General features: G+C 69.6%; 57 protein-coding genes (2 of these 57 cut by a window edge). 12 read left to right on the forward strand and 45 right to left on the reverse strand.

Annotated features, from left to right (window positions below; genetic code table 11):
* Together RCO38_RS16540 and RCO38_RS16545 are read right to left on the reverse strand one after the other, a co-directional pair.
* Positions 1–596, reverse strand: the 5' portion of a protein-coding gene (locus RCO38_RS16540) for a LysR substrate-binding domain-containing protein (protein WP_308329448.1). 346 nt of this gene lie to the left of the window's left edge; the window shows 596 of its 942 coding nt (coding positions 1–596); its start codon is at positions 594–596; its stop codon lies beyond the left edge, outside the window.
* 203 nt (positions 597–799) lie between these two features.
* Complete coding sequence (locus RCO38_RS16545; protein WP_308329449.1) at positions 800–1,591, reverse strand: exodeoxyribonuclease III; 792 nt, start codon at positions 1,589–1,591, stop codon at positions 800–802.
* A gap of 10 nt (positions 1,592–1,601) precedes the next feature.
* Here RCO38_RS16545 and pyrE point away from each other — a divergent pair, with 10 nt between their 5' ends.
* Together pyrE and RCO38_RS16555 are read left to right on the forward strand one after the other, a co-directional pair.
* On the forward strand, positions 1,602–2,318 hold the full coding sequence (pyrE, locus tag RCO38_RS16550) for an orotate phosphoribosyltransferase (RefSeq protein WP_308329450.1): 717 nt from the start codon (positions 1,602–1,604) through the stop codon (positions 2,316–2,318).
* A 9-nt stretch (positions 2,319–2,327) separates the two neighbouring features.
* Complete coding sequence (locus RCO38_RS16555) at positions 2,328–2,990, forward strand: DUF4124 domain-containing protein (RefSeq protein WP_308329451.1); 663 nt, start codon at positions 2,328–2,330, stop codon at positions 2,988–2,990.
* A gap of 31 nt (positions 2,991–3,021) precedes the next feature.
* Here the strand turns inward: RCO38_RS16555 and gatB are convergent, their stop codons facing one another.
* The 3 genes from gatB to gatC are packed head-to-tail and all read right to left on the reverse strand — an operon-like array spanning position 3,022 to position 6,277.
* Positions 3,022–4,482 carry an Asp-tRNA(Asn)/Glu-tRNA(Gln) amidotransferase subunit GatB gene (gene gatB, locus RCO38_RS16560; RefSeq protein WP_308329452.1) on the reverse strand — a complete coding sequence of 487 codons (1,461 nt, stop codon included), beginning with the start codon at positions 4,480–4,482 and terminating at the stop codon, positions 3,022–3,024.
* Positions 4,483–4,484: 2 nt separating this feature from the next.
* Entirely contained in the window at positions 4,485–5,981 is a 1,497-nt protein-coding gene (gene gatA / locus RCO38_RS16565; protein WP_308329453.1) for an Asp-tRNA(Asn)/Glu-tRNA(Gln) amidotransferase subunit GatA, read from the reverse strand.
* The gene (gene gatC, locus RCO38_RS16570) at positions 5,978–6,277 is read right to left on the reverse strand and encodes an Asp-tRNA(Asn)/Glu-tRNA(Gln) amidotransferase subunit GatC (protein ID WP_308329454.1); all 300 of its coding nucleotides are present in this window, start codon (positions 6,275–6,277) and stop codon (positions 5,978–5,980) included. Before gatC ends, gatA begins: the two co-directional genes overlap by 4 nt.
* A 263-nt stretch (positions 6,278–6,540) precedes the next feature.
* Here gatC and RCO38_RS16575 point away from each other — a divergent pair, with 263 nt between their 5' ends.
* The 4 genes from RCO38_RS16575 to mrdA all read left to right on the forward strand — a co-directional run bounded on the left by RCO38_RS16575 (position 6,541) and on the right by mrdA (position 11,163).
* Positions 6,541–7,584, forward strand: a complete 1,044-nt coding sequence (locus RCO38_RS16575) for a rod shape-determining protein (RefSeq protein WP_066256228.1) — start codon at positions 6,541–6,543, stop codon at positions 7,582–7,584.
* A 42-nt stretch (positions 7,585–7,626) separates the two neighbouring features.
* Positions 7,627–8,562, forward strand: a complete 936-nt coding sequence (mreC, locus tag RCO38_RS16580) for a rod shape-determining protein MreC (RefSeq protein WP_308329455.1) — start codon at positions 7,627–7,629, stop codon at positions 8,560–8,562.
* The gene (mreD, locus tag RCO38_RS16585; protein ID WP_308329456.1) at positions 8,559–9,089 is read left to right on the forward strand and encodes a rod shape-determining protein MreD; all 531 of its coding nucleotides are present in this window, start codon (positions 8,559–8,561) and stop codon (positions 9,087–9,089) included. Before mreC ends, mreD begins: the two co-directional genes overlap by 4 nt.
* Positions 9,090–9,213: 124 nt before the next feature.
* Positions 9,214–11,163, forward strand: coding sequence for a penicillin-binding protein 2 (gene mrdA / locus RCO38_RS16590; protein WP_308329457.1), 1,950 nt, complete (start codon positions 9,214–9,216; stop codon positions 11,161–11,163).
* A gap of 4 nt (positions 11,164–11,167) precedes the next feature.
* Here the strand turns inward: mrdA and RCO38_RS16595 are convergent, their stop codons facing one another.
* Complete coding sequence (locus tag RCO38_RS16595) at positions 11,168–11,926, reverse strand: sulfite exporter TauE/SafE family protein (RefSeq protein WP_308329458.1); 759 nt, start codon at positions 11,924–11,926, stop codon at positions 11,168–11,170.
* Between the two features lie 40 nt (positions 11,927–11,966).
* Between RCO38_RS16595 and RCO38_RS16600 the strand changes: the two genes are divergently transcribed.
* The gene (locus tag RCO38_RS16600) at positions 11,967–12,791 is read left to right on the forward strand and encodes an amidohydrolase family protein (protein ID WP_308329459.1); all 825 of its coding nucleotides are present in this window, start codon (positions 11,967–11,969) and stop codon (positions 12,789–12,791) included.
* 6 nt (positions 12,792–12,797) lie between these two features.
* On the opposite strand, the gene RCO38_RS16605 is transcribed toward RCO38_RS16600, so the two are convergent.
* The 29 genes from RCO38_RS16605 to RCO38_RS16745 form a co-directional block, all read right to left on the reverse strand.
* Positions 12,798–14,144, reverse strand: a complete 1,347-nt coding sequence (locus tag RCO38_RS16605) for an ATP-binding protein (protein ID WP_308329460.1) — start codon at positions 14,142–14,144, stop codon at positions 12,798–12,800.
* Between the two features lies 1 nt (position 14,145).
* Complete coding sequence (locus RCO38_RS16610; protein ID WP_308329461.1) at positions 14,146–15,606, reverse strand: nickel-dependent hydrogenase large subunit; 1,461 nt, start codon at positions 15,604–15,606, stop codon at positions 14,146–14,148.
* Positions 15,603–16,598, reverse strand: a complete 996-nt coding sequence (locus RCO38_RS16615) for a HupU protein (RefSeq protein WP_308329462.1) — start codon at positions 16,596–16,598, stop codon at positions 15,603–15,605. Before RCO38_RS16615 ends, RCO38_RS16610 begins: the two co-directional genes overlap by 4 nt.
* Positions 16,595–17,086: a hydrogenase maturation protease gene (locus tag RCO38_RS16620; protein ID WP_308329463.1), complete on the reverse strand. Its 492-nt coding sequence runs from the start codon at positions 17,084–17,086 to the stop codon at positions 16,595–16,597. Before RCO38_RS16620 ends, RCO38_RS16615 begins: the two co-directional genes overlap by 4 nt.
* Positions 17,083–18,609 (reverse strand): Ni/Fe hydrogenase subunit alpha, encoded by a 1,527-nt coding sequence (locus RCO38_RS16625; protein WP_308329464.1) that lies wholly within the window; start codon positions 18,607–18,609, stop codon positions 17,083–17,085. Before RCO38_RS16625 ends, RCO38_RS16620 begins: the two co-directional genes overlap by 4 nt.
* A complete protein-coding gene (locus RCO38_RS16630; protein WP_308329465.1) occupies positions 18,602–19,132 on the reverse strand; it encodes an NADP oxidoreductase in 531 nt (176 codons plus the stop codon). Before RCO38_RS16630 ends, RCO38_RS16625 begins: the two co-directional genes overlap by 8 nt.
* Complete coding sequence (locus tag RCO38_RS16635) at positions 19,129–19,815, reverse strand: 2Fe-2S iron-sulfur cluster-binding protein (protein ID WP_308329466.1); 687 nt, start codon at positions 19,813–19,815, stop codon at positions 19,129–19,131. The genes RCO38_RS16630 and RCO38_RS16635 overlap by 4 nt, the downstream gene beginning before the upstream one ends.
* 5 nt (positions 19,816–19,820) lie before the next feature.
* Positions 19,821–21,653 carry an NAD(P)H-dependent oxidoreductase subunit E gene (locus tag RCO38_RS16640; RefSeq protein WP_308329467.1) on the reverse strand — a complete coding sequence of 611 codons (1,833 nt, stop codon included), beginning with the start codon at positions 21,651–21,653 and terminating at the stop codon, positions 19,821–19,823.
* A complete protein-coding gene (locus RCO38_RS16645) occupies positions 21,650–23,083 on the reverse strand; it encodes a sigma-54-dependent transcriptional regulator (protein ID WP_308329839.1) in 1,434 nt (477 codons plus the stop codon). The genes RCO38_RS16640 and RCO38_RS16645 overlap by 4 nt, the downstream gene beginning before the upstream one ends.
* Positions 23,084–23,118: 35 nt before the next feature.
* Entirely contained in the window at positions 23,119–24,957 is a 1,839-nt protein-coding gene (locus RCO38_RS16650; protein ID WP_308329468.1) for an enoyl-CoA hydratase-related protein, read from the reverse strand.
* Positions 24,958–24,975: 18 nt separating this feature from the next.
* Positions 24,976–25,443 carry a hypothetical protein gene (locus RCO38_RS16655; protein WP_308329469.1) on the reverse strand — a complete coding sequence of 156 codons (468 nt, stop codon included), beginning with the start codon at positions 25,441–25,443 and terminating at the stop codon, positions 24,976–24,978.
* A gap of 169 nt (positions 25,444–25,612) precedes the next feature.
* Positions 25,613–26,725 carry a hydrogenase expression/formation protein HypE gene (hypE, locus tag RCO38_RS16660; RefSeq protein WP_308329470.1) on the reverse strand — a complete coding sequence of 371 codons (1,113 nt, stop codon included), beginning with the start codon at positions 26,723–26,725 and terminating at the stop codon, positions 25,613–25,615.
* On the reverse strand, positions 26,722–27,882 hold the full coding sequence (gene hypD / locus RCO38_RS16665) for a hydrogenase formation protein HypD (RefSeq protein WP_308329471.1): 1,161 nt from the start codon (positions 27,880–27,882) through the stop codon (positions 26,722–26,724). The genes hypE and hypD overlap by 4 nt, the downstream gene beginning before the upstream one ends.
* Positions 27,879–28,115 (reverse strand): HypC/HybG/HupF family hydrogenase formation chaperone, encoded by a 237-nt coding sequence (locus tag RCO38_RS16670; RefSeq protein ID WP_308329472.1) that lies wholly within the window; start codon positions 28,113–28,115, stop codon positions 27,879–27,881. Before RCO38_RS16670 ends, hypD begins: the two co-directional genes overlap by 4 nt.
* Positions 28,106–29,242 carry a Kae1-like domain-containing protein gene (locus RCO38_RS16675; protein WP_308329473.1) on the reverse strand — a complete coding sequence of 379 codons (1,137 nt, stop codon included), beginning with the start codon at positions 29,240–29,242 and terminating at the stop codon, positions 28,106–28,108. The genes RCO38_RS16670 and RCO38_RS16675 overlap by 10 nt, the downstream gene beginning before the upstream one ends.
* A 2-nt stretch (positions 29,243–29,244) precedes the next feature.
* Positions 29,245–30,153: a hydrogenase nickel incorporation protein HypB gene (gene hypB, locus RCO38_RS16680; RefSeq protein WP_308329474.1), complete on the reverse strand. Its 909-nt coding sequence runs from the start codon at positions 30,151–30,153 to the stop codon at positions 29,245–29,247.
* Positions 30,154–30,176: 23 nt separating this feature from the next.
* On the reverse strand, positions 30,177–30,524 hold the full coding sequence (locus RCO38_RS16685) for a hydrogenase maturation nickel metallochaperone HypA/HybF (protein WP_308329475.1): 348 nt from the start codon (positions 30,522–30,524) through the stop codon (positions 30,177–30,179).
* Positions 30,517–31,662, reverse strand: coding sequence for a hypothetical protein (locus RCO38_RS16690; RefSeq protein ID WP_308329476.1), 1,146 nt, complete (start codon positions 31,660–31,662; stop codon positions 30,517–30,519). The genes RCO38_RS16685 and RCO38_RS16690 overlap by 8 nt, the downstream gene beginning before the upstream one ends.
* Positions 31,659–32,132, reverse strand: coding sequence for a [NiFe]-hydrogenase assembly chaperone HybE (hybE, locus tag RCO38_RS16695; protein WP_308329477.1), 474 nt, complete (start codon positions 32,130–32,132; stop codon positions 31,659–31,661). Before hybE ends, RCO38_RS16690 begins: the two co-directional genes overlap by 4 nt.
* 4 nt (positions 32,133–32,136) lie before the next feature.
* Complete coding sequence (locus RCO38_RS16700) at positions 32,137–32,367, reverse strand: rubredoxin (RefSeq protein WP_308329478.1); 231 nt, start codon at positions 32,365–32,367, stop codon at positions 32,137–32,139.
* Complete coding sequence (locus RCO38_RS16705) at positions 32,364–33,227, reverse strand: hydrogenase expression/formation protein (RefSeq protein WP_308329479.1); 864 nt, start codon at positions 33,225–33,227, stop codon at positions 32,364–32,366. Before RCO38_RS16705 ends, RCO38_RS16700 begins: the two co-directional genes overlap by 4 nt.
* 31 nt (positions 33,228–33,258) lie before the next feature.
* Entirely contained in the window at positions 33,259–33,714 is a 456-nt protein-coding gene (locus tag RCO38_RS16710) for a hydrogenase (RefSeq protein WP_308329480.1), read from the reverse strand.
* 15 nt (positions 33,715–33,729) lie between these two features.
* Entirely contained in the window at positions 33,730–34,032 is a 303-nt protein-coding gene (locus RCO38_RS16715) for a HypC/HybG/HupF family hydrogenase formation chaperone (protein WP_308329481.1), read from the reverse strand.
* Between the two features lie 3 nt (positions 34,033–34,035).
* A complete protein-coding gene (locus RCO38_RS16720; RefSeq protein ID WP_308329482.1) occupies positions 34,036–34,704 on the reverse strand; it encodes a HyaD/HybD family hydrogenase maturation endopeptidase in 669 nt (222 codons plus the stop codon).
* Between the two features lie 22 nt (positions 34,705–34,726).
* Positions 34,727–35,062, reverse strand: coding sequence for a HigA family addiction module antitoxin (locus RCO38_RS16725; RefSeq protein ID WP_308329483.1), 336 nt, complete (start codon positions 35,060–35,062; stop codon positions 34,727–34,729).
* A 4-nt stretch (positions 35,063–35,066) separates the two neighbouring features.
* Positions 35,067–35,813, reverse strand: coding sequence for a Ni/Fe-hydrogenase, b-type cytochrome subunit (gene cybH / locus RCO38_RS16730; protein ID WP_308329484.1), 747 nt, complete (start codon positions 35,811–35,813; stop codon positions 35,067–35,069).
* 30 nt (positions 35,814–35,843) lie between these two features.
* Positions 35,844–36,446, reverse strand: a complete 603-nt coding sequence (locus RCO38_RS16735) for a HupE/UreJ family protein (RefSeq protein ID WP_308329485.1) — start codon at positions 36,444–36,446, stop codon at positions 35,844–35,846.
* A gap of 26 nt (positions 36,447–36,472) precedes the next feature.
* Entirely contained in the window at positions 36,473–38,332 is a 1,860-nt protein-coding gene (locus tag RCO38_RS16740) for a nickel-dependent hydrogenase large subunit (RefSeq protein WP_308329486.1), read from the reverse strand.
* 20 nt (positions 38,333–38,352) lie between these two features.
* Positions 38,353–39,435 (reverse strand): hydrogenase small subunit, encoded by a 1,083-nt coding sequence (locus RCO38_RS16745; RefSeq protein WP_308329487.1) that lies wholly within the window; start codon positions 39,433–39,435, stop codon positions 38,353–38,355.
* Between the two features lie 531 nt (positions 39,436–39,966).
* On the opposite strand from RCO38_RS16745, the gene RCO38_RS16750 reads away from it, so the two are divergent.
* Positions 39,967–40,263: a hypothetical protein gene (locus tag RCO38_RS16750; protein ID WP_308329488.1), complete on the forward strand. Its 297-nt coding sequence runs from the start codon at positions 39,967–39,969 to the stop codon at positions 40,261–40,263.
* Between the two features lie 30 nt (positions 40,264–40,293).
* On the opposite strand, the gene RCO38_RS16755 is transcribed toward RCO38_RS16750, so the two are convergent.
* From RCO38_RS16755 to RCO38_RS16770, 4 genes are all read right to left on the reverse strand, one after another.
* Complete coding sequence (locus RCO38_RS16755; RefSeq protein ID WP_308329489.1) at positions 40,294–40,974, reverse strand: hypothetical protein; 681 nt, start codon at positions 40,972–40,974, stop codon at positions 40,294–40,296.
* 84 nt (positions 40,975–41,058) lie between these two features.
* Positions 41,059–42,249, reverse strand: coding sequence for an ATP-binding protein (locus RCO38_RS16760; RefSeq protein ID WP_308329490.1), 1,191 nt, complete (start codon positions 42,247–42,249; stop codon positions 41,059–41,061).
* Positions 42,246–42,977 carry a response regulator transcription factor gene (locus tag RCO38_RS16765; protein ID WP_308329491.1) on the reverse strand — a complete coding sequence of 244 codons (732 nt, stop codon included), beginning with the start codon at positions 42,975–42,977 and terminating at the stop codon, positions 42,246–42,248. Before RCO38_RS16765 ends, RCO38_RS16760 begins: the two co-directional genes overlap by 4 nt.
* Before the next feature lie 90 nt (positions 42,978–43,067).
* Positions 43,068–44,783, reverse strand: a complete 1,716-nt coding sequence (locus RCO38_RS16770; protein WP_308329492.1) for a GMC family oxidoreductase — start codon at positions 44,781–44,783, stop codon at positions 43,068–43,070.
* Between the two features lie 143 nt (positions 44,784–44,926).
* On the opposite strand from RCO38_RS16770, the gene RCO38_RS16775 reads away from it, so the two are divergent.
* From RCO38_RS16775 to gloA2, 3 genes are all read left to right on the forward strand, one after another.
* On the forward strand, positions 44,927–45,853 hold the full coding sequence (locus RCO38_RS16775) for a LysR family transcriptional regulator (RefSeq protein ID WP_308329493.1): 927 nt from the start codon (positions 44,927–44,929) through the stop codon (positions 45,851–45,853).
* A gap of 64 nt (positions 45,854–45,917) precedes the next feature.
* A complete protein-coding gene (locus RCO38_RS16780; RefSeq protein ID WP_308329494.1) occupies positions 45,918–47,105 on the forward strand; it encodes an ATP-binding protein in 1,188 nt (395 codons plus the stop codon).
* 445 nt (positions 47,106–47,550) lie between these two features.
* On the forward strand, positions 47,551–47,934 hold the full coding sequence (gloA2, locus tag RCO38_RS16785) for an SMU1112c/YaeR family gloxylase I-like metalloprotein (protein WP_308329495.1): 384 nt from the start codon (positions 47,551–47,553) through the stop codon (positions 47,932–47,934).
* A gap of 88 nt (positions 47,935–48,022) precedes the next feature.
* On the opposite strand, the gene RCO38_RS16790 is transcribed toward gloA2, so the two are convergent.
* Positions 48,023–48,892, reverse strand: coding sequence for a hypothetical protein (locus RCO38_RS16790; RefSeq protein WP_308329496.1), 870 nt, complete (start codon positions 48,890–48,892; stop codon positions 48,023–48,025).
* Between the two features lie 146 nt (positions 48,893–49,038).
* On the opposite strand from RCO38_RS16790, the gene RCO38_RS16795 reads away from it, so the two are divergent.
* Positions 49,039–49,542, forward strand: a complete 504-nt coding sequence (locus RCO38_RS16795; protein ID WP_308329497.1) for a low molecular weight protein-tyrosine-phosphatase — start codon at positions 49,039–49,041, stop codon at positions 49,540–49,542.
* Positions 49,543–49,564: 22 nt separating this feature from the next.
* Here the strand turns inward: RCO38_RS16795 and RCO38_RS16800 are convergent, their stop codons facing one another.
* The 5 genes in view from RCO38_RS16800 to RCO38_RS16820 are tightly spaced (at most 35 nt apart) and all read right to left on the reverse strand, a layout consistent with a single transcriptional unit that may run on beyond the window.
* Positions 49,565–50,545, reverse strand: a complete 981-nt coding sequence (locus RCO38_RS16800) for a Bug family tripartite tricarboxylate transporter substrate binding protein (protein WP_308329498.1) — start codon at positions 50,543–50,545, stop codon at positions 49,565–49,567.
* A 35-nt stretch (positions 50,546–50,580) separates the two neighbouring features.
* Complete coding sequence (locus RCO38_RS16805; protein WP_308329499.1) at positions 50,581–52,050, reverse strand: NAD-dependent succinate-semialdehyde dehydrogenase; 1,470 nt, start codon at positions 52,048–52,050, stop codon at positions 50,581–50,583.
* Between the two features lie 14 nt (positions 52,051–52,064).
* A complete protein-coding gene (locus tag RCO38_RS16810; RefSeq protein ID WP_308329500.1) occupies positions 52,065–52,814 on the reverse strand; it encodes an EthD domain-containing protein in 750 nt (249 codons plus the stop codon).
* A gap of 29 nt (positions 52,815–52,843) precedes the next feature.
* Positions 52,844–53,863 carry a dihydrodipicolinate synthase family protein gene (locus tag RCO38_RS16815; protein WP_308329501.1) on the reverse strand — a complete coding sequence of 340 codons (1,020 nt, stop codon included), beginning with the start codon at positions 53,861–53,863 and terminating at the stop codon, positions 52,844–52,846.
* A gap of 26 nt (positions 53,864–53,889) precedes the next feature.
* Positions 53,890–54,426 carry the 3' portion of an ornithine cyclodeaminase family protein gene (locus tag RCO38_RS16820; protein WP_308329502.1) on the reverse strand. It continues 483 nt past the right edge of the window, so only the last 537 of its 1,020 coding nucleotides appear in the window; the start codon falls outside the window, past its right edge; it ends in the stop codon at positions 53,890–53,892.

Here is a 54,426-nt window from a genome sequence, read left to right on the forward strand (position 1 = left end):
GGACTGGCGGGGAGGATCAGCGGCTGCGCCAGCGCCTGTTTGAGACTCAGCGAACGGCCCGGGCGCCCGGGCTGCGGCGCACTGGCCGGCTCGATCAGGCAGAGCCGCTCGCTCAGCACACCGGTCACCGAAAAACCACTGAGCTGACCATCGTCGAACAGTACCGCCAGCTGGATCTGGCCCGTGCGCAGCTGGCGCGACAGGTTCCCGGTCAACTCTTCGGTCAGTTCCAGCGTCACCCGGGGAAAGCGCTGCCTCACCTCGCGCATCAGCGGCAACGCCAGCGCGGCGGAAGCGCTGTGCGGCAGGCCGAACACCACCGTGCCTTCGGGCTCCTGGCTCGTGCTGCGGGCGCTGGCAATGGCCTCCTCCGCCTGGCGCAGGATCGAGACAGCGTGCGGGAAGAACCGCTGCCCGGCCTCGGTCAGGCCGACACCGCGTCGCGAGCGCTCGAACAGGCTCACACCGAGCTCCCCCTCCAGCTGCGCCAGCTGGTGGCTCAGCGCCGACTGCGCCACGAACACGCGCTCGGCCGCCTTGGTGACGCTGCCACTGTCGGCGATCGCCACGAAGTAGCGCAACTGTCTGAGTTCCATCGTCCGCGTCCTGCCATCTGTTTTCAAGATGGTAATGTGAATGATCTGTATTGGACAGATGGTGCGGGGGCGCGTTCAATACACCCATCCCCGCGGACCACCGTCCTGCCCGCCACAAGCGGTCAGTCAGCGCCCCACCAGGCCGGCACGGTGGTCCGCAGCACCGCTCACCGGCGGTGTGGCCCCGGGTTCCGGGCGGGCGCTCAGAGCGTGAAGTCGTATTCGATGGTCAGCGGCGCGTGGTCGCTGAACTTCTCGCCCTTGTAGATCGATTCGGTGCGGGCGGTTTCGGCAAACGCCGGGGTCGCCAGGTGGTAGTCCAGACGCCACCCTACGTTATTGGCGTAAGCCTGCCCCCGGTTGCTCCACCATGTGTAGCAGGTGTCGGTGGTGTCCGGCTGCAGCCGGCGGTAGACGTCGATCAGGCCGCCCTCGTTCAGCAGCCGGGTCATCCAGGCGCGCTCCTCCGGGAGGAAGCCGCTGTTCTTCTGGTTGCTGCGCCAGTTCTTGAGGTCTTTTTCCTGGTGAGCGATGTTGACGTCGCTGCAGATCACGAACTCGCGCTTCTTCTTCAGCGCCATCAGGTGCGGGTACATCAGGTCCAGAAAGCGGTATTTGGCCTCCTGCCGCTCGGGACCGGAGGAGCCGCTGGGAAAGTACACGCTGATGACCGAAAACTTGCGTTTGGGGGTGTCGAAGCGCAGCTCGGCCCAGCGGCCCTCTGCGTCGAACTCGCCGCCGTCGAAGCCGGTCACCACGTCGCTGGGCAGGTGCCGGGTGTAGACGGCCACACCGGAATAGCCCTTCTTTTCCGCGAAATGGAAGTGCCCCTTGAGGCCGACCATCTCTTCAAACCGACCGGCCACGTCGGCGGCCTGGGCCTTGACTTCCTGCACGCAAATACAATCCGGCGCATGCCCGGCGAGCCAGGATTCCAGCCCTTTGTTGCTGGCCGAACGGATGCCGTTGAGGTTGAGGCTGGTCAGTTTGAACAAGGATTTCCCCATGTCGTTGGATGCGGACGCCACAGGCGCCGGTGCAAAAAAGGATTCGCTGGCACAGGACTTCGTGCAGTTCTGCGTGGACTCGGGCGTGTTGCGCTTCGGCGAATTCAAGACCAAGGCCGGTCGCCTGTCTCCCTATTTCTTCAACGCCGGACTGTTCGACGATGGCGCCAAGCTTGGCCGGCTCGCGCAATTCTATGCACAGGCCCTGGTCGCCAGCGGCATTGAATTCGACATGATCTTCGGCCCGGCCTACAAGGGCATTCCGCTGGGCGCGGCGGTGGCCATCGAGCTGGCCCGACTGGGCCGCAACGTGCCGTTCGCCTACAACCGCAAGGAAGCCAAGGACCACGGTGAGGGGGGCACGCTGGTCGGTGCGCCGCTGAAGGGCCGGGTGCTGATCGTCGACGACGTGATGAGCGCCGGCACCGCCGCGCGCGAGTCCATCGCCCTGATCCAGGCCGCCGGCGCGACGCCGCACGCCGTGGCCATCGCGCTGGACCGGCAGGAGAAGGCCACCGAGAAGGCCGTGGATGGTTCGGTGAGAGACGTGGACCACAGCGCCGTGCAGTATGTGCAGAACGCGCTCGGCCTCAAGGTCTGTGCCATTGCGAGGCTGGAGGATTTGCTGCAGTATCTGACGGGCCATCCCGGCGCCGAACTGGGCCAGCACCGCGACCGTGTGCTGGCTTACCGCGAACGCTACGGCGTCGCCTGAGGAACCTCCTTGATCCCATCTGCGCCCCTTGCCACTTCCGCCCGATGCCTGTGCCTGGCTGGCGCGGGCCTGCTGCTGGCGCTCGCGGCCCCGGCCGTGCCGGCCCAGGAAAAAAAAGGCGGCGGCATCTACAGCTGCGTGGACAGCAAGGGCCGGCGCCTCACGTCCGACCGGCCCATCGTCGACTGCCTGGACCGCGAGCAGAAAGAGCTGGGCGCCTCGGGCACGGTCCGGCGGGTCGTGCCGCCCAGCTACACGGCGGAAGAGCGGGCCCGCATCGAGGAACAGCGCCGGGCAGAAGAACTCGAGCGCTCGCGGATCGCCGAAGAAAAGCGGCGCGAGCGGGCCCTGTTGATCCGTTACCCCACCCAGGCCATGCACGACAAGGAGCGTGCGGAAGCGCTCAAGCAGATCGACGAGGTCATCGAGGCGGTGAAAAAACGCGTGACCGAGCTGGGCACGCAGCGCAAGGAAATCGACCAGGAGCTGGAGTTCTACCAGAACGACCCCAAGAAGGCGCCGCCCTGGCTGCAGCGCAAGCTGGAGGACAACGCCCAGCAGGTTCAGGTACAGACCCGCTTCCTGAGCGACCAGAACCTGGAGAAGCAGCGGGTCAACGCGCGGTTCGACGAAGAACTGGTCAAGCTGCGCGCGCTCTGGACGAAGCGGTGACCCTGCTGCGCCGCTGACACGGCGCAGCCTCTCAGCCGAGCTTCTTCTTCAGCAGTTCGTTGGCCTGCTGCGGGTTGGCCTTGCCCTTGCTCGCTTTCATGACCAGGCCGACCAGCGCGTTGAAGGCCTTGTCCTTGCCGGCGCGGAACTGCTCGACCATGGGTGCGTTGGCGGCCATCACCTCGTCGATGATGGCTTCCAGTGCGCCGGAGTCGTTCATCTGCTTGAGGCCCTTGGCCTCAATGACGGCGTCAACGTCCTGTCCCTCGCCCGCCCACAGCGCGTCCATCACCTGCTTGGCGGCGTTGTTCGACACCGTGCCGTCGGCGATGCGCTTGAGCAGCGCGGCCAGCGTCTCTGCGCTCACCGGCACCTGGGCAATGTCCTTCTCTTCGCTGTTCAGGCGGCGCGAAACCTCGCCCATGATCCAGTTGCTGGCCATCTTGGCCTGGCCACTGGCCTTGGCCGCCGTCTCGAAGTAGGCCGCCATGGCCGGGCTCTGGGTCAGCGTGGTCGCATCGTATTCGGGCAGGCCGTAGTCGGCCACCAGGCGCTCGGCCATCTGGCGCGGCAGCTCGGGCATCGCCGCCTTCACCTCGTCCACCCAGCTGCGCGCGATCACCAGCGGCGGCAAATCCGGATCGGGGAAGTAGCGGTAGTCGGCCGCGTCTTCCTTGGTGCGCATGGCACGGGTCTCGCCCGTGTCGGGGTCGAACAGCACCGTGGCCTGCTGGATCGCATGGCCGTCCTCGATCTGCTCGATCTGCCAGCGCACCTCGTAGTCGATGGCCTGCTGCATGAACTTGAACGAGTTCAGGTTCTTGATCTCGCGCCGCGTACCCAGCGGCGCACCCGGCTTGCGCACCGACACGTTGGCGTCGCAGCGGAACGAGCCTTCCTGCATGTTGCCGTCGCAGATGCCGATCCAGGTGACGATCTTGTGCAACTCTTTCGCGTAGGCCACGGCCTCGGCGCTGGAGCGGATGTCGGGCTCGGTCACGATCTCCAGCAGCGGCGTGCCGGCGCGGTTGAGGTCGATGCCGCTCTGGCCGATGAAGTCCTCGTGCAGGCTCTTGCCCGCGTCCTCTTCGAGGTGGGCACGCACCAGGCGCACGGTCTTCTTCTCGTCACCGAGGAAAAAGCTCACCTCGCCGCCCTGCACCACCGGGATCTCGAACTGGCTGATCTGGTAGCCCTTGGGCAGATCGGGGTAGAAGTAGTTCTTGCGCGCGAACACGCTCTGTTCGGCGATGTGCGAGCCCAGCGCCAAGCCGAGGCGGATGGCGTGCGCCACCGCTTCGCGGTTCATCACCGGCAGCGTGCCCGGCAGCGCCAGATCCACCGCGCAGGCTTGCGTGTTCGGCTCGGCGCCGAAGGCCGTGGGCGCGCGGCTGAAGATCTTGGACTGCGTGGCGAGCTGGGCGTGGGTCTCGAAGCCGATCACGACTTCGTAACCGTGCACCAGCAGGGAAGCTTGTTTTTTCTCGCTCATGTTCAGAAGCCCTCCGGCGTCTTCGTGTGCCAGTCGGTGGCGCGCTGGAACGCATCGGCCGCCTGCAGCAGTTCGGCCTCACGGAAGTAGTTGCCGATCAGTTGCAGGCCCACAGGCAGACCGCCCGCACCGAAGCCGGCCGGCACGCTCATGCCGGGCAGGCCGGCCAGCGAGGCGGGCAGCGTGAAGATGTCGGCCAGGTAGTTGGCGACCGGGTCGTCGCTCATCTCGCCGATCTTCCAGGCGGTGGTCGGCGCGGCCGGACCGGCGATCAGGTCGCACTGCGCGAAGGCGTCCTGGAAGTCCTGCGCGATCAGGCGTCGGATCTGCTGCGCCTTGAGGTAATACGCGTCGTAGTAGCCGTGTGAGAGGACATAGGTGCCGATCATGATGCGCCGCTGCACCTCGGGCCCGAAGCCTTCGCTGCGCGACTTCTTGTACATGTCGATCAGGTCGTCGTACTGCGCGGCGCGGTGACCGAACTTCACGCCGTCGAAACGGCTCAGGTTCGACGAGGCCTCGGCCGGCGCGATGATGTAGTAGACCGGGATGGACAGCTCGGTGCGCGGCAGCGAGATGTCGACCAGCGTGGCACCCAGCTTCTCGTATTCGCTCAAAGCGGTTCGAACGGCGGCGACCACGTCGGGTGCGCAGCCTTCACCGAAGAACTCCTTGGGCAGGCCGACGCGCAGGCCCTTGAGTGGCTGGGCGGCGGTGGCGCCCTCGCGAAGGGTCCCCAGCAGGCGCGTGTAGTCCTCGGCCGGGTGGTCCAGGCTGGTGGAGTCGCGGTCGATGTCCGGACCGGCCATCGCGCTCAGCAGCGTGGCGCAGTCGGCGGCGCTGCGCGCCATCGGGCCGGCCTGGTCCAGGCTGGAGGCGAAGGCGATCATGCCGTAGCGCGAGCAGCGGCCGTACGTGGGCTTGATGCCGGTGACGTTGCAGAAGCTCGCGGGCTGACGGATCGAGCCGCCGGTGTCGGTGCCGGTGGTGGCCGGCGCCAGACGCGCGGCCACGGCCACGGCCGAGCCGCCCGAGGAGCCGCCGGGCACGCGCTCCATGTCCCAGGGGTTGCGGGCCACCCCATAGGCGGAGTTCTCGTTGCTGCCGCCCATGGCGAACTCGTCGCAGTTGAGCTTGCCCAGGGTCACGGCGCCGGCCTTGGCGAGGTTGGCGACCACGGTGGCATCGAACGGGCTCTGGTAGCCCTCCAGCATCTTGCTGCCCGCGGTGCTGGTGAAGCCCTGCGTGACGAAGATGTCCTTGTGCGCCAGGGGCACACCCAGCAGCGGGCCGCGTTCGCCGGCGGCCACGCGGGCATCGGCCGCTTTGGCCTGCGCCAGCGTCAGGTCCTCGTTGAACGACAGGTAGGCGCCAAGGTTCTGGTGTTGCTTCGCGCGCGCCAGCAGGGCCTGCGCGGCTTCGACAGACGACGTTTGTTTGTCGGCGATGGCGGCGGCCAGTTCGGCCACGCCCATCTGGTGGAGGTCGTTCAAGCTCATTCGATCACCTTGGGCACGAGGAACAGGCCGCGCTCGACGGCAGGGGCACTTTGCTGGTTGGCCTCGCGGTTGTTCGGTTCGCTGGCCACGTCGGGCCGCAGGCGCAGGCTGACGTGATCGATCACGGCGGTGGGGTGGGCCAGCGGCTCGATGCCGGAGGTGTCCACCGCCTTCATCTGCTCGACGATGTCGAAGAAGCCGTTGAGCTGGGTGAGCATGCGCTCGGCCTGGGCCGGGGGCATTTCCAGCCGGGCCAGGTTGGCGATGCGGCCGATGTCGGTCAGGGTCAGGGACATGACGGGGAGTGGTGAGGCGGTCGATCAAAAAAACAGGCCTGGGCGCAGCGCAAGGCGGCTGAAACGGCCTGTAAGGAGATGATTTCGCCCCCGTTGGGCACAGTTATGCACAGGGGATACGGTATTATCCAAGGTTTGGCGACCCCGACCGCCCATCGGGCCGTTTTTGTCGCTGAATCAAGGACTTAACCGGATTTGCTCCGACCCGCACCCGGCGGCGGCCACACGAAGCGGCGGTCGCGCCCCACAGGATTTTTCGCACCATGTTTGAAGCGTTCCGTCGGAGTTTCTCGACCGACCTGGCCATTGACCTCGGCACCGCCAACACCCTGATCTACGTCCGCGGCAAGGGCATCGTGCTCGACGAGCCCTCGGTCGTCTCGATCCGCCACGAAGGCGGCCCCCAGGGCAAGAAGACCATCCAGGCCGTCGGCCACGAAGCCAAGGCCATGCTGGGCAAGGTGCCCGGCAACATCGAGGCCATCCGCCCGATGAAGGACGGCGTGATCGCCGACTTCACCGTCACCGAGCAGATGCTCAAGCAGTTCATCAAGATGGTGCACCCGCGCTCGATGTTCAAGCCGAGCCCGCGCATCATCATCTGCGTGCCCTGCGGCTCGACCCAGGTCGAGCGCCGCGCCATCCGCGAGTCGGCGCTGGGCGCCGGTGCCTCCGAGGTGTACCTGATCGAAGAACCCATGGCCGCGGCCATCGGTGCCGGACTGCCGGTGTCGGACGCGTCGGGCTCCATGGTGGTCGACATCGGCGGCGGCACGACCGAAGTCGGCGTGATCTCGCTGGGCGGCATGGTCTACAAGGGCAGCGTGCGCGTCGGCGGCGACCGCTTCGACGACGCCATCATTGCCTACATCCGCCGCAACTACGGCATGCTGATCGGCGAACCCACCGCCGAAGCGATCAAGAAGAACATCGGCTCGGCCTTCCCCGGCAGCGAAGTCAAGGAAATGGAAGTCAAGGGCCGCAACCTGTCCGAAGGCGTGCCGCGCAGCTTCACCATTTCCAGCAACGAAATCCTCGAAGCCCTGACCGACCCGCTCAACAGCATCGTCTCGGCCGTCAAGAGCGCGCTGGAGCAGACCCCGCCCGAGCTGGGTGCCGACATCGCCGAGCGCGGCATGATGCTGACCGGCGGTGGCGCCCTGCTGCGCGACCTGGACCGCCTGCTGGCCGAGGAAACCGGCCTGCCGGTGCTGGTGGCCGAAGAGCCCCTGACCTGCGTGGTGCGCGGTTGCGGCATGGCCCTGGAGCGCATGGAGCGCCTGGGCACCATCTTCACCAGCGAATAAGCGCGCGCCGGATCTCCGGCCCCGTCGAGAGCCCATCCCGCCATGCCACTGGGCACCCTGGACCGCACCCCGCCCCCGTTTTTCAAGCAGGGGCCGTCGGCCCTGTCCAAGCTCATGGTGTTCAGCGCGATCGCGCTGTTCCTGATGGTCGCGGACACCCGTTTCCAGATCACCGCGCCGCTGCGTGCGGCGCTCGCCACGGCCCTGTACCCGGTGCAGTGGCTGGTGATGCAGCCGGTCGACGCCGCCCGCCAGGCCGGCGGCTACTTCACCAGCCTGCACACCGCGGAGCAGGAAGCCGCCAACGCGCGCATGCGGCTGGCGACCCAGGCCGAGCGGGCGCTGCAGGTCGAGCAGCTGATGCTGGAGAACCAGCGCCTGCGCGAGCTGCTGGTGATGCGCGAGCGCATCACCACGCCCGCCACCGGCGCACAGGTCCTCTACGACGCGGCCGACCCCTATTCGCGCAAGGTCATCATCGACCGCGGCCAGACCCACGGCGTCGTTCCCGGTTCGCCCGTGATCGATGACAGCGGGGTGCTGGGCCAGGTCACGCGCGTGTACCCGCTGGTGTCCGAGGTCACGATGCTGATCGACCGCGACCAGGCCATCCCCGTGCTCAACACCCGCACCGGCGTGCGCAGCGTGGTCTATGGACAACCTGGAGAGGACGGTGACGGACTGGAGCTGCGCTACACGCTGGCCAACGCCGACCTCAGCGAGGGCGACCTGCTGACCACCAGCGGTGTCGACGGTGTCTACCCGGCGGGCCTGCCGGTGGGGCGCATCACCAAGGTCGAGCGGCGCGCGGAGTCCTCGTTCACCCGCGTCAACTGTGCACCCGTGGCCCGCATGCAGGGCGCCTTGCACGTGCTGGTGCTGACCCCGGTGGGGCAGTCGCTGCCAGCGCCGCCCGCGGCCGGTGCCGGCAAGGGTGCTGCCACGGTCACCCCGTCCGAACGCGGGAGGGCCCCATGATCATGCGCCCCGGGCAGCAGCTGCTGCTGCCAGCCAACCCGGTGTTCATCTGGAGCAGCCTGTTCGGCGCGCTGCTGATCAACATCCTCATGAACATGGGTCTGCTGGGTCGCGCCGCCTGGGCGCCCGACCTGCTGATCGTGGCCCTGGTGTTCTGGAGCGTGCACCAGCCGCTGCGCATCGGCGTCGGCACCGCGTTCTTCTTCGGTCTGGTGATGGACGTGCAGCAGGGCGCGCTGCTTGGCCAGCACGCCCTGGCCTACACCGTGCTGGGCTACTTCGCGGTGTTCATGCACCGGCGCCTGCTGTGGTTCGATGTGCCGACGCAGGCGGTCCAGGTGCTGCCACTGTTCGTTGCGGTGCACGCGCTGGAACTGCTGGTGCGCCTGGTCGCCGGGGACGGCTTCCCGGGCTGGAGCCACCTGCTCGCCCCCGTGATCGAAGCCGTGCTGTGGCCGGTGGCCTCGGTGCTGCTGCTGGCACCCCAGCGCCGCGCGCCCGATCCGGACGACAACCGGCCATTATGAAAACCCCCTGCGCCGCCTTCGGCGTCTCCCCCCTGCAAGGGGGGCGATGCGTGTGGCCCGGCAAAGCCGGTTCCACCGCATCCTGGTGGGAAGTCACTTCGCACGAGCGGAGCGTGGGGGCCACATGACCGAACTCAGAAACGTCGAAGCCGACCTGGCGCAGTTCCGCACCCGGGTGGTGGTGGCGGGGCTGGCAGTGCTGTTCGCCTTCGGCCTGCTGGCCGCGCGCATGGTCTACCTGCAGGTGCTGCGCCACGACGACTTCGACGCCCAGGCCGAAAGCAACCGCACCGCGGTCCTGCCGGTCGTGCCCAACCGGGGGCAGATCCTGGACCGGCACGGCCGCGTGCTGGCCACCAACTTCTCGGCCTACACGCTGGAAATCACTCCCTCCAAGGTCGAGGACCTGGACGGCACCATCGAGGCGCTGGGCGAGCTGGTCGACATCCAGCCGCGCGACAAGCGGCGCTTCCGCAAGCTGCTGGAAGAGTCGCGGCGCTTCGATTCGCTGCCGATCCGCACGCGCCTGACCGACGACGAGGTCGCGCGCTTCACCGCCCAGCGCTACCGCTTCCCCGGTGTGGACGTGCGCGCCCGCCTGATCCGCCACTACCCCCATGGAGAAGTGGCCAGCCATGTGGTCGGCTACATCGGCCGCATCAACCAGCGGGAAAAGGAAAGTATCGAAGAGTGGCCTGAAGAGGACCAGGCCAACTACCGCGGCACCGACTACATCGGCAAGCTGGGCACCGAACAGCACTACGAGCGCGAGCTGCATGGCCTCACGGGATTCGACCGCGTCGAGACTTCGGCCGGCGGCCGCGCGGTGCGCTCGCTGGCCAATACGCCGGCCACCCCGGGCAACACCGTGGTGCTGGCGATCGACATCAAGCTGCAGAAGCTGGTGGAGGACATGTTCGGCGAGCGCCGGGGCGCGCTGGTGGCCATCGACCCGCGCAACGGCGAGGTGCTGGCCTTTGTCTCCAAACCCACCTTCGACCCCAACCTGTTCGTCGAAGGCATCGATTCCGAGAACTGGAAAATCCTCAACGAATCGATCGACAAGCCCCTGCTCAACCGCGCGCTGCGCGGCACCTACCCGCCCGGTTCCACCTACAAGCCCTTCATGGCGCTGGGTGCGCTGGAGACCGGCACCCGCAGCGCGAGCACCATCATCAACGACCCGGGCTACTGGATGTTCGGCAACCACCGCTTCCGCAGCCACGGCGACGGCGGCCTGGGCGCGGTCGACATGCACCGCAGCATCGTCAAGTCGAGCAACGTCTACTACTACTCGCTGGCCAACGAGATGGGCGTGGAGGCCATGCACGACTTCATGGCGCCCCTGGGTTTCGGCCAGATCACCGGCATCGATCTCAAGGGCGAGGTGCGCGGCGTGCTGCCCAACCAGGCATGGAAGCGCAACACCTACAAGCGGCCCGAGCAGCAGAAGTGGTACGCGGGCGAGACCATCTCGCTGGGCATTGGCCAGGGCTACAACAACTTCACCATGCTGCAGCTGGCCCACGCCATGGCCACGCTGGCCGGCGGTGGCATCAAGCGCACGCCCCACCTGACGCTGGCCACCGAGAACGTGGTGACGCGCGAGCGCACGCCCCTGCCCACGCTCGCCGAGGTGAACCTGGGGTTCAAGCGCGAGAACATCGACACCGTGCTGCGCGCGATGCATGGCGTCACCATCGAAGGCACCTCGACGCGCGTGTTCGCCGGCGCCGGCTACCTCAGCGGCGGCAAGACCGGCACCGCCCAGGCGGTGACCATCGGCCAGAAGGACCGCTACGACGCCCGCAAGCTCGAAGAACACCAGCGCGACCACTCGCTCTACCTGGCCTTTGCGCCCCTGGAGAACCCCACGGTGGCGCTGGCCGTGGTGGTCGAGAACGCCGGCTTCGGCGCGGCCGCGGCGGCGCCGATTGCGCGGCGCGTGTTCGACTACCTGCTGATGGACCAGTACCCGAACCCGCAGGACCTGGCCGCGGTGCAGAAGGGCGAAGCCGCGGCGCCCATCGGCACACCGCTGAAGGCCAGCGAGGTGCCCTGGACCAGCCCCTGAGAGGTCAGCGCAACCAGGCGTCGTAGCTGGTCTTGAGGATCAGCGCACTCACCACGACGATGAAGGCTGCGCGCACGAAGCCGCTGCCGTGCTTGAGCGCCAGCCGTGTGCCCAGCAGGCTGCCGATCACGTTGGCCGCGGCCAGCGGCAGCACGTAGTGCCACCAGATGTGGCCCTTGAGCGAAAACAGGATCAGCGCCGCGAGGTTGGAGGCGGTGTTGAGCAGCTTGGCGCTGGCGCTGGCGTGCAGGAAGTCGTAGCCCAGCCAGCGCACGAACAGGAAGACGAAGAAGCTGCCGGTGCCGGGGCCGAAGAAGCCGTCGTAGAAGCCGATCAGCAGGCCCAGCGTGCAGGCCGCCAGCATTTCGCCGCGGGCCGTGAAACGCGGCGTGTGGTGCCGCCCCAGGTCCTTGCGCATCAGGGTGTAGCCCAGCACCAGCAGCAGGATCAGCGGCAGCGCCTTGCGCAGGAACTCGGGCGAGATCACCGTCACCGTCCAGGCCCCAGCCATCGCACCGGCAAAACACACGGCCACCGCCGGCAGCAGCGCATGCCAGGGCATCTGCACGCGCTGCGCGTACTGCGCCGCCGCGGCGGCCGTGCCCCAGATCGACGCGCTCTTGTTGACGCCGAACAGCGTCGCCGGGTGGGTGGTGGGGAAGATCGCGAACAGGGTGGGCGTGAGGATCAGGCCACCGCCACCGACGATCGAATCGACAAAACCGGCGAACAGGGAGGCGAGCGAGACGAGCAGCAATTCCATGCACCGATTGTCGCCGGGCCACCGGACCGACAATCCCCGCATGACCGACGACGCCCTGATCGATTGCCACGTCCACGTGTTCGACCCGCTGCGCTTTCCCTACGCCGCCGACACCTGGTACACCCCCTCGCCCGCCGAAACCGGCACACCGGACCAGCTCGGCCATGTGCTCGACGCCCATGGCGTGCGCCACGCGCTGCTGGTCGGCCCCAACTCGGGCTACGGGCTGGACAACCGCTGCCTGCTCGACACCATCGCCCGCCATCCGGCGCGCTACAAAGGCGTGGCCGTGGTGCGCAACGACGCCAGCCGCGCCGAGTTGCAGGACCTGCAGGCCGCGGGCGTGGTCGGCGTCGCCTTCAACGTGGCCCTGCTGGGCGTGGACCACTACCAGGGCACCGGACCGCTGCTGGAGCGCCTGCGCGAGCTGGACCTGTGGGCCCAGGTGCAGGTGGAAGGCGACCAGCTGTGCGGTCTGCAGGGCCTGCTGCGGGACAGCGGCGCGCACCTGCTGTTCGACCACGGGGGTCGGCCAAGGCCGGCGGAGGGTGTGGGCCAGGCCGGCTTCGACACCCTGCTGGGATTCGCCAACACCGGCCGCGCCGTGGTGAAGCTCTCGGGCTGGGCCAAGGTGTCGCAACAGCCCTTCCCGCACGCCGACGCGATGCCCTATGCGCGCGCGCTGCTGCAGGCCTACACGCCGCAAGCGCTGGTGTGGGCGTCGGACTGGCCCTTCCTGCGCGCACCGGCCCGCATCGACTACGGCCCGCTGCTGGCCCTGCTGGCGCAGCACGTGCCCGACCCGGCCGCGCGCCGCGCCATCCTCTGGGACACGCCGCGCCGGCTGTTCGCTTTCGGGGCCTGATGCGGTTCAGGCGCGCGGCAGTTCGAGGATGAACTCCGCCCCGCCACCCTCGGCGTTGCGGGCAGACAGGTGGCCGCCGTGCTGTTCGACGATGCCGTAGCTGATCGACAGGCCCAGGCCGGTGCCCTTGCCCACCGGCTTGGTGGTGAAGAAGGGGTCGAAGATGCGCAGCAGGTGTTCGGGCGGAATGCCGGGGCCGTTGTCGCGCACCGTCACGCGCACCGTGGGCTGGTCCGGCTCGCCGGTGCAGCCCATCTCCACCCAGACCATGGGTTCGGGCACCGCGGACAGCGCATCGAAGGCGTTCTGCAGCAGGTTCATCATCACCTGCTGCAGCTGGCCCGCGCTGCCCAGCACCGTGCAGGCCTGCAGCGGTGTCCAGAGCACCTGCACCGGTGCGGGCCGCCCCTTCTGCACCCAGTGGATGGCGCGCTCGATCACCTCGACCAGGTTCACCGGCTTGCGCTCCTCGGGGTCCATGGCCGAGAAGCGCTTGAGGCCGTGCACGATGTCGGCGGTGCGCTGCGCGCCCTCGAGCGTGCCATCGATCAGCGAAGGCAGGTCGGCCAGCAGGTGGTCGATGCGCAGCTTCTCGCGCTGCTGCTGCAGCAGGGCCTCGGGCTGGTGGGCGTGGAAGGCCGCAATGTAGCTGCGCAGGCGTTCGCTGTACTTGCTGAGTGCGTGCACGTTGCCCAGCACGAAGCTGATCGGGTTGTTCAACTCGTGCGCCACACCGGCCACCAGCTGGCCCAGCGAGGCCATCTTCTCGGAATGCAGCAGCTGCTGCTGGGTGCGTTTCAAAGCCTCGTGCGCGGCACGCATCTCGTGGTAGGCACGCTTGAGCTCGGCCGTCGGCCGCCCCACCCACACGGTGCCCAGGCGCTTGCCGTTGGCGCCGATGCGCGGCGTGCAGTTGGCGTCCACCGGCACCGGCTGGCCCTGGCGGTCCAGCAGGTTGAGTTCGATGCCCTGCCCGCCGCGCGGCGCGTCGCTGCGCTGCATGGCCTCGCGGGCCGCCGCCACGCTGGCCGGGTCGGCCAGCAGGTCCGACAGGCTGCTGCCGCGCAGCTGGTCCTCGCGCCGTCCCACCAGTTCGCACAGGGCCTCGTTGGTCTGTTCGATCAGGCCGCGCTCGTCGCAGACGATGAGCACGTCCGACATGGCGCCGAGCACGCTGAAGATGAACTGCTGCGACTGCTCCAGCTCCCTGTTCTTCTTCTCCAGCTCGACCTCGTCGTCGATCAGCCGGGTGTAGACCTCGTCCATCTTCTGGATCACGTCGAGCCAGGTGGACTCGTCCACGCCCTCCATGGGCACGGTGGGCAGCGGGCTGGGGGCGCGGTCCTTGCTCATGTCAGTGGACGGTACAAACCATGCAGGGGTCGAAGGAGCGCACGATGTGCTGCACGGCCACCGGCGTCTTCTCACCGTCGCGCACCGGCGCGTCCACCAGCGCCTGCTCCAGCGCGCCGGGCGTGCCTTGCGCGTCGCGGGGCGAGAAGTTCCAGCTCGTGGGCGCGACGATCTGGTAGTTGGCGATGCGCCCGCCGCGCACCACCAGCCAGTGGCCCAGCGCGCCGCGCGCAGCCTCGGACAGGCCCACGCCGTGGCCCTCGTCGGGCAGGTCGGTCGGCACACAGAAGGCCTCGGTCGGGCGGATCGCCATCAGCCAGTCTTCCATCATGGGCAGCACGCGCGCGAGTTCGAGCACGCGGCCCAGCACGCGCGTGAACACCGTGCCGCCGTGGTGCGCTACCGCATCGCGCAGCAGCGGGTGGCCGCTGGCGAGCTGGCGCGCGATGGCCCCCGTCTCGACCACCTCTCCGCCCAGGCGCGGCGCCTTGTTCCAGGTGTAGGCGCCGGCCTTGTCGGGTTCGGGCCGGGTCAGGCCGTAGAGCGGATGCAGCGGCTCGCGCGCCTGCGCCAGCCAGGCGTGGGTCGCGTCTTCGGTGATGGCGTGCGCGTCGACCGCGTCGAGGCGCCGCACGTCTCCGCGCCACAGGCCCTGCGCCAGCGCATGGCCGCCGCCTGGCTGGGCGTAGGCGCCGTAGCTCAGGTAGCGCCCCGGCCCCGGACCCAGCGTCTGCAGCGACAGGTCCTGCACCAGGGTGAGGAAGAAGCGCAGGTCGCTGCCCAGCGGCGCCTGCGCGTGCCAGGCCCAGAGCGCGTCCTCGCTGTCCAGCGCGGTGAAGGTTTCGAGTGCGTCGCCGATCAGCTGCCGCTCCAGGAAGGCGCGGAACTCGCGCAGCCTGGCCAGCAGGCGCACGCGCTCGGCCGCGTCGATGGGGCGCGTCGAGCCGCCCGGCTCGACCGACTGCGTGTGCGGCCACTTGCCGCCCAGCGTGCCGAGCAGCGTGAACCAGCGCTGGCGCGCCGCCGTGGCCGCGCGCACCTGCTCGCCAGCGTCGGGCGCGAAGCGGCGCACGGCTTCGGCATGCCAGGGCCGGTCGGCGTAGACCGGGCGCACGAAGTCGGGCATGAAGAAGAGGTAGAAGTGCGTCAGGTGGTCGGCCAGGTTCTCGGTCGCCAGGATCAGGTTGGTCGCGTGCTGGCCGTTGGGCGGCATGGTGATGCCGCCCAGGTCGGCCAGCGCGCGCGCCGCCGCGACCGACTGCGAGACCGAACAGATGCCGCAGATGCGCGGCACATAAACCAGCGCGTCGTGCGGCGCCTTGCCCTGCAGGATCTGCTCGAAGCCGCGGTACATGGTGGCGTTGACCTGGGCCTCGCGCACGCGGTCGCCCTCGATGGTCAGCGCGACTTCGAGATCACCCTCGACGCGGTTGAACGGTCCGACGAGCAGGCGTGATGTCATTTGAGCCGAGTCCTGCGGATGGCGGGCTTCTCCACCAGGTGGTCTGCAGTCGCGTTGTGCTTCACCCTTTTGGGCGTCGCGCTCTTGGACAGCGAGGCCAGCGCGACGAACCAGGCCTTGGGCATGTCGGTGGGGAGGCCGACCGGGATGCCGGCGATCTTGGGCGTCTGGTGGAAGGGGTGGCCGGGTTCCTGGAAACCGGGCTCGGTGCAGGCGATGCAGGCGTAGCCGCCTCGCGTGCAGCTGCCTTCGCCGTTCCAGGGGCGGATGTTGCAGTCGGCGTGCACCTGCGTGCCCTTGCAGCCCATGTGCTCCATCATGCAGCCCAGGTCGGACGGCTTCTCGGCGCTGGCCTTGAACTCGTAGTACTCGTTGCGCGTGCAGCCGTGGTGCACCAGCTGGTCGGCGTAGAAGCGGGGACGGGCCAGCGGGTCGAGGTCGTCGGCGCCGAAGGCGTCGGCGGCCAGCGCCATCAGCGTGTCGATCACCCAGTTCGGGTGCGTGGGACAGCCGGCCACGTTGACCACCGGCAGACCGCTGCCCGAGCGAAAGTCGGCGCCCAGCAGTCCGCCGGGACGGTCGTCCTCGTACTGCAGGCCGCAGGCGTCGGTGGGGTTGTCGCCACCGGCCGTGACGCCGCCCCAGGCGGCGCAACTGCCGATGGCCAGCACATGCCGCGCCTTGGAAGCGAGTTCGCGCACCCAGTGGATCATGGGCAGGCCGGTGCCGGCGAGCATGTGGAAGCGTCCGGTGCCATTCGGGCCGCGCAGCAGCGAGCCTTCGACACACAGCGCGTCCAGCCGGGTGGCGCCGTCGAGGATCGACTGCAGCAGTGCCAGCACGTCTTCGCCACTGGCGAGCGAGAGCGAGGGATGCCAGAGCATATGGATGCCCGCGTCGCGCAGATGGCCCTGAAAGTCGGTGGTGTCGGCGCAGAGCAGCGACATGCTGCAGCCGCCGCAGCCACCGGATTGCAGCCACAGGACGTTCATGCGGGGATCTCCTCGGCGAAGCGTTCGCGTTGCAACCAGCGGCAGGCCCAGGCGACAGCCTGGTCCAGATCGCTCAGCGCTTGGACGCCTGGCGGCGCGCCCAGTTCAAAGGCCGATGCGCGGATGGCCAGCAGGGTCGCGGGTGGCGGCGGTTGGTGATGCAGATCCTGAAACACCTGCAGCACCGCCTCAGGCGCCAGCGCGTGGCTGCCGATGCCAGCGCCGCGCGCGGCCTGCAGCGGGCGCACGGTGAACGGCTCGGCCAGGTCCAGCGCCGCATCGACGAACAGCACACGCTCGCGGCCCACCAGGTCCAGCGCATGTTCGACCTGCAGCTGGAAGTCGGTCAGCACCTCGACGCGGTTCGACAGCCCTGCGATCTGCGCGTGATCGATCAAGCGCTCGGCGAGCAGCGGCCCCAGCGCGTCGTCGCCCCGGCTGGGGTTGCCCCAGACCAGCACCAGCAGCGGTGCCACCCTCGTGCTCATTGCGCGCGCTCCATGGGATGCGGCGTGGCACCGCGTTGCGTCTCGCCGGTGGACGAGCGCAGCACGTGGTCCAGCACCGCGCCTTGCGCGTCACGCAGCGTCACCGACAGCGGCATCTGGCCCAACGCGTGCGTCGCACAGGACAGGCAGGGGTCGTAGGCGCGGATGGCGACTTCCAGGTGGTTGAGCAGCGGCTCGGTGATGGTCTGGCCGTCGAGGTGCTGCAGCGCGACCGAGCGCACCGCCTCGTTCATGGCCTGGTTGTTGTGCGTGGTCGAGACGATCAGGTTGCAGCTCTTGACCAGATCGTCGTCGCCCACCTCGTACTCGTGGATCAGCGTGCCGCGCGGCGCCTCGATGATGCCGACGCCGCTGCGCTGGCGCTCGCCCGTGGCCTGCAGCGGGCCGCCGAAGATGACCGGGTCGTCCAGCAGCTGCGCGATCACCTCCATGCCGTGCAGCAGTTCGATCATGCGCGCCCAGTGCGTGGCCAGCACCGCGTGCACCGGCCGCTCGCCGTGCGCGGCCACGAAGGCCTGGCGCCGCGCTTCGGCGCGCGGGGTCGGGATGTGGTCGCAGTTCTGCAGCCGCGCCAGCGGGCCGACGCGGTACCAGCCGGTCTCGGGCCCGAGCGCGCGGCGGTAGGGGAACTTCATGTAGGTCCAGGGCTTGACCGCCTCGCCGATCAGCTCGCGGTAGCGCTGGTCCTCGAAGCCGTCCACCGCGATGCGGCCGTCGGCCTCGCGCAGGCGCAGCGCGCCGTCGTACAGCTCCATCGCGCCGCCGGGGCCGATGAGCGACATCATGGCCGCGGGCGTTTCGCCGAAGTGTTCGTAGGCGGGCGGCAGACCGGTGTGCAGGCGCTGGGCCAGATCCACCGCCGCCTCGGCCCAGGCCAGCACCTCGGGCAGCTGCGCGCGCAGCGTGTCGCGGTCCTCGCGCGCCACCGCACGGTTCATGCCGCCGGGCACCGAGCCGGTGCCGTGCACCCGCTTGCCCGAGGTGATGCGGATCACCTCCTGGCCGAACTTGCGCAGCATCACGCCCTGGCGCGCGGCCTCGGGGTGCGCCACCGCCACGCCCACGATGTTGCGCTGCGCGACGTCGGCGTCGAAGCCGAACAGCAGGTCGGGCGAAGACAGGTGGAAGAAGTGCAGCGCATGGCTCTGCACGATCTGGCCGTAGTGCATCAGCCGGCGGATGCGGTCGGCCGCTTCGGGCACCGGCCAGCCGCCGACCACGCGGTCCAGCGCCTTGGAAGCGGCCAGGTGGTGCGAGACCGGGCAGATGCCGCACAGGCGCTGCACCATCACCGGCACCTCCCAGTAGGGCCGGCCGACGATGAACTGCTCGAAGCCGCGGAACTCGACGATGTGCAGGCGCACCTGCTGCAGGCGCCCGTCGTCGTCCAGCAGCAGCGTGACCTTGCCGTGGCCCTCCACGCGCGAGACCGGGTCGATCACGATGCGGCGCAGGCCCTGCGGGTCGGCCGCGGTTTCGAGTGAGCGCGTGGACTCAGTCATAGCGAATGAGACCTTTGTGGAGTTGCGGTTCGCGCCCGGCCATCAGGTCCTGCAGCAGCTGCCAAAAGGCGTCGGCCGGCGGCGGGCAACCGGGCAGTGCGTGGTCGATGGGCACGACCTCGTGGATGGGCCGCACGCGGTTGAGCGGCAGCGGCAGCTCGGGGTCGTTGGGCACCTCGCCGTAGACGGCTTTCATCATCTCACCCACGTCCAGGTGGTTGCGCAGCGCCGGCAGCCCACCGGTGATGGCGCAGGCGCCCACGGCCACCAGCACGCGGCACTGGTCGCGGAAGGCGCGCAGCACCTCGACATTCTCGGCGTTGCACAGGCCCCCTTCGATCAGGCCAATGTCGCAGGGGCCGACGGTCTTGATGTCGGTCAGGGGCGAGCGGTCGAACGTGATGTGCTCGATCAGATCGAACAGGCGCTCGTCGATGTCGAGGAAGGACATGTGGCAGCCGAAGCAGCCGGCCAGCGAGACCGTGGCGACGCGCCACTTGCGGGAAGTGGTTTCTGCCTTCATCCGCGCGTCTCCGCATCGTCGAAAGTGCGCTGGCCGTAGGGCTGGGCAAAGCCGACGCGCTTGGGCAGCAGCGCCCCCACCGGGCAGAGGTGGGCCGCGCGGTCCTCGACCGACAGGGCGCTGTCGCCGAGCCGGCCACTCTCGCTGTCGATCAGCAGCCTGGCGCCGATGCCGTGGCCGCCGATGGCGAACACGCGCTTGCCGTCGAGCTCGTCGCTGGCGCGCACGCAGAGCTGGCAGAGGATGCAGCGGTTGGGCTCGAACCAGACGTCGGGGTGGCTCGCGTCCACCGGGCGTTCGGGATGCAGCGGCTCGTAGTGCAGGTCGGTCATACCGGCGCGTTCGGCCTGGTGCTGCAGCTGGCAGTGGCCGCTCTTTTCGCAGCCGGGGCAGAAATGGTTGCCTTCGACGAACAGCATCTGCAGCAGGTGCAGGCGCCGCGCTTTCAATGCGTCGGTGTGGCACTCCACGCGCTGGCCCGCCACAGCGGGCGTGGCGCAGGCCGCCACCGGCCGGCCATCGGCCACCACGGTGCACAACCGGCAAGACGCGCTGGCCGAGACGCCTTCGTGCCAGCACAGGTGCGGCACCTCGTGGCCGGCGCGCTGGGCGGCCTGCAGGATGGTGTCGCCGGCTTGCAGCGGGACGGGCTGACCGTCGAAGTCGAAGGTGTCGGAAGACATGGTGTTCATCCTCCCCGGTGTTCGGTCGACAGGTGCGCGCCCGGATCGGTCCGCCCGGTCGCGCGGCGTGCCAACGAGAGCTCGGCGTCGAGGTCGATGTCGGGCTGGAACTGCGCCGCCGTGCTGCGCTGGGCATAGACCTCGCCGAAGTGCGCCAGGGTGTCGCGCAGCGGGTTGCAGGCCGAGACGCCCAGGCCGCAGTGGGTGCCGCTGTGCAGCAGTTCGTCCAGTTCGTGCAGACGCGCGATGTCGAAGGCCGAGCCGCGTCCGGCCCCGCGCTCATGGGCCAGTTTGTCCAGCCGGCGCACCACCAGCTCGGTGCCCACACGGCACGGCGTGCACAGGCCGCAGCTTTCGTGGGCGAAAAAGCGAGCGAAATGCCGCGCGACCTCGAACAGGTCGCGGGTGGCGTCGAACACCATCAGGGCGCCGGCGCTCGGCAGGTCTTCGAAGGCGATGGCGCGATGGAAACCGCTGGCCGGCACGCAACTGCCCGACGGCCCGCCCACCTGCACCGCCTGCGGGTGGCGCGCGCCACAGTCGGCCAGGATCTGCGCCAGCGGCGTGCCCAGCGGGTACTCGTAGAGGCCGGGGCGCTCGCAGTCGCCCGAGACCGAATGGATCTTGGTGCCGGTGGACCCGGGCGTGCCCAGGCCGGCCCACCAGGCGCCGCCGCGGCGCGCGATGTGGGCCACGGCGACCAGGGTCTCGACGTTGTTGACGACCGTCGGCCGGCCGATGTACCCGCGCTGCACCGGGAACGGCGGACGGATGCGCGGTGTGCCACGTTTCCCCTCCAGCGACTCGATCAGCGCCGACTCCTCGCCGCAGACGTAGGCGCCGGCGCCGAGGTGGATGGCGATGTCGAAGTGAAAACCGTCCACGCCACCGGCATTGCGCCCGAGCAGGCCGTTCGCGCGGCGGCGTTGCAGCACCGATTCGAGGTGGTTCAGCAGAAAGCGGTATTCGCCACGCAGGTAGACCAGTCCGGTCTGCGCGCCGATGGCGCGAGCGGCCAACGTCATGCCGTCGAACAGTTCGTCGGCGTGGCGGTGGAGCAGCACCCGGTCCTTGAAGGTGCCGGGCTCGCCCTCGTCGGCATTGCAGACCACGCAACGCTGGCCGCCAGGCGCATCGGCCTCGGCGCAGGCGCGCCATTTGCGCGCGGTCGGGAAGCCCGCGCCGCCGCGGCCGCGCAGGCCCGACCGTTCGACTTCATTCAGCAGATCAGCGGGTTCGCGGGCCAGCACAGTGGACAGCGACGGAGCATCACCGGGCAGACCCTGCAGCAGCACGTCGGCCCGGCGGACGTGGTCCTGCACCTCGAACCATTCGGCCGTCCAGTCCTCGGGCGGCACCCCGGCGAGCAACCGGTCGGCGAGCTGGTCCACGCGTGCGGCGTCCAGCCGCGTCACCACCTCGTGGTGGTTGACCAGCAGCGCCGGGCCCTGGTCGCACAGGCCGGTGCAGGAGCAGCGGTCGACGCTGAAGCGGCTCAGCGCATCGACCCCGCCCGGGGCAATGCCCAGGCGCTCGCACAGCTGCGCCATCAGCGCCTCGCTGCCGGCCATGCGGTCGGTGATGTTGTCGGAGAACAGCACGTGCACCCGGCCGACCGGACGCAGGTGAAAAAAGCGGTAGAAGCTGGCCACGCCTTCGACATGGGCGAGGGTCAGACCCAGCGCGCGACCGATGTGGGCCAGCAGATCGCGCGGCAACCAGTGGGTCTGCGCCTGCGTTTCGCGCAGCACCTGCACCAGCGCGTGCGGGTCGTGCTGCCAGCGCGCCAGCACCGCGTCGGCGGCGTGGAAAGCGCGGGGCTGGTCGAAAGCGGTCATGGCTTGTCGAGACCGAAGCGTTGCATCTTGGCGCGCAGCCCCACGCGGGACAAACCCAGTTCCGCGGCCGCCTTGGTCTTGTTCCAGCGGTGGCGCAGCAGGGTCTCGCGCAGCACCATGGCCTCGATCACGTCCAGCCGCTCGGTGAGCGAGCCGCTGGCGGGCAGTGCGGCCGTGAGGTCGCCGCCACCACCGGCCGCGCGGCCCTGCAGCACGCGCGGCGAAAACGCCGCGGGCGGCAGCGCGCTGCCGTCGTGCAGCGCCAGCGCGCGCCCGATCTCGTTGCGCAGCTCGCGGATGTTGCCGGGCCAGGGGTAGGCCAGCAGGCAGGCCAGGGTTTCGTCGGTGAGCTCGGCGCCGGGGTGGCCGAGCTCGCCCGCCACGTCCCGCACGATCTGGCGCGCGATCGGCGGGATGTCGGCCACGCGCTCGCGCAACGGCGGCACGGTGAGCGCGACGGCCGAGAGCCGGTAGTACAGGTCTTCGCGGAACAGGCCTTCGCGCACGCGCTGCTCCAGGTTGCGGTGGGTGGCGGCAATGATGCGCACGTCCACCGGCACCGGCCTTGGCGCGCCCACCGGCCGCACCTCACCCTCCTGCAGCACGCGCAGCAGCTTGACCTGGAAGGCCGGCGAGGTCTCGCCGATCTCGTCGAGGAACACGGTGCCACCGTCGGCGCGCTGGAACAGGCCGGCGTGGTCTTCAAAGGCGCCGGTGAAGGCGCCGCGTTTGTGACCGAACAGCTCGGATTCGAGCAGGGTGTCCGGAATGGCCGCGCAGTTCTCCACCACGAAGGGCCCGGTCAGGCGCGGGCTCGCGTAGTGGATGGCGCGCGCCAGCAGTTCCTTGCCGGTGCCCGATTCGCCCAGCACCAGCACCGGGATGTCGTAGCGCGCGGCGCGTTCGGCCATGCGGCAGATGTGGTCCAGCGGGCTGCCCGGCGCGCGCACGATGCGGTCGAAGCCGAAGTGGCTCTTGGCCTGCGCCATCTGCGTGGCGGTGCGCTGGCGCAGCACGCGGGTGCTGGTGCGCAGCTCCAGGTCGAGACGCGCGGTCTGCTGCTGCAGCACCTGGGCCTCCACCGCGTTGCGCACCGATTCGAGCAGGTGGTCGGGCGACCAGGGCTTGAGGATGTACTGGTAAATGCCGGCCTCGTTGATGCCGGCAATGATGTCCTCGCTGTCGGTGTATCCCGAGATGACGATGCGCACGATGTCGGGCCACTGCTCGCGCACTTCCTTGAGAAAGTTCACCCCGGTCATGCCGGGCATGCGCTGGTCGCACAGGATCACGCTGACGGGCTGGCGCTGCAGCAGGCCGCGCGCCTCCTCGGCGCTGCTGGCGGTGAACACGGTGAAGTCCTCGTCCAGCGTGCGGCGCAGCGCGTCCTGCGAACGCACCTCGTCGTCGACCACCAGCACGGTGGGCATCGGATCATGCAGCGGGGGCGGGGTCACGGCGGCGCTCAGCGGTGGGTGGCGAGGTGGCGCGGTGTCCAGGCATGCGGCAGCTTGTGCACGAAGTGGTGCCGGGCCACGTGGTAGCTCGGGTCGAAGCCGTAGAAGTTGCGGTGCATGCGCGCCAGTTCCTGTTCGCGGTAGCGGGCCAGCGGGCAGTGCGCCTCGTCGGCGGCACGCCGGGCCTGTTTGGCCGCCACCTGTTCGGGATGATTGTAGGAGCCGGCCAGGGCCAGCGCACGTTCGATGACGCGGGTTTCGTAGCCCTCGCGCGGCCCCTCGTCGCAGGCGTCGACCAGGCCCATGCGCTGCGCGTCGGTGGCGCGCAGCGGCAGGCGGCCGGCCATCAGGTCGCGCGCGCCGGCCTCGCCCAGGCGGCGTGGCAGCAGGTAGGTCCAGTACTCCGAGCCGTAGAGGTTGCCCATGTTCTTGTAGTGCGGGTTGAGCACCACGCCCTCGTGCGCCCAGACATGGTCGGCCGCGAGCGCCAGGAACACGCCGCCCGCGCCCGCGTTGCCGCGCATCACGCTCACGGTGAGGCGGTCGGTGGTCTCCAGCACCGCCAGCGCCACATCGTCCATGGCCTGTATGTTGCGCCAGGACTCGTCGGCTGCGCTGTCGCCGGGGCGGTGCGCCGCGGCCTCGATGCTGTTGAGGTCGATGCCGTTGCTGAAGAAGCCCTCCCCCCCCATGAGCAGCAGCACCTGCGTCGGCCGCTTGCGCACGGCCAGCAGTGCGGCGCGCAGGCGCTCGCAGCGGTCGGTGCTCATGGCGCCGTTGCAGAAGTCGAAGCTCAGGCAGCCCACGCGCGCGCCCGCGGGACCGTGTTCGGTGTAGCGCAGTTCGGCCCACTCGTCCTCGGCCCGCATCAGCGGCGCGGGCCGCTGCGGCAGCGCCGCCGCCTCGGCCGCGAACAGTTCGACCGCCGCCTGCTTGAAATGCCCCTGACCGGGCGCTGTGCCCGGCGGATCGGCCAGCCGTGCCTGGCCGATCCACACCCCGCCATCGACCGTGCGGCGCAGCAGCGCGCCGTCACGCACCGCCAGCGGTTCGCCCGGCGCACGCCCCGCGAATTCGGCGACGACCGCGGCGCTGGCCGGGTGGGCGTCGCCCAGGTAACAGGGCCGGCCCCAGAGCGCGTCCAGCACGCCGGGCTGGCCGTCGGCGCAGCGCAGCCGGGCCAGCACGGTGGCGGTGTCGTCGCGCGACCAGTGAATGGCGCGGTCGGCCTGCTTCATCGCCGGACGCCAGCCACGCCCCCACGCTCCGCCGCTGCGCGGGTCGCTGCCCCAGGACAGGGAAGGGTCCCGGTCCTTGCCGGGTCCGGAGGCTGATTCGCCTTGGGGCGGCCCGGCGGCGAATCGTCCTGCAGGCGCCTCGCGCTCGCCGGCTGCGAAGCGCTCCACCACCGCCAGCGTGGCCTGCAGTGCGGCGCGGGTCACCTCGCGCCGGTACAGGTGGCCCTTGGTGGTGGCGCGCATGTCGAACGACGCGTGGGCCCAGACCGGGCCGGCGTCGAACTCGCCGTCGGCCTGCAGCACGGTCACGCCCCAGCGCGGCTGGCGCGCGAGCACCGCCCAGTCCAGCGCGCTCGGTCCCTGGTCGCCCGGCGGGCCGGGGTGCACCACGAAACAGGGCACGCGCTGCCAGACCGAGGCCGGGATGCGGCGTTTGAGAAAAGGCGCCAGCACCAGGTCGGGCTGCGCGAGGGCCACCGCCCCTTCGGTCACGCTGTCGGCGATGTCCAGCTCGACACTCACTCGGTGCCCGCGCGCGCGCAGCTCGGCGTACAGGCGCTGGCTGAGGCTGTTGAAGCTGTGGCAGAGCAGCAGGATGCGCAGGGACATGGCTCAGATGGCGGGGTTTCAGCGGCGCAGGGCGTCGATCTCGCGCTCGGCCTGCTTGCGCCCCATGTAGATGGCGAGCTTGGACTGGATGCCGTCGAGCGCCGCCTGGTACTGCGCGACGGTGCGCGCGGCCAGCAGCTCCTGCGCCACCGTGGGCGTGTCGGGCCCGAAGTGCGGCTGCAGCGTCTGCCAGGCGCGGCGCTGCAGGGCCAGCAGGCGCTGCGGTTCGTCCGCTTCGGGTGCGGGCGCCACGGTGGGCGGCGGCGCGGTCTTGGGCGCGGCCGGCACCGGCTCGATCAGGTGCAGCGACAGCAAGGTCTCCAGATGCCCGCGCACATCGCCCAGGCCCTTGGCCAGCAGCGCCTGCACGCTGTCCACCCCGTTCACCAGGATCAGCAGCTGCCGCGCGGCCGGCACCAGGCCCGCGCTGCGCTGCGCAATCTCGGCCTTGCCACTCTCCGTCTTGCGAAACACCAGACCAGACATCCCACGTCTCCTCGTCTCTTGTCGTATCCAACACCGTCCTCGGCGCGAGGGGCCACCACCAGGGGCACCGTGGAACCGGCTCCGCCGGGCCACAGGTGCCGTCCCCCTGCCCAGCGCCGAAGGCGCGCCAGAGCGGGGGGAAGCCGCGCAGCGGCGCAGGGGGGTGTCGTCAACAAATCCTGGGCAGCTGTTCTCCGCTCAGCCAGTCCACCACGCGCCGCCCACCGAAGCGCGTGGCCATCTGCACGAAATGGTGCGGGTCGGTGGTGACCTCTCCGATGCGGGCCGCGTCCTGCCCCAGCGGGTGGGCGCGCATGGCGGCGAGCACGGCCTCGGCCGCCTCGGGCGCCACCACCGCAATCAGCTTGCCCTCGTTGGCCACGTAGAGCGGGTCCAGGCCCAGCAGCTCGCAGGCCGCGTCCACCTGCGGCTTGACGGGAATGGCCGCCTCCTGCAGCAGCATGCCCACGCCCGACTGGCGCGCGACCTCGTTGAGCGTGGTGGCCAGGCCGCCGCGCGTCGGGTCGCGCAGCACGCGCACGGCGCCCGGTGCGGCCGCCAGCATCGCGGCCACCAAGGTGTGCAGGGCGGCGGTGTCGCTCTCGATGGTGGTCTCGAAGGCCAGCGACTCGCGCTGTGAGAGCACGGCCACGCCGTGGTCGCCGATGCTGCCCGAGACCAGCACCACGTCGCCCGGCCGCGCGTGGCGCCCGCTGATGGACACGCCCGGCGGCAGCACGCCGACGCCGGTGGTGCTGATGAACACGCCGTCGCCCTTGCCCTGCTCCACCACCTTGGTGTCGCCGGTCACCACCGGCACGCCGGCCTCGCGCGACGCCGCGGCCATGCTCTGCACGATGCGCTGCAGGTCGGCCAGCGGGAAGCCTTCTTCGATGATGAAGCTCGCGCTCAGGTACAGCGGGCGTGCACCCGACATGGCCACATCGTTGACCGTGCCGTGCACCGACAGGCAGCCGATGTCGCCACCCGGGAAGAACAGCGGCGAGATCACGTGGCCGTCGGTCGCCATCACCAGGCGCCCCTCGGCCGGGTCGAAGGCCGGCAGCGCCAGCACCGCGCCGTCGTCGCCCTGGCGCAGGAACTGATTGTCGAAGGCCGCGAGGAACAGTTCCTCGATCAGCTGCGCCGCGGCCTTGCCGCCCGCGCCGTGGCCCATGTCGATGCGGCCGTGTTTGATGTCCAGCGGGCGGATGTAGTTCTTCTTCACGGGCTTGGGGGCGGGTGCCTCGCCGGCACCACCCTGGTCGTGTTCGGTTCTCATGGCGCGGTCTCCTCGACGGGTGCCGGCACGATGGGGATGTCGCGGAAGCGCCCGTAGGTGTAGTGCGCGGCGCAGGCGCCTTCGCTGGACACCATGCAGGAGCCGACCGGGTTCTCGGGCGTGCAGACGGTGCCGAAGATCTTGCAGTCGGTCGGGCGCTTGACGCCGCGCAGGATGGCGCCGCACTCGCAGGCCTTGTTGTCGGGCACCGACCGGTAGGCCAGGTCGAAGCGGCGCTCGGCGTCGAAGGCCGCGAAGGCTTCACGGATCTTGAGCGCGCTGTAGGGCACCTCGCCCAGGCCGCGCCACTCGAAACTGGGCCGCAGCTCGAACACCTCGGACACCAGGGCCTGCGCGCGCAGGTTGCCCTCGGGCGTGACGGCGCGGGTGAACTCGTTCTCCACGTGCGCGGCACCGCGGTTGACCTGGCGCACCAGCATCAGGATGGCCTGCATCACGTCCAGCGGCTCGAAGCCGGCGATCACCACCGGCTTGCGGTACTCCTCGGCGAAGTGCTCGTAGGGCTGGCTGCCGATGACGATGCTCACGTGGGCCGGGCCGACGAAGCCGTCGATGGGCACGGTGCCGAACTGGCGCACCTCGGGCGATTCGAGGATGTGGGTGATGGCCGAGGGCGTGAGCACGTGGCAGCACAGCACGCTGAAGTTGGCCAGGCTTTCGCGCTGCGCGTCGCGGATGGCCAGCGCCGTGGGCGGCGTGGTGGTCTCGAAGCCGATGGCGAAGAACACCACCTCGCGCTGCGGGTTCGCGCGCGCGATGGCCAGCGCGTCGGCGGCCGAATAGACCATGCGGATGTCGCCGCCGCGCGCCTTGGCCTTGATGAGCGACAGGCTGTCGCTGGCCGGCACGCGCATGGTGTCGCCGTAGGTGCAGACGATGGCGTCGCGCTCCAGCGCGAGGCGGATCGCCAGGTCGATGCGGCCGATGGGCAGCACGCAGACCGGGCAGCCGGGGCCGTGGACCATGCGCACGTTGGACGGCAGCAGTTCGAGCACGCCGTAGCGGCTGATGGCGTGGGTGTGGCCGCCGCAGAACTCCATGAAGCTGTAGGCGCGCTGCGGGTCGGCCTCGGCGCGGATGCGTTCACCAATCTGGCGCGCGAGGTCTCCGTCGCGGAATTCGTCGATGTATTTCATCGTGCGGCTCCTTCCTCTTCCGCCTGCATTTCGGCGAACAGCGCCAGCGTCTTTTCGGCCTCTTCCGGGTCGATCATGCCGATGGCGTGGCCCACGTGCACGATCACGTAGTCGCCGACCTCGGCCTCGGGCACCAGGGCGATGGACACGGGCTTGCGGATGCCGCCGAGGTCGACCACCGCCTGGTCGTGGTCACGCTTCTCGACGAGGCGCGCGGGAATGGCTAGGCACATGGAAGGCTCTCCTCAACGGGGGATTCGGGTCGTGGGGTCTGGAGCTGCTGCGCGGCCACCCAGGCCTGGCCGATGGCCAGCCCGGCGTCGCCGCAGCCATGGTCGCCGGTCTGGAACACCTGCAGACCCGCGGCCCGCAGCCGCTGCACCGTGCGCTTGCGCAGGATGCGGTTGAAAAAACAGCCGCCGCCCAGCGCCGCGGTGTGGATGTCGCGCTCACGCGCGGCGGCGGTCAGCGCCGCGGCCAGCACGTCGGCCAGCGCCAGGTGGAAGCCGGCCGCCGCGGTGTCGGCATCGGGCGCGTCGAACAGCCGGGCGAGCACGGGGCGCAGATCGACCACCCCGTCGGCGACCACCGCGCCGGCGAGCGGTGGCAGGTCGGGCTGCGCGGCCAGGGCGCGGGCAGCGGCCTGTTCCAGCGCGATGGCCGCCTGGGCCTCGTCCCGCTGGTGGTGGCACAGGCCGAGCGCGCCCGCGGCGGCGTCGAACCAGCGGCCGGCACTGCTGGTCAGCGGGCAGTTCAGGTTTTTGTCGAGCATCTGTCGCATGCCCGCGGCCACGGCCTCGCCCACCACCGGGGCGAAGCGCGGCACGATCTCGTCGGCGCGGCCCAGCGCATGCAGCGCGCTCGCGGCCATGCGCCAGGGTTCGCGCGCCGCCCGGTCGCCGCCCGGCAGGGCCAGCGGCTGCAGGTGGCCCAGTCGTGCCCAGCGCGCGCCGTCGAGCCAGAGCAGTTCGCCGCCCCAGGGTGTTCCGTCGACGCCCAGGCCCACGCCATCGAGCGCGAGACCCACCACCGGGCCTTCGAGGCCGTGTTCGGCCATCACCGCCGCCAGGTGCGCGTGGTGGTGCTGCACGCCGATGGCGGGCACGCCCAGCGCCGCGGCGGTGGCGATGGCCAGCTGGGTGCTGAAGAAGTCGGGGTGCAGGTCGTGTGCGATGGCCTGCACCGGTGCGCCGGCCTCGGCCGCCTGCCGCGCCAGCGCCTGCACCGAGCGCTCCAGCGCGTCGCAGGCCGCCGGGTCGCTCAGGTCGCCATGCACCGGCGACCAGTGCGCATGGCCCTGCAGAACGAGGCAGGCCACGTTCTTGAGCCAGGCGCCGACGGCGAGCACGGTGGTGGACATGGTCAGTGGGTGTGAACAGCGTGGTCCAACCAATTCAGCCAGGCGTCCATGCCTTCCCCGGTCGTGGCGGACAACTGGATGACTTCAATCGCCGGGTTCACGCGCCGTGCCAGGTCGATGCAGCGCGCCACGTCGAACTTCACATGCGGCAGCAGGTCGGTCTTGTTCAGGATCATCAGCTGCGAGGCCGCGAACATGTCGGGGTACTTCAGCGGCTTGTCCTCGCCCTCGGTCACCGAGAGGATGGCCACCTTCGCCGCCTCGCCCAGGTCCCACACCGCAGGGCAGACCAGGTTGCCGACGTTCTCGATGAACAGCAGGCTCTGGGCCTCACCGTGGTGGTGGTGATCGTGACCATGCGAGTGGCCGTGATCGTGTGCATGGCCATGGTCGTGCGAATGGTCGTGCGAGTGCTCATGCGTGTGCAGCTGCGCAAACGCCTCGGCCACCATGGGCGCGTCGAGGTGGCAGCCCTTGCCGGTGTTGACCTGGATCGCGGGCGCGCCGGTGGCGCGGATGCGGTCGGCGTCGAAGCTGGTCTGCTGGTCGCCCTCGATCACCGCGACGTGCAGGCCGGGCTGGCGCGCCTTGAGCGCCTCGATGGTGGCGCAGAGCAGCGTGGTCTTGCCCGAACCGGGGCTGGAGACGAAGTTGAGCGCCGTGACGCCGTGGGACTCGAAATGGGCGCGGTTCTGCCGGGCCACGCGGTTGTTCGCGCCCAGGATGTCGGTCTCCAGCTTGATCGCCCGTTCCTGGCTCATCCCGGGCACCGACACGCGGGCCGCACCGGCACCGAAGTGCAGGTCGCCATTGGCCGGGTTCACCGTGATCACGCCGGCTTCGCCGTCCCGGGTCCGCACATGCCGGGCATGGGCCGGGCTGTTGTCACTGCATCCACACACGACACACATGGTCGGTCTCCTTCAACGTTGTTTCAATCATCACTCACACGCATGTCCACCACGCGCAATCCCATGCCGCCCGTGGGCTGCAGCTGGTGGCCGCCGCAGGCGGGGCAGGCGTCGCCGCGCTGGGCGATGGCCACGGTCTGTGCGCACTTCATGCACCAGGCATGGCCGGGCGGCTCGTCGATCTGAATGCGCGCGCCGTCCAGCAGGGTGCCGGGCGCCAGGCTCTCCAGCGCGAAGCGCAGCGCACGGACATCCACGCCCGCCAGCTGTCCGGCTTCGAGCCGCAGTTCCAGCAGGCGCGCAAAGCCTTCGCGCCGCGCCGTGTCTTCCACCAGTTGCAGCACGCCACCGGCCAGGCTGGCTTCATGCATGGCTCACCTCCCCGTTCACCGCAGGCGCGGCCCCGACCTCGAACGGCACGCAGGGGTCGAACGCCGCCATCAGCAGGTTCAGCTGGCGCGTGCGCAGCGCGGCGGGCAGCGTGAGGTCCAGCGCCGAGATGCGGCGCGCCACCTCGCCGGCCGGGTGGAAGTTCCACTCGGTCGGTGCCAGCACGCGGCAGGCGCGCACCACCGGCGCAGCGGCCTCGAGCTCCACCTGGTGCACCAGCAGGCCGCGCGCCATCTCGACCCAGGCCAGGCCCTGGCCCTCGGCGGTGCACAGCGCGCCGTGGCGCAGCCAGCCACTGCCTTGCCCCGGGCCGTCCGGCAGGCACAGCCGCACCAGCTCGGCCAGGCGGCTGCCCATCAGAGACCAAGGCGAGAGCGGCAGGCCGTCGTCGGCGCTGTGCAGGCGCGCCCAGGGGCCGGTGTGGGCGCAGGCGCCGTGCCACAGCGGCTGCAGGGCAAAGCCCGGCTTGAGCGCCAGCGCGGCGGCCAGCGTGCGCAGCTGGTCGTCCTGACCATGCGCGCGCAGGGCCCGCGTCATGTCGAGCGCGCGCCCGCTGTCCGCCTCGCGCGCGCCGCGCACCAGGGCCGGCAGCCAACCGGGGTGGCGCTCGCTCCAGTCGAGCAGCCAGTCGGCGCCGCAGGCCTGCCAGGCGCGCAGCCAGGTGGCCGCGGGCATGTGCAGGCACTCGCGCTGCAGCCAGTCGAGCGCGGCGGGCCAGGGGTCGTCGCCCGGAGCCGCAGGGCGCAGCAGCGGGCAGGCCTGCAGAGACCGCAGCGCGGCGCCCGGGGCGTCGCCATCCGCCGGCCCGAGCATGCGCGGCCAGTCCAGTCCGATGCGGCGCACATGCTCCTGCGCGGTCTCGTGGCGCAGGCGCTGCGCCACGTCGGTGGGCGCGGGACCGGCGCCCGGCCGGGCCGCCGCGATGGCCAGCTGGGCGCAGAGCCGGTGCGCGTGGCTGCAGAGGTTGAACAGGCCCGCCAGCAGGCCGGGCAGCGCGGTGGCCGGCTGGCCCTGACCGAGCCGACCGGCCCAGTCGCGCCGGCTGCTGTGCAGCGCCTGGGCCAGCGGCGCCCCGGGGCGCACGCACAGGCGGCCGGCGAGATCGGGCGGGTCGGTCATACCGATGCGCCCGGCGCGCTGCGGCGGCCGGTGAAGAACGCGCGCCGGGCGGGCACCGGTTCCGCGACGGGCTCCGGCGCGGGCCGCAGCAGGGCCAGCGAGGCCAGCGCTGTTTCACGCGCCTGCTCCTGCGACCGGAAGCCGCCCATGGGCGAGAACAGCGCGCAGGTCTCGTGGTAGCCCACGGCCGGGTCGTGCGCGCCGATGAACTCGAAGCGCTCGCTGCCGAAGCCGTGCACCGCCTTGCGCGCGACGCGGCCGCCATGGCCTTCCACCGCCCGCGGCAGCCGCACCAGGCTCATGAACCAGGGCGTGATGAGCACGCCCTCGGCCACGGTCCGCTCTTCGTCGCACCACTGGAAGCCGACGGCCTCGACGGACAGCGCCGGGTTCAGGATGGGCACGCCCTGCATGCGCTCCGTCTGCACGAGGCGGTAGAACTGCACCAGGGCGGACACGCGGTGTTCCATGGTCTCAGTCCGGCAGCAACAAAAACTGCGCGGCGTCGCAGTCGCAGTTGGGGCAGCGCCAGTGCGGCGGCAGCTCGGCGAACGGCGTGCCGGGCGGGATCTGCCACTGCGGGTCGCCCGTGGCCGGGTCGTAGACCCACCAGCAGATCTTGCATTCCAGGCGCGAGCCGGGCCGCAGCACCTCGCGGTTGCCGAGGTACGAACCTTCAAAGCCCTGACCGTCAAAGCCGCTCATGATTGTTCGAGGTATCCGAGCACATCCTGCAGCCGCTCGTGCGAGTCGCGCAGGTCTTCGGGCGCCGCCATCGCCACCTCGGGCATGTCGACCACCTCGACCGTGTTGAGGATCACCTTGTCCATGGAGTTGTAGTACACCACGCGCCAGCAGTTCGGCAGGCGCGTGTTCGAGATGCGGCAGTTGCCGTAGCCGCGCGAGAGCAGCAGCACGCGGCCGGTGCCCAGCTGGTGGTCGAGAAAGCCGATGTCTTCCGGCGTGACCGGCAGCAGCGTCAGGTTGATGACGTGCGAGGTCCGGCCCGGCTGCCAGCGCGCCACCTGGTCGCGCACCTCCTCCACCAGCAGGGGCGCGTTCTGCACATTGGGCGGCAGCGGCCCGAGCCAGGGCCGGTATTCGCGCTCGGCGTCTTCCTCGGCCACCACCCGCAGCAGGGCGGGCACCGGGCCGACCTCGATCACGTCGTCAACCAGCACGCCGTCGCTGAAGGTCATGAGGCGCCAGACACCGGCGAACACCGACTCCTGGATGCGCACTTCGAGCGGCGAGTCCTCCTCGCGCACGATGGCGCTGGCCTCGCCCTCGCCCATCACCTGGTTGACCAGCTGCCGGTCTTCGGGCGACAGCGACAGCAGACCCACCTGCCCGCCGGGCGCCCCATCGGCGGCCTGGTCCAGCAGCGCCAGCACCTTGACCAGGGCCTCGCGTGCGGCCGCGCGGCCGGCGATTTCCTCCGGCTCGGGCAGCATGGGCGCGCGGTAGGTGTCCATGTCCTTGGGCATGGGCAGGTAGTCGAGGTTCTCGTCCTCGGTCTGGGTGCCGGGGCCAAGGGCGACGACGGGAATGGGGAAGGCTTTCATGCGGTCTCCTGTGGGGGTTCGGTCGGCGGGCTCAGTGGCAGCTGCTGCCGGCGCCACCGGTCTGGCTGACCACCGGGATGCCGATGGTGGGCGGGCGCGAGGGCGGCATGGCCAGGGCGGCGGCGACGCCGGACAGGTACACGTCCCAGTCCTGCATGCCGGCGATCGCGGTGACGTACTGGCCGTCGCGGAAGAACAGCAGCGAGGGCCAGCGCTGCGAGCCATAGCGCTTGGCCACCGCGTCCTCGTGGTCGCGCGGCACCACAGCCACGGCAAAGCGGTTCGGGAACGACTTCATCAGCTCGGGCAGCACGGCCGCCACGTCCACGCCTTCGGGAAAACGCACGGGGTCGCCGGCCAGCAGCACGACGCGCTCGCCGCCGCCGGCGGTCCATTCGGCGACGCTGGTCTCGTCGACCCAGGTCGCGCCGAAGTCGCGGGCCAGGCGCTGGACCAGCGGGGCGTGGGCTTCTGCAGTTTCAATCATGGTGTCTCCTTGTGTTCAGGCGCCGGTGAGGGCGCGCATCTGTTCGGGGCTCATCTGCGATGGCAGAGCGAAGTCGATGTCGCTCGAAAGGTCGGCGCCCTGCATGGCACCGAGCACGAGATTCAGCGCGGCGTTCACCTCGGCCGCACGGTCGGCGTCGATGGCTTCGCGCGCGTCGTCGAGAAAGACCAGCAGCCAGTCGCCGGGCACCACACCGCCGACCAGGGCGGTGTTGATGCGGCGGCGCTCGCCGCGGCCCTCGCACAGCGCGAAGCGGCCGTCGGCCTCGATCACCTGCATGGGGATGCCGATGCACATGGTTCAGGCCTCGGCTTTCGGCATGAAGCGTTCGTCGCCGATGCGGCAGGCTTCTTCCGCGGCGGGCCTTTGCGCCTCGTAGGCGGTCAAAGCCAGTTCGTCCAGCGTCACGGCCTCGCGCGGGGCCAGCGGGGTCTGGCGCTCCACCGGCTGCGCGCCCCAGCGTTCCAGCTCGGCCACGCCGAGGGCCAGCGCGTCTTCCATCGCGGCCTTGACGACCGGGCGCAGGCTGCCGCCGTAGTCCTCCAGCTCCTGCGGCTGGCAGCCGATCAGCAGCACGCGCTGCGGGTACTTGCCGGTCAGCGTGGCCAGTGACAGCACCTCCTGGAAGCCGGTCTGGTGCAGGCTCATCTTCTTCGCGCCCATGAAGCGCGGCACCTCGTCGTCGCGCACCTGCTTGAGCGTGCCGGGTTCGAGGCCGTAGTCGATGGCGTCGAAGATCAGCAGCGCGTCGGCTTCCTGCACGTGCTGGATCAGGTACAGGCCCTGCGTACCGCCGTCGATCAGCTGCACGTGGTCGGCAAACTCGTAGCGGCGCTGCAGCGCTTCGATGCAGCGCACGCCGAAGCCTTCGTCGGCCCAGAGCAGGTTGCCGATGCCCAGCACGACGATGCGGGCCGGCGGGGTGTCACCCCCGGGGTGACAGGTCGATTCGGTCGGAATGGCGCTCATGGCTGGAAGTCCCTTATGGGCGTCAGTGGGAGGGGGAAGGGGCGGCCGCGCTGTCCTGGGCACACAGCCGCTTCCAGGCGTGGAAGCTGTCCCAGGCGGCCTGCTGCGCGAGCCAGAAGCCGGCGTCGATGCCGAACTGGCGGGCGCAACGGATGGCGGTGTCGGGCGACATGGCGCGCTGGCCGTGCACGAGCTCGTGCAGGCGGCGGCGCGAGAGGCCCAGCAGCCGGGCCGCCTCGCTCTGGTTGAGCGAGAGCGGCGCCAGGCAGGTGCGCGCCAGCAGGCGCCCCGGGTGCAGCGGTGCACGCACCGGCACACCGCGCGGGGGAATCGACCAGCTGGCGGCGACCTTGTTCACGACGTCAGTCCTTGAAGGTCCGACGGCCGGAAATCATCGTGGACACGATGGACTGGCGACCCATGATGTCCTCGCGGATGGCCGCGTAGACGTGCAGGGTGATGAACATGATCATGGCCCACATGCCCAGGCGGTGCCAGGTGTGCACGTCCTGGCTCTGGCCGAACAGCGGGATCACCCAGCCGAACAGCGTGTCCTGCCACGAGCCGGCGCCCGCGCCTTCGCTGTAGAGCGCGAAGCCGGTGACGATCATGAAGATCATCAGCACCAGAAAGCCCGAGAACATCGCCAGCCGCGCCAGCGGGTTGTGGCCCACGTAGCGGCCCGGCCGCGGGATCAGGAAGGCGTACCACTTGAGCATGGTGAGGATCTCGCCCCAGTAGGCCTTCTGGAACAGCGGCACCCAGAACAGTTCGCGCGCGTGGTGGTTGCCCACCAGCGCCCAGTAGGCGCGGCCGAGCAGGCCGATGGCCAGGATGTAGCCGGCCGTGAAGTGCGCGAAGCGGATGTAGCCCATCAGGTAGTGCGCGCTGGCCTCGCCGGGCATGGTCGGCAGCGGTTTGCCGATGAAGTAGCCGGTGAGGCACAGCACGGTGATGGCGGCGACGTTGACCCAGTGCCAGACGCGCACCGGGGCTTCGTACACATAGACCGACTTGGTGCTCTGGCCATGCGAGACGGCGCTCTCGTCGATGCCGGTGACATCGGCCAGGCGCTGCTGCGCCAGTTCTTGTGCGGACAGGGAGGACATGGTGATCTCCTGTGCGAAGGGGTGGGGCCGTCAGGCGGCCAGCTGGCCGAAGAGGACCAGGCCGGCGCCGCCGAGCAGCGCGCCCAGCCCGCCCAGCGCCAGGCCGCTGCGCGCGGCCAGCCAGCGGCGGATGGACAGGCCCAGGCCCACGCCGCCCAGGTGCAGGGCGGCGGTGGTGGCGAGGAAGCCGATGGCGTAGCCGGCGAAGCCGGTGGCCGGCGTTTCGGCGCCGTGGGCCAGACCGTGCAGCGAAGCCGCGGCGGCCACCAGGCCCAGGCCGAGCGACGCGGGCATCGGGCGGCGGGCCAGCACCAGCAGGGCGCCGAACAGCGCCACCGACAGCGCCACGCCCTGCTCCAGGAACGGCAGCGTCACGCCGGCCGCGCCCAGGGCGGCGCTGACGACCAGCGCCGCCAGGAAGGCGGCCGGGCCCTGCCAGGCCTTGCCCTGCGGCAGGGCGCTGACCGACCAGACGCCCACGGCCACCATGGCCAGCAGGTGGTCCAGACCAAAGGGGTGGACCAGGCCTTGCATCAGGCTGGTGGCGCCGTGGCCGGGATGCGCCTGTGCGGCGCCGGCGAGCCCGGCCAGCAGCGCGGCGGCGGCCACGCGACGGATGTGTTTCGCTTGCATGTGTTTCTCCTCGTTGTCTGGTGTGTTCAACGGACGGTGACCTTGGCCATCTCCTGACCGTCCGGGCTCATCACGTGGGTGGAGCAGGCCAGGCAGGGGTCGAAGCTGTGCAGGGTGCGCAGGATCTCCAGCGGCTGCTCGGGGTTGACCATGGGCGTGTTCATGAGCGAAGCCTCGAAGGCGCCGATCTGGCCCTTGGCGTCGCGCGGCGAGCCGTTCCAGGTGGTGGGCACCACGCACTGGTAGTTCTCGATCTTGCCGTCCTTGATCTTGATCCAGTGGCCCAGCATGCCGCGCGGCGCGGCCACCGTGCCCACCCCCTTGGCCTCCTTGGGCCAGGTGGCGGGGTCCCACTTCTCGACGTTGGCGGTGGACGTGTCCCCGGCCTTGATGTTGGCCACCAGCTGGCGGAAGTCGTCCATCATCATCTCGCCGGCGTACTGGCTCTCCAGCGCGCGCGCCAGGGTGCGGCCGATGGTGGTGGGCAGCAGCTGCTTGGCGGTGTACTGCGTCTCCGGCAGGCCAAGGGCCTTGGGGATGGCGCTGTTGATGGCGACCGCCGAGGCGTCCACCTGCTCCTTCACGCGCTGGCACCACTTGTTGCCCTTCATCGCGTGGGCATAGCCCAGGATGTAGCGCGAGAGCGGGCCGACCTCGACCGCGTGGCCGCGCCAGCGCGGCGACTTGATCCAGGAGTACTTGGCCGATTCGTCGAGCTGCTCGATCTTGGTGCGCGAACCCTTGAAGTTCGGGCCCTCGGGCTTGTAGTTCGCCTCGGTCACGCCGTCCCAGGGATGCAGGCCCTTGGTTTCGTCCGCATACTGGTACCAGCTGTGGGTCACGAACTCCTGCACCTGCTCGGGGTCGCGCGGGTCGATGGGTTCGATCTTGTCCCAGTTGCCGTCCAGGATCACGCCCCCGGGCAGCTGGTGCGTGCTGTGGTCATACGGCACCTTCTCGTAGGTACCGTAGTCGGCCACGTTGGTGGCCGAGAGGCCGCCACCATAGAGCCAGCCGGCCTGCTTGTAGATGGTGCCGATGGCCAGCACGTCCGGGATGTAGACGTTGTTGTTGAACTCGATCATCTCCTTGATGCGGGCTTCGACGAAGTTCAGGCGCTCCATGTTGATGGGCGCGCCGGCCGCGCCGTCGCCGTCGAGGTTGATCGCACACGGCACGCCGCCCACCATGTAGTTCGGATGCGGGTTCTTGCCGCCGAAGATGGTGTGCACCTTGACCCATTCCTTCTGCAGGTCCAGGGCTTCCAGGTAGTGGGTCACGGCCATCAGGTTGGCCTCGGCCGGCAGCACGTAGGCCTTGGAGCCCCAGTAGCCGTTGCTGAACGGGCCCAGCTGGCCGCTCTCGACGAACTTCTTGAGACGGTTCTGCACGTCGCGGAAGTAGCCGGGCGAAGACAGCGGGTGCGCCGGCGAGACCAGGTGCTGCAGCTCGCTGGTCTTCTTGGGGTCGGCGTTGAGCGCCGAGACCACGTCCACCCAGTCCAGCGCGTGCAGGTGGTAGAAGTGCACCGCGTGGTCGTGCACCTGCAGGGTCTTGGCCATCATCTCGCGGATGAGGTGGGCGTTCAGCGGGATCCTGATGCCCAGCGCGTCTTCCACCGCGCGCACCGAGGTGAGCGCGTGGCAGCCGGTGCAGACACCGCAGATGCGTTCCACGAAGGCCCAGGCGTCGCGCGGATCGCGGCCCTTGAGGATCACCTCCAGACCGCGCCACATGGTGCCGGTGGAGACGGCGTTGCGGATGACGTTGTTGCTGTCGAGGTTGACCTCGCAGCGCATGTGGCCCTCGATGCGGGTCACGGGGTCGACCACCACGCGGCGGCCGGAGTTGTCGAGCTTGAAGCCCTGTGTTTCGTAAGCACCCATGGTCTTGTCCTTGTTCTGCGTCAGGCGTTGGTGTTGGACTTCTCTTTGGACGTGTCGCGCGCCCGCTTGGCCACCGAGATGGCGGCGTGCGCCGCGACCGCAGCGCCCACCACGCCGGCCGCCGTACCGCCGATCTCGTCGGCGTTGGCCTCGATGCCGAACTGGTGGATGTCGGTCAGGCGGTCGTAGAACGAACCCTTGTCCCAGAAGCCGTCTTCCGAGCAGCCGATGCAGCCGTGGCCGGCCTTGATCGGGAAGCTGGTGCCTTCGTTCCACATGACCGTGGAGCAGGCGTTGTAGGTGGTCGGGCCCTTGCAGCCGACCTTGTAGAGGCAGTAGCCCTTGCGCGCGGACTCGTCGTCCCAGGCTTCGACGAACTGGCCGGCGTCGAAGTGCGGGCGGCGGTAGCACTTGTCGTGGATGCGCTGGCTGTAGAACATCTTCGGGCGGCCCTGGCGGTCCAGCTCGGGGATGCGGTCAAACGTCAGCATGTAGGTGATCACGCCCGTCATCACCTCGGGGATGGGCGGGCAGCCCGGCACCTTGATGATGGGCTTGTCGGTGATGACCTTGTGGATCGGCGTGGCCTGGGTCGGGTTGGGCTTGGCGGCCTGCACGCAGCCCCAGCTGGCGCAGGAACCCCAGGCGATGATGGCCTTGGCGTCCTTGGCCACTTTCTGCAGCTTCTCGATGAAGGGCTTGCCCGACTGGATGCAGAACATGCCGTCTTCGTTCAGGGGCGGGTTGCCCTCGACCGCGAGGATGTAGTTGCCCTTGTACTTGGTCATGATCTCTTCGAGGATGGCCTCGGCCTGGTGGCCCGCGGCGGCCATCAGGGTGTCGTCGTAGTCGAGCGAAATCATCGAGAGCACCACGTCCTTGGCCAACGGGTGGGCCGAACGGATGAAGGATTCGGTGCAGCAGGTGCACTCCAGCCCGTGCAGCCAGAGCACCGGGGTGCGCGGCTTGTTCTCCATCGCGTGCGCGATCTGGGGCACAAAGGACGGCGCCAGCCCCAGCGAGGTGGCGGTGAGCGAGCAGTACTTCAGAAAGCTGCGGCGCGAAATGCCTTTGCGGCGCATGACCTCGTAAAAGGTTTCCATCTTGGGGTGTCTCCGTGGGCTGTGTGGGGCGGATCCGGGTCCCGCCCGCATCCCTGGGGAATGGGCAGGTGTGTGACCGTTCGCAATCCGCGGGCCACGATTCCATCACCAAGGGAAAACACCAACGGCAGCTCGCAAGTCCTTGTCAAGAAACAATTTTTTTCAAAGCCTGCCGGACTGTCCGCCTCATCCCCCGTCCGAGGTATCCACTGACCTTCCGATTTTTGAAACAAACTGGAAGATAAATTTCCACCCCGCATCCCGCAGGTGGTCGACTGTGCGGGCAAAAAAAAGCCGACCCTCAAGGGTCGGCTGATGGTTCGGTGCATCTCTTGGGACGCTGAAGGATTTGTTCTGATAGGACTGGGTTGTCTCCTCGGTCCCCCGCGGTCGCGGCGTCTGGCGCCGTTTGCGAGTGGCGGTACTGTAGCCGCCCGCACCAGACCCGTGCATACGGGCTTTCCCTTGGTGCCCAGGACAGATGGCACAGGAAATGCAGCACACCGGCCGTCGCTGGAAGAGGAAAACACCATGTCGCAAAACGATGCATTCGCCGCCGCCGCCCACCTGCACGTGTTGCTGCGCCGCAAGACCGGCCGCGTGACCGACACCGAGTGGATGGTGAGCAACGTGGAATATGCGCAGGCGGTCGTCAGCTTTGCCCGCGAGCGCGCCCGCGAAGACGGCCTGGACGAGCTGCTGCCCCTGGCCGAGCGGCTGGAGTCGCTGTTGATTCCGGTGCGCCGGCCCAGCGCGCCGGTGTCCGCACCGGCGCCGCTGGCTGCGCCCGGCGACCCCAGTGCCCGCTACGTCGGCCGGCTGAGGTGACCCCCTCCGCCGCGGCCGGATCGCGGTGGCTCAGTGGGGCCCCGCGCCGGGCGCGTCGTCCAGGGCCAGCCCCAGGGTCAGCTCGGCGCGCAGCCCCCCGCCGCCCAAGTCGGCGACCAGGCGGTCCGGCCACAGCGTGCGGGTGCGATGCACGTCCAGGCACGGTGGCTTGCGCAGCGTGGGCAGGGCCAGCGGCGCGATCTGCAGCGCCTCGTCGTCCTCCGGCGGCAGCGAGGGCAGCAGCAGGCAGCCGTCGGCGCGCGCGACCACGTGCCTCCCGTCGTTGAAATAGACCCGCAGGTACACCGGCACGCTGTTGTCGAGGTAGCGGCCCGGGTAGACGGTGTGGAAGCACAGCCCGCCCTCTTCGTCGCTCAGCTGCACGCCCCGCATCAGCGCGACCGTGCGCAGGTCGTCCTCCGCCGCGTCCAGGGTCCAGCAGCAAGGGTCGTAGTGCCAGATGTAGACCGCCGCGCGCTGGATCGCCTGGCCGCGGCCGTCCTGCAGGCGCAGCGCCAGCGTCAGGGGCACGCCGGGGCTCTGCCGGGCGAGGTCGCTGCCCCGCTCGGGCGAGGCGTCGACGAACTCGCGCACCGGGTAAGGCCGGTGGGTGGGCTGCACCGCCAGCAGCGTCCGGGGCGACCGCGGCGCGATGGCGGGCGGCTCATGCAGGGTGGTGGTCGGGAGGACCAGATGGGGCACGGTGTTCATGCCGCGGATGCTGGTGCGCCCCTGTGAAGGGGGTGTCGGCTGTTGGTGTCTGGCCCGACACAGAAGGCGCGCTGTCGCTGCGCCTCAGGCCACCGGCAGCACCAGGGTGGCGCGCAGGCCGCCTTCGGCACGGGTCTCCAGCAGCAGGCGGCCGCCCTCGCGCTGCGCCAGGTCGTGGGCAATGGCCAGGCCCAGACCGCTGCCCGCGGGTCCGGGGGCGCCCTCGCCCGCCGGCAGCCGGACCCAGGGACGCAGCACCTGCGGCACCAGATCGGGTGCGATGCCCGGACCGTCGTCGTCCACCGTCACCCGCACCTCGCCGTCCGACACGCCGCCCTCCCGCCGTGCATCCAGCCGCGCCACCCTTCCGTAGCGCAGCGCGTTGTCGACCAGGTTGTCCACGATGCGGCGCAGCGAGGCCGGGTGCGCGCGCACGCGCAGCGGCGGCGTTCCCCCGGCCGGTTCGACCAGCACGACCGCCTGGCCCTGCTCGGCGCGGTCGTCGACCAGCGACTGCAGCAACGCTCCCAGGTCCATCAGCGCAGGTGGTGCGCCGGTGGACTGTTCGCGCACCACCGCCAGCGAGGCATCGATCAGTTCGTCCATGGCGCGGATGTCCTGCGCCGCCGCCTGCGCCGCTTTCGGGGGCAGCTGCTCCAGTCGCAGGCGCAGCCGGGTGAGCGGCGTGCGCAGGTCGTGCGAGGCCGCGGCCATGTGCAGGCTGCGCTGCTCGAACTGCTGTTTGAGCGCCTGCGCCATGCGGTTGAAAGCCTGCGCAGACGCCCGCACTTCGGCCGTGCCACGGCCCTCATCCAGCGTGGGCGGGTCGCGCCCCTCGGCCAGGCCCTGCGACAGCGTGGCCGAGGCCTGGGCCAGGCGCCGCATCGGCGCCGAGAGCCAGCGCGCGCCGATGGCCGCGCCCACACCGATCAGCAGCGCGCGCAGGCCGAAGTCCAGCCAGAGGCTGCGTGCGGGCAGACCCGGCAGCGGCTGGCCGCGGCGTGGCGGCAGCTCCGCCACCGGCCCGGAAGGTGGCGTGCCCGCGTCGCGCGGGCTCCGGATGTCCAGTGGCCCGACCGGTGGCAGCGAGGGCAGCGGCGGCAGGGCCGAGACGCCTTCGGACGGCAGGCGCGCGACCCAGCCGGTGCCGGCCGGCGACACCACCGAGAAGGCGAACAGGTGGCTGATCACCAGGGTCACCCACATCAGCAGGAACAGGCGCAGGAACAGGGTGTCGATGCGGCGCAGGCGTTCGCGCCAGGCGCTGCGGCTCACGGCACGGCCCTCCGGGGTGCGAACAGGTAACCCGTGCCCCGCAGGGTGCGGATGAGGCCGTGCTGCGCATCGGGGTCGCCCAGCTTGTGGCGCAGGCGCGAGACGGCCAGGTCGATGCTGCGCTCGCTGGTGTCGACCCCCGGTGCGCGGGTCAGCTCCAGCAGGCGGTCGCGCGATAGCGCCTGCTCGGGGTGGTCGACGAAGGCGACCAGCAGCCGGTACTCGGCCGCCGAAAGCGTGTGCATCACGCCCTCGGGGTCGTAGAGCCGACGCTGCACACGCTCGAAGCGCCAGCCCCCGATGCGCACCGCGGCAGACGCCTGGGCCTGAGGCGAGGCGCTGGTGCTGCGACGCACAGCCCGGATGCGCGCCACCAGCTCGCGCGGCTCGAAGGGCTTGGGCAGGTAATCGTCGGCTCCCAGCTCCAGGCCCAGCACGCGCGAGAGCGTGTCGCCCTGCGCGGTCAGCATGATCACCGGCAGACCGGGCTGCACCCGCTTGACCCACTGGCACAGGTCCAGCCCGCTCTCGCCGGGCAGCATCAGGTCCAGCAGCAGCACGTCGACCGCGGCCGAGGGCAGGCGCTGGCGCAGGCCGTCACCGTCGGCCACCGCGTCCAGCCGCATGCCGAAGGGCTGAAGAAAGCCGGTGAGCAGTTCGCGGATGCTGGGGTCGTCGTCGACCAGCAGGCAATGCACGGGGGATGGAAGGGCAGCAGGATCGGACATGGGAACACCGGCACACGGGCGCGCCTGCCGCGCCCGACTGGGCCCAGTGTAGGCAGGGCACCCCGCGCCCGGGCGCCTGTGTCCGGATCTTTACCGGCCGGACACGATCCAGCGCGCCGCCTTCTCCGCGATCATCAGCGTCGGGCTGTTGGTGTTGCCGCTGGTGATGGTCGGCATCACGCCGGCATCGACCACGCGCAGCCCGGCCACGCCCCGCACCCGCAGGTGGCTGTCCACCACCGCCATCGGGTCATCGTCGCGCCCCATCTTGGCGGTGCCGACCGGGTGGAAGATGGTGCTGGCGATGTCCCCGGCCAGGCGCGCCAGTTCTTCGTCGCTCTGGTACTGCACGCCGGGCTTGAACTCTTCGGGCTTGAACTTCGCCAGCGCCGGCTGGCCCACGATGCGACGCGTCACGCGCAGGCTGTCGGCCGCCACCTTGCGGTCCTCTTCGGTGGCGAGGTAGTTGGGGGCGATGGCCGGTGCGTCCTCGAAGCGCGGGCTCTGGATGCGCACATGGCCGCGGCTGCTCGGGTTGAGGTTGCAGACGCTCGCCGTGAACGCCGGAAAACCGTGCAGCGGCTCGCCGAAGGCGTCGAGCGAGAGCGGCTGCACGTGGTATTCGAGGTTGGCGTGCGGCTGCGACGGGTCGCTTTTCGTGAACGCGCCGAGCTGACTCGGCGACATGCTCATCGGCCCGCTGCGCCGCAGCGCATATTCGAGCCCGATCGCCGCCTTGCCCCAGAGCGAGTTCGCCAGCGTGTTGAGGGTCTTGGCGCCCTGGACCTTGTAGACCGAGCGGATCTGCAGGTGGTCCTGCAGGTTCTCGCCCACGCCGGGCAGGTCTTTCGCGACCGCGATGCCGTGCCGCTGCAGCAGCGCGCCGGGGCCGATGCCCGAGAGCTGCAGGATCTGCACCGAGCCGATGCTGCCCGCGCTCAGGACCACCTCCTGCTTCGCGGTCACGGTCACCATCTCCTGCCCGGTCCAGACCTGCACCCCGGTGCAGCGCAGCGTGCCGTCGGCCTGCGGCGTGGTGTCCAGCTTCGCCACCTGGGCCGAGGTCCAGAGCTCGAAGTTGGGCCGCGCGTAACAGGTCGGGCGCACGAAGGCCTTGGCCGCGTTCCAGCGCCAGCCCGCCTTCTGGTTCACCTCGAAATAGCCCACGCCCTCGTTGTCGCCGCGGTTGAAGTCGTTGGTGGCCGGAATGCCTGCCTGCACCGCCGCCTGCGCGAACGCGTCCAGGATGTCCCAGCGCAGGCGCTGTTTCTCGATGCGCCACTCGCCGCCGGCCTGGTGGTGGCGCAGCAGGTGGCGCCACAGGTCTTCTTCGGCGGTGGCCGGTTGGGCCAGCAGTTCGGACGGACTGCCCTTGGCGCCGTGCAGCGCGCTCGCTCCCTTGTGGTGGTCTTCGTGCAGCTTGAAGTAAGGCAGCGCGTTGTCCCAGGCCCATTCGCCGTTGCCGGTGAGTTGCGCCCACTGGTCGTAGTCGCGCGCCTGGCCGCGCATGTAGATCATGCCGTTGATGCTCGAGCAGCCGCCCAGGGTCTTGCCGCGCGGGTAGCGCAGCTTGCGTCCGTTCAGGCCGGGGTCGGGCTCCGTCTGGTAGAGCCAGTCGGTGCGCGGATTGCCGATGCAGTACAGGTAGCCGACCGGGATGTGGATCCAGTGGTAGTCGTCCTTGCGGCCCGCCTCGATCAGCAGCACACGTTTGCTGGCGTCGGCCGAGAGCCGGTTGGCAAGCAGGCAGCCGGCCGTGCCGGCACCGATGATCACGTAGTCGAAGGTCGCGTTGTGCTCGCTCATGCGGGGAGTCTCCGGGTCGTTCTGTTCATTGGCCGGGCTGATGATGGCTTGCCTGCCTGACGCGAAACTGTGCCCGAAGCTCAGGGCTTTTCCCAATGAAATCGGCCAAGGCACGGTATAAGTCCGACAAATATCCGCTGCCCATGACTGCCCACCGGCCCACCCGTCTTCCCGCCACCGACCCGCAGACTTTGCGCGCCTTCGTCGCCGTCGCCCGCGAAGGCAACGTCTCGCGCGCGGCGCAGCGCCTGCACCTGAGCCAGCCCGCGGTGAGCCTGCAGCTCAAGACCCTGGCCGAGGCCACCGGCCTGCAGCTGTTCACGCGCACGCCGCAAGGCATGGCGCTCACGCGCGACGGCGCCGCCCTGCTGCCGCTGGCCGACCGCGCGCTCGCAGCCCTGTCGGACTTCGGCCAGGCCGCCGCCGCGCTGCACCAGACCGTGCGCGGCACGCTTCGCATCGGCACCATCCTCGACCCCGAGTTCACCCGCCTGGGCGCCTTCCTCAAACAGCTGGTCGAGACCACGCCGCAGGTGCACACCGAACTGGGCCAGGGCATGAGCGGCGACGTGCTGGCGCGCATCGCGCGCGGCGAACTCGACGTCGGCTTCTTCCTCGATCTGCCGCAGGACCCGCTGGGCCCGCCCTACCGGCTGCGGGCGCTCACCCGCTTCACCTACCGCGTGCTCGCGCCCGCCGGCTGGGGGCCGCAGGTCAAAGGCAAGGACTGGAAGGCCCTGGCCGCCCTGCCCTGGCTGGCCACGCCACCGGCCAGCGCGCACCACCGGCTGCAGCGCCGCGTATTCGGGCCGGGGTCGCTCACTGGCATCGAGCCGAGGCGCGTGGCGCTGGTGGATCAGGAGGCGTCGATGCTCGATCTGGTGAAGAGCGGCGTGGGTCTGTCACTGGTGCGCGACGCCATTGCGATGCGCGAGGCGCAGGCGCACGGGCTGGTGGTGGCCGACCAGGTGGCGCTGGAATGCGATCTCGGTCTGGTGTGCCTCGCGGAGCGGGCAGGCGAGCCGGTGATCGCGGCGGCGCTGGGGGCGCTGGATGCGGTGTGGGGGTGAGCCACATATTGAAGTTATAGAAATTAACGAAAACATGTATATTTAGATAACTTCAGTCGAAACCATGGACCCTATCCACAACCCATACTCCCCCGGCGCCGGCACGCCCCCGCCCGAACTGGCCGGTCGCGACGAGTTGCGGCGGCGCCTGGAAGTTGCCATCGGCCGCGTGCGCATCGGCAACCCCGCCAAGAGCATGATCCTCGTCGGCCTGCGCGGTGTGGGCAAAACCGTGCTGCTGGAACAGATGCGGCAGGACGCGGAGCAATCGGGCGTGCAAACCCTTCGCCTGGAAGCGCCGGAAAACCGCTCCTTACCGGCGCTGCTGAGCCCGCAGCTGCGGCTGGCCCTTCTCAAGCTCAGCACCATCGAGAACGCCAAGGCACTGGCACAGCGGGGCCTGCGCGCCCTGGCGGGTTTTGCTAAGGCCCTCAAGCTGAAATACGACGACATCGAGGTCGGTATCGACCTGGAGCCCGAGCAGGGGCTGGCTGACAACGGTGACCTTGAAGGCGACCTCGCCACCCTGCTCGAACAGGTGGGGCTCGCTGCAAAGCAAGCCCGAACCGCCGTCGTGCTGTTCATCGACGAGCTGCAGTACGTGGAAGAGGAACAGCTGGCGGCGCTGATCACCGCCTTGCACCGCTGCGCCCAGCAGAAGCTGCCAGTCATGCTCGTTGGTGCCGGACTGCCACAGCTGGTGGGCAAGGCGGGCAAAGCCAAGTCGTATGCCGAGCGCCTGTTCGACTATCCCGTCGTGGGACCGCTGAGCCGGACCGATGCTGCCCTGGCCATCACCAAACCGGCAGAAGCACTCAAGGTCAGTTTTGCACCCGACGCTGTAGACCGGATCATCGACGTCACTCAGGGCTACCCGTACTTCCTGCAGGAGTGGAGCAAGCAGACCTGGGACGCCGCGTCCGCCAGCCCGATCACGCCTCAAGACGTTCAGACCGCAGAGCCGCTAACGATCGCAGCCCTGGACGAAGGCTTTTTCAAAGTCCGTTTCGACCGGTGCAACCCCAGCGAACGCCGCTACCTGCGCGCCATGGCGGAGCTCGGCCCCGGCCCACACCGTTCAGGCGACATCGCCGCAAAGCTGGGCAAGTCGGTCAACACCTTCGCCCCCGTGCGCAGCAGTCTGATCAACAAGGGCATGGTCTGGAGTCCGAACCACGGCGAGACGGCGTTCACCGTGCCGCTGTTTGATGAGTTCATGCGGCGGGCGATGGTGATGCCTGAGGTGACGTAACCAACGTGGAGGACGAATGCCTTTCGACAACGACGAGGTCACTTGTACCGAATGCGGCAAACAACTCGACGCAACTCCTCCTCCCCATGACCCTCGCCTTTGCCCGGTTTGTGGCAGCACCAAAAGAACATACTCAATCTCTATGGTCGAGAGAGTTGTAGTGCACGACGGATATGCCCTGAAGGGGAAGCGACCGAACGAGAAAAAGCCGTTTATTGAAGAGCGCTCATTGCCCAGCTTCTCGCGTATGAGACAAAAATTCGTCCATCACCTGCGCGTGATTGATCGTGAAAATGATCACTATCTTGAAAGAGTTACCGACTATCAAAGCGGACACGTGATTCACGAGCAGGAAGAGCCGCTATCAATGCATCAAGGGCACGGTTCGGCAAAGCAACGCACTCCGCCGCAAAGCTCAATCACCTTGTTCAATCGCACCTGCTCCATGCTTCAAAGAATCCACCACGCCGCCATCATCTGCTCCGACTACCAGCGCTCCAGGCGCTTCTACACCGAGGTTCTGGGCCTGACGGTCATTGCCGAGCACTTCCGCGAAGCGCGCAATTCCTGGAAGCTGGACCTGGGTCTGCCCGACGGCTCGCAGGTGGAGCTGTTCTCCTTCCCCAGCGCGCCGCCGCGCCCGTCCTACCCCGAGGCGCAGGGCCTGCGGCATCTGGCGTTCGTGGTCGACGATGTGCCGGCCTGCAAGGCGCGGCTGGAGGCGCAGGGGGTGGCGGTGGAGCCGGTGCGGGTGGACGAGTACACCGGCCGGCGCTTCACCTTTTTCAGCGACCCGGACGGCCTGCCGCTGGAGCTGTACGAGGCGTGAGGCCTATGAATCCAGCGCCGGGCCGCCCCAAGCTGGATTCACACCCCCTCGAGGGGCAGCGACCCGCGCAGCGGCGGAGCGTGGGGGCCTAGTTCAGTTCCATGACCCTGGCCGGAAAGTCGTAGTTCTCGTCCAGCGCGCGCGCCGCCATCACCGGCAGCATGTGGGTGATGAACACCTCGCCGACCCAGCGGCGCACGGCCGGGTCGGCCGGTTTGGTTTTGGCGTGCAGGGTGAAGGCGCAGAAGCGGGTGATGCCGATGTCTTCGGTCAGGCCCAGTGGCACGTGCGGTGCGCGCAGCTGGCCTTCGGGCAGGGCGTGGGTGGTTTCCAGGCGCCAGGCGCCGAGCATGCGATCGAAGTGGCCGACGGTGCCCTTGCGCCAGATTTCGGCCACGTAGACGTTCCAGGCGCCGGGCTCTTCGGTGATGAAACCCCAGTCGAACTCGTGGACCGCGTCCGGCTCGGTGTCGAACACGCCGACCTCGCGCACGTCGTCGCGCATCGCGAACTCGGTGAACATCGCACCCGGCCCGGTCGGGCGGTCGTCGATGAAGCGGCTGACCGCCACGGGGTCGGCCACGAACAGCGGCTCGGGTTCGCTCCAGGCGCGTTTGGCGCGGTTGAGCAGGCGCGCGGTGGCGTCCACGCTCTTCTGCGCGTTGATGACCCAGTCCATGAAGGTCTTGCGGCCTTCGGGTTTGGACAGCTGCTCGACCGCCTGGTCGAAGGCGGCGTCGTCCTTGAGGTAGCCGTCCTCGCGCAGGCGCAGCACGATGTCCAGCAGCGAGTTGCGGGTGATGTGCTCCAGCGTGTAGGCCAGGTCGCCGCCGGGGTAATCGGTCATGGTGCGGCGGATCCAGTCCATCGTCGCCTCGTGCGACAGACCCTGCGGCGCGCGCGGCAGGTCGTTGAAGAGCGCGCGCAGCACGCGCACCGTGTCCAGATCGCTGGCCATGTCGGTCCCGGTGTCAGATAGAGAGGTGATCGATCGCCCGTGCCGGCGCGCCACCGCGGCGAGCCGTGCCCAGTGGACAGCATAGTCGCGAGCCCCGGGGGTTGAATACCCGGAAAAGTCACGTGTTTGCGGTTCAAATGCAGGCCATGAACGCCACGACTCCTTCCCGCTACCGCATTCTTTTCGTCTGCATGGGCAACATCTGCCGCAGCCCCACCGCCCAAGGCGTGTTGGAGGCGAAGGTCCGTGCGGCCGGCCTGGCCGACCGGGTCGACGTGGACTCGGCCGGCACGCTGGGCTACCACGCGGGCTCACCGCCCGACCACCGCAGCCAGGCGCACGCGCTGCGGCGCGGCTACGACCTGTCGAACCAGCGCGCGCGCCAGCTGACGGCGGACGACTTCGAAGCCTTCGACCTGGTGCTGGTGATGGACTGGGACAACCACGTGGCGGCCGAGCGGCTGTGCCCGCCCCGGCACATCCGCAAGCTGCGCCGTTTCGCCGAGTTCTGCGAGCGGCACGACAGCCCCGTCGTGCCCGACCCGTACCAGGGCGGGCCGGACGGGTTCGAGCACGTGCTCGACCTGGTCGAGGACGGCAGCGAGGGGCTGCTGGCGCACGTGCGCCGGCAGCTGGGACTGGCGCCCTGACCCGCCCGCCTTCCGCCCGGCCCTACTCCTTGAACGTCAGCCTGGCATCGTTGGCGATGCGCCGGTAGAGCACCATGTCCTGCTGGACCGCGCTGGCCAGCGCCGAGGGCGACCCGCTGGCGGCGGTGATGCCCAGGTCTTCCATCTGTTTGGTCAGGCCGGGGTCGGCCAGCGCTGCGTTGACGGCCTTGTTCAGCCGCTCCACCACCGCAGCCGGCGTGCCCACCGGGGCGAACAGGCCCAGCCAGGACCCGAGGACAAAGTCCTTGAGACCGCTTTCCGCCGCCGTGGGGACGCCGGGCAGGCGCGGGTCGCGGTGTGTGCCGGTGACCGCGACGATCTTCACCTTGCCTGCATCGGCATAGGACTTGGCGGTGGCGTCGAAGGTCAGGTCCAGCACCCCGCCTGCGACGTCGATGATGGCGGCCGCGGTGGACTTGTACGGCACATGGACCATCTCCGTGCCCGTCAGGCTCTGGAAGAACTCGCCGGCAAAGTGGGCCCCGCTGCCCATGCCCGCGCTGCCGTAGCTCAGCTTGCCGGGGTGCTTGCGGGCGTGGGCGATGAACTCGCCGAGGGTGTTGACGGGCAACCGGGTGCTCACCGCCACGGGCAGGCCGTAGGTGCCCACCAGGGCCACAGGCGCCAGCGCCTTCACCGGGTCGTACTTCACCGCCGAGTCCGTGATGGGCAGGATGGTGTAGCTGGGGTTGGTGAAGAGCAGGGTCGTGCCGTCCGGGTCGGCGCGCATGACGGCCTCGGAGCCGATGCGCGAACCCGCCCCAGGGCGGTTCTCGATGACCAGGGTCTGCGCCAGCGACTTCGACACGCGGTCCAGAACGCCCCGCGCCACCTGGTCGGTGATGCCGCCCGCCACGAAGGGCACGACCACTTTGATGACGCCGGGACCTGCGACGGATTGCGCCGACGCCGCGGCCGACGCGCCGAGCAGGGCCGCGCCGGCAAGTGTCTGGAGCAGGCGGCGCCTGGAGGGATCAAACATGGGAGTCTCCTGGTTGTGATTCGAGAACAGGACGATCAGTGGTGGTCGATGCCGTCCCAGCACAGGTACTTGATTTCGAGGAACTCGTCGATGCCGTACTGGGAGCCTTCGCGCCCCAGGCCGCTCTGCTTGACGCCACCGAAGGGCGCGACCTCGGTCGAGATCAGACCGGTGTTGATGCCCACCATGCCGGACTCGATGGCCTCGGCCGTGCGCCAGATGCGGGACGCGTCCCGGCTGAACAGGTAGGCTGCCAGGCCGAACTCGGTGTCGTTGGCCATCGCGATCGCCTCGTCGTCGGTGTGGAAGCGGATCAGGGGCATCACGGGGCCGAAGGTTTCCTCGATCGCGACGGCCATCCGGGGCCCCACGTCGGCGAGCACCGTGGGTTCGTAAAAGCCGCCCCCCAGGGCGTGGCGCCGCCCGCCGGTGAGCACGCGCGCCCCGGCCGCGACAGCGTCGGCCACGTGCGCCTCGACCTTGCGCACGGCGGCCGCGTCGATCATCGGCCCGATCTGCACGCCGTCTTCCAGACCGTGGCCGACCTTCAGGCCCGCCACGCGCTCGGCCAGGCGCCGCGCCAGCGCGTCGTGAATGCCGTCCTGCACCATCACGCGGTTGGCGGCGATGCAGGACTGGCCTGTGTTGCGAAACTTGGCCACCAGGATGCCTTCGACCGCGAGGTCGAGGTCCGCGTCGTCGAACACGATGCAGGGCGCGTTGCCGCCCAGCTCCATCGAACACTTCTTGATGGTGGCGGCGGACTGTTGCAGCAAGACCCGGCCGACTTCCGTCGAGCCGGTGAAGGTGAGCTTGCGCACTAGGGGGTGCGCGGTCAGCACGCCCCCGATGGCGCGCGTGTCGCTGCCGGTGACCACGTTGAACACGCCGGCCGGCACGCCCGCGCGCAGGGCGAGTTCGCCCAGGGCCAGCGCCGTCAACGGGGTCTGGCTGGCGGGCTTGACCACCATGGTGCAGCCCGCGGCGAGCGCCGGGCCGGCCTTGCGGGCGATCATTGCGGCCGGGAAGTTCCAGGGCGTGATCGCCGCGCAGACGCCGATGGGCTGCTTGAGGGCGACGATGCGCTGCGTGTCCTTGGGGGCGGGGATCACGTCGCCGCGCACGCGCTTGGCTTCTTCGGCGAACCACTGCACAAAACCGGCGGCGTAGTCGATTTCACCGTGCGCTTCGGCCAGGGGCTTGCCCTCCTCCAGCGTGATCAGCGCGGCCAGGTCGTCCTTGCTGTCCACGATGAGCTGCCACCAGCGGTACAGGACCTGCGAACGGTGCTTGGCCGTGGTTTTGCGCCAGCTGCGGAAGGCCTTGTCCGCGGCTTCCACGGCGCGGGTGACTTCGGCCTCCTTGCAGCGTGGGAGGCGGGCCAACAGTTCTCCGTTGGCCGGATTGAAGAGATCCGAAGCGCCGTGCGGCGTGTCGGTGACCCATTGGCCGTCGATCAGCGCGGCTTCGCGCCAGAGGCCGGGGTCTTTGAGCAGGGTCTTCATGGTTTGCATCCGTTTCAGGCTTCGAGCCGCTCGTAGATGAGCACCTCGGTCGCGCAGACGAAGAACGACTGCGCAGGGTCGTAGAACGCGGCTCCGGCTTCGGCATTGATCGCCAGCAGCGCGCGCTCGTACGCCCGGAACGTGCCCACGGAGGCGGTGCTGTCGAACCACAGGCTGCCGACGCCTTCGTAGATCGGGACGTCCTTGGCGCCGAAGTACGCCAGCATCGGATTGAACTCACTGACCTGGCGGTTGTGCACGCAACGCCGGATCGCGGCGGCCGCCAAGGGCGACGCGGCCAGCGCGCGTTCGTGCGCCCGCGCCCAGCGCTCGAAGAACACCGCCAGGTCCAGGCCGTCGGCCATGCGCAGGTACTGCATGACCTTGGCGCCGACCGCGCGGCCGGGCTGCGGCACCGGCTGTTCGGCCTCCACCGCCACCAGGCTGAGCGTGCGGCTGGTGTCGGCGAAGTTGGCCGCATCGGGCCCCACCTTCGTGCGCACATGCTCGTGTGCGAAGTTGGCCTGCATGTCCTGCGGGCTGTCCCACCACAGCTCGGTGATCGAGTCGCGTGCCATCGTCATCGCGTGCACGCTGTCGGCGCCGCTGCCGTAGGCGCTGTCGAAGACGTGGTTCTGCACGTAGCGGCGCAGCTTGACCGGCTGCTCTTTCGAGATCGCGCCGTGCACATGCTGCACGTAGGCCAGGTACTCGGCATGCGTCATGCCGGGCTTGCGGCAGAGGGCTGCCATCATCTTGATCATGGTTGTTCCTTGTCTGGTCGTTGTTGCCATCAGCAGGGATGACGGCCGGTCATGAACGCCGAATCGGGGTCGGCCGTGACCTCGCAGCCCGAGGCCATCAGGCCCTGGCGCAGCGACTTCATGAAGCGGTCGGGGATGCGCAGCGTGGGCGCGCGCAGCGGGCCGCCGTTGAAGCCGGCCAGCCAGTCCTGGTACTTCCACTGCGTGCGGTTGAGTGCGCCGATGGCCGGCGCCGACGCGGCCGAGGCCGCGGTGTTGGCCTGGCGCGCCGGGTTCACCTTCCAGTACAGCTGCATCGCCTCTTCCCAGCGGCCGGTGCGCGCCAGCTCGAACGCGCGCGGGTAGTAGTCGCCCATCCACTGCGTGTTGCTGGTGCCCGAGAACTGCAGCTGCATCAGGCTCATCAGCGGAATCGCGTCGGCCTCGATGGGGCAGCTGATCACCACCTCGTCACGGAAGTGGTGGTACATCTCGCAGATGCCGGCCGGCAGCGGGAAGCCCTGTTCCGACTTGATGGCCACGATGTTGGGGCAATCGGCCAGCAGGCGCCGCACCAGTTCCACCGACATGCCGGCCGGGTGCACGCGCTCGAAGCCCCAGGTCGGGATGGGAAACAGCATCACGCCCAGGTCGGTGGCGTCGCAGAAGGCCTTGGTGTAGTCGTGGATCTCCTGCTCGCTGGTCGGCCAGAAGTTCGACGGGTACGACAGCAGCACCAGGTCGGCACCGGCCTTCTCGGCCAGCTTCACGGCCCGGATGTTCTCGGCCAGCGTGCCGAAAGCGGCATGGAAGAACAGGCCCAGCTGGCCACCGGCGGTGTCGCGCGCCAGCGCGGTGAACTGCGCGTTCTCTTCGGCGGTGATCGCGACCTCGGAGCACAGCAGCGTGTAGGTGAAGCCCAGCTTCTGGGTCAGCTCGATGTCGTGGCGGATGCCGCGCTCGTTGAGCCGGCTGAGGTCGGCCGAATAGGACGGGATGGTGACTGCGGAGCAGCCCAACAGATGTTCACGGGCCCAGGCGCGGGCGTCTTTGCGTTGGTACGAAGCCATGGTGTTCCTTGTGGAGGCGGGACGGGTTACTTGGAGACGGGGACGATGCTGTGGGCGAGCGGTATGCCCACACCCTGTTCGCGGGCGCGGGCCAGCAGCATCTCGGCGGTGACGACGTCCTGCAGGGCGGAGCCGACGGACTTGTAGACCACGATGTCGGCGGCGTTCTGGCGCACGGCCTGGCCCGACACAAAGTCGCTGAGCGAGACCAGCCGGGACGACACATCGACACCGGCCCGGTGCGCGGCCAGCAGGTCGCCGGTATCGTGCGCCACCTCGTCGACCATGTCGGCGACGATGAGGGCGGCCCGCGCCAGCACCTGCTCGTCCACCTCGCGCTGCTCGGGCAGGGTGGAGCCGACGGACACCACGGTCATGCCGGGTTCCAGCCACTCACCCCGCAGCACGGGCGACTCGTCGCGGCTGCGCGCGGCGCACAGCACCACGTCGGCACCCCGCACCGCGTCCTGCGCTGCGACGGCCGGCTCCACGTTCAGCGACGCCTGGCTGCGCATGTCGGCGGCAAAGCGCTCACGGCTGGCGGGCGTGGGGCTGAAGACCCG

Origin of the sequence: Hydrogenophaga pseudoflava (assembly GCF_031020795.1) — a bacterium.
In the GTDB taxonomy this organism is placed as follows: Bacteria; Pseudomonadota; Gammaproteobacteria; order Burkholderiales; family Burkholderiaceae_C; genus Hydrogenophaga; species Hydrogenophaga pseudoflava_A.

Excerpts from the sequence above, each read along its gene's own strand:
- pyrE (WP_308329450.1), top strand. The coding sequence starts at position 1,602 with ATGTCGTTGGATGCGGACGCCACAGGCGCCGGTGCAAAAAAGGATTCG.
- gatB (WP_308329452.1), bottom strand. The coding sequence starts at position 4,482 with ATGAGCGAGAAAAAACAAGCTTCCCTGCTGGTGCACGGTTACGAAGTC.
- gatA (WP_308329453.1), bottom strand. The coding sequence starts at position 5,981 with ATGAGCTTGAACGACCTCCACCAGATGGGCGTGGCCGAACTGGCCGCC.
- gatC (WP_308329454.1), bottom strand. The coding sequence starts at position 6,277 with ATGTCCCTGACCCTGACCGACATCGGCCGCATCGCCAACCTGGCCCGG.
- RCO38_RS16575 (WP_066256228.1), top strand. The coding sequence starts at position 6,541 with ATGTTTGAAGCGTTCCGTCGGAGTTTCTCGACCGACCTGGCCATTGAC.
- mreC (WP_308329455.1), top strand. The coding sequence starts at position 7,627 with ATGCCACTGGGCACCCTGGACCGCACCCCGCCCCCGTTTTTCAAGCAG.
- mreD (WP_308329456.1), top strand. The coding sequence starts at position 8,559 with ATGATCATGCGCCCCGGGCAGCAGCTGCTGCTGCCAGCCAACCCGGTG.
- mrdA (WP_308329457.1), top strand. The coding sequence starts at position 9,214 with ATGACCGAACTCAGAAACGTCGAAGCCGACCTGGCGCAGTTCCGCACC.
- RCO38_RS16595 (WP_308329458.1), bottom strand. The coding sequence starts at position 11,926 with ATGGAATTGCTGCTCGTCTCGCTCGCCTCCCTGTTCGCCGGTTTTGTC.
- RCO38_RS16600 (WP_308329459.1), top strand. The coding sequence starts at position 11,967 with ATGACCGACGACGCCCTGATCGATTGCCACGTCCACGTGTTCGACCCG.
- RCO38_RS16605 (WP_308329460.1), bottom strand. The coding sequence starts at position 14,144 with ATGAGCAAGGACCGCGCCCCCAGCCCGCTGCCCACCGTGCCCATGGAG.
- RCO38_RS16610 (WP_308329461.1), bottom strand. The coding sequence starts at position 15,606 with ATGACATCACGCCTGCTCGTCGGACCGTTCAACCGCGTCGAGGGTGAT.
- RCO38_RS16615 (WP_308329462.1), bottom strand. The coding sequence starts at position 16,598 with ATGAACGTCCTGTGGCTGCAATCCGGTGGCTGCGGCGGCTGCAGCATG.
- RCO38_RS16620 (WP_308329463.1), bottom strand. The coding sequence starts at position 17,086 with ATGAGCACGAGGGTGGCACCGCTGCTGGTGCTGGTCTGGGGCAACCCC.
- RCO38_RS16625 (WP_308329464.1), bottom strand. The coding sequence starts at position 18,609 with ATGACTGAGTCCACGCGCTCACTCGAAACCGCGGCCGACCCGCAGGGC.
- RCO38_RS16630 (WP_308329465.1), bottom strand. The coding sequence starts at position 19,132 with ATGAAGGCAGAAACCACTTCCCGCAAGTGGCGCGTCGCCACGGTCTCG.
- RCO38_RS16635 (WP_308329466.1), bottom strand. The coding sequence starts at position 19,815 with ATGTCTTCCGACACCTTCGACTTCGACGGTCAGCCCGTCCCGCTGCAA.
- RCO38_RS16640 (WP_308329467.1), bottom strand. The coding sequence starts at position 21,653 with ATGACCGCTTTCGACCAGCCCCGCGCTTTCCACGCCGCCGACGCGGTG.
- RCO38_RS16645 (WP_308329839.1), bottom strand. The coding sequence starts at position 23,083 with ATGCCCACCGTGCTGGTGGTCGACGACGAGGTGCGTTCGCAGGACGCG.
- RCO38_RS16650 (WP_308329468.1), bottom strand. The coding sequence starts at position 24,957 with ATGTCCCTGCGCATCCTGCTGCTCTGCCACAGCTTCAACAGCCTCAGC.
- RCO38_RS16655 (WP_308329469.1), bottom strand. The coding sequence starts at position 25,443 with ATGTCTGGTCTGGTGTTTCGCAAGACGGAGAGTGGCAAGGCCGAGATT.
- hypE (WP_308329470.1), bottom strand. The coding sequence starts at position 26,725 with ATGAGAACCGAACACGACCAGGGTGGTGCCGGCGAGGCACCCGCCCCC.
- hypD (WP_308329471.1), bottom strand. The coding sequence starts at position 27,882 with ATGAAATACATCGACGAATTCCGCGACGGAGACCTCGCGCGCCAGATT.
- RCO38_RS16670 (WP_308329472.1), bottom strand. The coding sequence starts at position 28,115 with ATGTGCCTAGCCATTCCCGCGCGCCTCGTCGAGAAGCGTGACCACGAC.
- RCO38_RS16675 (WP_308329473.1), bottom strand. The coding sequence starts at position 29,242 with ATGTCCACCACCGTGCTCGCCGTCGGCGCCTGGCTCAAGAACGTGGCC.
- hypB (WP_308329474.1), bottom strand. The coding sequence starts at position 30,153 with ATGTGTGTCGTGTGTGGATGCAGTGACAACAGCCCGGCCCATGCCCGG.
- RCO38_RS16685 (WP_308329475.1), bottom strand. The coding sequence starts at position 30,524 with ATGCATGAAGCCAGCCTGGCCGGTGGCGTGCTGCAACTGGTGGAAGAC.
- RCO38_RS16690 (WP_308329476.1), bottom strand. The coding sequence starts at position 31,662 with ATGACCGACCCGCCCGATCTCGCCGGCCGCCTGTGCGTGCGCCCCGGG.
- hybE (WP_308329477.1), bottom strand. The coding sequence starts at position 32,132 with ATGGAACACCGCGTGTCCGCCCTGGTGCAGTTCTACCGCCTCGTGCAG.
- RCO38_RS16700 (WP_308329478.1), bottom strand. The coding sequence starts at position 32,367 with ATGAGCGGCTTTGACGGTCAGGGCTTTGAAGGTTCGTACCTCGGCAAC.
- RCO38_RS16705 (WP_308329479.1), bottom strand. The coding sequence starts at position 33,227 with ATGAAAGCCTTCCCCATTCCCGTCGTCGCCCTTGGCCCCGGCACCCAG.
- RCO38_RS16710 (WP_308329480.1), bottom strand. The coding sequence starts at position 33,714 with ATGATTGAAACTGCAGAAGCCCACGCCCCGCTGGTCCAGCGCCTGGCC.
- RCO38_RS16715 (WP_308329481.1), bottom strand. The coding sequence starts at position 34,032 with ATGTGCATCGGCATCCCCATGCAGGTGATCGAGGCCGACGGCCGCTTC.
- RCO38_RS16720 (WP_308329482.1), bottom strand. The coding sequence starts at position 34,704 with ATGAGCGCCATTCCGACCGAATCGACCTGTCACCCCGGGGGTGACACC.
- cybH (WP_308329484.1), bottom strand. The coding sequence starts at position 35,813 with ATGTCCTCCCTGTCCGCACAAGAACTGGCGCAGCAGCGCCTGGCCGAT.
- RCO38_RS16735 (WP_308329485.1), bottom strand. The coding sequence starts at position 36,446 with ATGCAAGCGAAACACATCCGTCGCGTGGCCGCCGCCGCGCTGCTGGCC.
- RCO38_RS16740 (WP_308329486.1), bottom strand. The coding sequence starts at position 38,332 with ATGGGTGCTTACGAAACACAGGGCTTCAAGCTCGACAACTCCGGCCGC.
- RCO38_RS16745 (WP_308329487.1), bottom strand. The coding sequence starts at position 39,435 with ATGGAAACCTTTTACGAGGTCATGCGCCGCAAAGGCATTTCGCGCCGC.
- RCO38_RS16750 (WP_308329488.1), top strand. The coding sequence starts at position 39,967 with ATGTCGCAAAACGATGCATTCGCCGCCGCCGCCCACCTGCACGTGTTG.
- RCO38_RS16755 (WP_308329489.1), bottom strand. The coding sequence starts at position 40,974 with ATGAACACCGTGCCCCATCTGGTCCTCCCGACCACCACCCTGCATGAG.
- RCO38_RS16765 (WP_308329491.1), bottom strand. The coding sequence starts at position 42,977 with ATGTCCGATCCTGCTGCCCTTCCATCCCCCGTGCATTGCCTGCTGGTC.
- RCO38_RS16770 (WP_308329492.1), bottom strand. The coding sequence starts at position 44,783 with ATGAGCGAGCACAACGCGACCTTCGACTACGTGATCATCGGTGCCGGC.
- RCO38_RS16775 (WP_308329493.1), top strand. The coding sequence starts at position 44,927 with ATGACTGCCCACCGGCCCACCCGTCTTCCCGCCACCGACCCGCAGACT.
- RCO38_RS16780 (WP_308329494.1), top strand. The coding sequence starts at position 45,918 with ATGGACCCTATCCACAACCCATACTCCCCCGGCGCCGGCACGCCCCCG.
- gloA2 (WP_308329495.1), top strand. The coding sequence starts at position 47,551 with ATGCTTCAAAGAATCCACCACGCCGCCATCATCTGCTCCGACTACCAG.
- RCO38_RS16790 (WP_308329496.1), bottom strand. The coding sequence starts at position 48,892 with ATGGCCAGCGATCTGGACACGGTGCGCGTGCTGCGCGCGCTCTTCAAC.
- RCO38_RS16795 (WP_308329497.1), top strand. The coding sequence starts at position 49,039 with ATGAACGCCACGACTCCTTCCCGCTACCGCATTCTTTTCGTCTGCATG.
- RCO38_RS16800 (WP_308329498.1), bottom strand. The coding sequence starts at position 50,545 with ATGTTTGATCCCTCCAGGCGCCGCCTGCTCCAGACACTTGCCGGCGCG.
- RCO38_RS16805 (WP_308329499.1), bottom strand. The coding sequence starts at position 52,050 with ATGAAGACCCTGCTCAAAGACCCCGGCCTCTGGCGCGAAGCCGCGCTG.
- RCO38_RS16810 (WP_308329500.1), bottom strand. The coding sequence starts at position 52,814 with ATGATCAAGATGATGGCAGCCCTCTGCCGCAAGCCCGGCATGACGCAT.
- RCO38_RS16815 (WP_308329501.1), bottom strand. The coding sequence starts at position 53,863 with ATGGCTTCGTACCAACGCAAAGACGCCCGCGCCTGGGCCCGTGAACAT.